Here is a 56858-nt window from a genome sequence, read left to right as displayed (position 1 = left end):
GACGAAATCGGTGAACTGCTCGGCGCAAAAATGACCGTGATCCTCATCGGCGAACGCCCTGGCCTGAGCTCCCCGGACAGCCTGGGTTTATATTTCACCTACAATCCCAAGGTCGGCCTTACCGATGCCTACCGTAATTGCATCTCCAACGTGCGGCTCGAAGGCCTGAGCTACGGCATGGCGGCACACCGTTTGCTGTATTTGATGCGCGAAGCCTGCCGGCGGCAGCTGTCAGGGGTCAATCTGAAGGACGAAGCACAGGTTCAGACACTGGAGTCGGATGCGGGCGCCGACATGAAAGGTAATTTCCTGCTCGGCCCGCCGAATGCCTGAACCGCATCTGCATTGCACATTCGTACCAGTTTCAGGCAGGATCGTGGCGCGGCCGCCAAGGGTTTCCCATCGCCGTCAGAGACGCAAGACAGCCACTTGAAGATGAGACCTACCATGCGGATTATTCAAGCGACCCTCGAACACCTGGACCTGCTGACCCCGTTGTTCGTCAAATATCGTGAGTTTTATGGCTCCCTGCCGTATCCGGACTCGTCCCGGTCGTTCCTCGAAAAACGCCTGCGTCGCAAGGAGTCGGTGATCTACCTGGCGCTGTCCGATGACGACAGCAGCAAACTGATGGGTTTCTGTCAGCTGTATCCGAGCTTTTCATCGCTTTCGCTCAAACGTGTGTGGATCCTCAATGATATTTATGTCGCCGAGGATGCCCGCCGCCAGTTGGTGGCCGACCACCTGATCCGCACCGCAAAAAAAATGGCCAAGGAAACCAATGCCGTGCGCATGCGTGTTTCCACCAGCAGCAACAACGAAGTCGCGCGCAAAACCTACGAATCCATCGGATTCAAGGAAGACACCGAATTCAAGAACTATGTGCTGCCGATCAGCGACGAACTCTGAATCACCTGCACCTGTGGGAGCGAGCCTGCTCGCGATGGCAACGACTGGATGACGCGGTCCTGCGCGGTGACGGTATCGCGAGCAGGATCGCTCCCACCTGCTCGTTATCAAACATCAGCTCTGTCATGACATTCCCCGCTACAATCTCGACGCGATTTTCACCTCTCGCTTCGTATAATCCTGATCTTCCCGGCTTGTAAGAAAAACTACCCCTATTAGTAGTCTTACGCGAAGTCATCCGCACAGGCCTGCTGAGTTAGGCCGTTACCACAGGTGCTTTCCATGGATTTCAACCCGATCGACATTGTCCTGCATCTCGACGTCTACCTCGACATGCTCGTAACCAACTACGGGGCATGGATCTACGCCATCCTGTTCATGGTGATCTTCTGTGAAACGGGCCTTGTGGTCATGCCCTTCCTGCCGGGCGACTCCCTGCTGTTCATCGCCGGTGCCGTGGCGGCCGGTGGCGGCATGGACCCGGTACTGCTCGGCGGCCTGCTGATGCTGGCGGCGATTCTGGGTGACAGCACCAACTACATCATCGGACGAACGGCGGGTGAAAAACTGTTCAGCAATCCGAATTCGAAGATCTTCCGCCGCGACTACCTGCAACAAACCCACGATTTCTATGACAAGCATGGCGGCAAGACCGTGACCCTGGCGCGCTTCCTGCCAATCATCCGCACCTTTGCACCGTTCGTCGCCGGCGTTGGGAAAATGCCTTATCCGCGCTTCTTCGCCTTCAGCGTCTTCGGTACCGTCCTGTGGGTCGGCGGCCTGGTGACGCTCGGCTACTTCTTCGGCAATGTGCCGTTCATCAAGAAGAACCTGTCGCTGCTGGTAGTCGGCATCATCCTGCTTTCGCTGGTGCCGATGATCATTGGCGTGGTGCGTAACCGCCTTGCGGGCTCGAGTTCCAAAGCCGAATCGCGCTGACACCATGTGGTCCTTGAGCGCCTGGCGTCGCCGGCGCACCCTGGCAAAGCACCCGATTGCCGATGACATGTGGCAACGGGTGCGCCATCACCTGAGCTTTCTCGATGGCATCAGCGTCGCCGAAGACCAATGGCTGCGTGAAGCCTGCGTGCTGTTCCTCGAAGACAAGCACCTGACTGCCCTGCCCGGCGTCGAATTGCATCAGGAACAACGCTTGCTGCTCGCTGCCCAGGCGCAACTGCCGCTGCTGAACCTCGGCGACCTGAACTGGTATCAGGGCTTCCACGAAATCATTCTCTACCCCGACGACTTCCTCAGCCCGCAGCGCCATCGCGATGCCAGCGGCGTCGAGCACGAACGGGACGCCGAGCACAGCGGTGAAGCCTGGCAGCAAGGCCCGATCATCCTCGCCTGGCCGGGCGTGATGGCCAGTGGTGGCTGGGAAGGCTACAACCTGGTGATCCACGAACTGGCGCACAAACTCGATATGCTCAACGGCGTCGCCAACGGCCTGCCGCCGTTGCATCCCGACATGCGGGTCAGCGACTGGGCCAATGTCATGCAAGAGGCCTACGACGACCTCGACCGGCAACTGGAACGCAATCCCGATGCCGAAACGGCCATCGACCCGTATGCCGCCGAAAACCCTGCCGAGTTCTTTGCCGTCACCAGCGAATACTTCTTCAGCGCCCCGGACTTGCTGCACGAGGCTTATCCACAGGTGTACCAGCAGTTGAAGCTGTTCTATCGCCAGGACCCGCTGGCGAGGCTGGAGCAACTAAAGGCGCATGACCCTGTCTATCAGGCACACCAGTAAGCGCCATACGACTTCTGGTACGTGGCGTCGACCCAGGAATATGCCTATAATCGCCGCCACTTTTTGGTCAATCCGGCCAAGTATTTCTGGTCAACTAACGGGGGCAACGCCCAATGAGCTACAGCAAGATTCCGGCTGGCAAAGACCTGCCGAACGACATCTACGTCGCGATCGAGATTCCGGCCAACCACGCGCCGATCAAATACGAAATCGACAAAGACAGCGATTGCCTGTTCGTTGACCGTTTCATGGCCACCCCAATGTTCTACCCGGCCAACTACGGTTACATCCCGAACACCCTGGCTGACGACGGTGATCCCCTCGACGTGCTGGTTGTGACCCCTTACCCGGTTGCTCCAGGTTCGGTGATCCGCGCTCGTCCGGTCGGCATCCTGAACATGACCGACGACGGCGGCGGCGATGCCAAAGTCATCGCAGTCCCACACGACAAGCTGTCCCAGCTGTACGTCGACGTGAAGGAATACACCGACCTGCCAGCCCTGCTGATCCAGCAGATCGAGCACTTCTTCGCGAACTACAAAGATCTCGAAAAAGGCAAATGGGTGAAAATCGAAGGTTGGGACGGTGCAGACGCCGCCCGCGCCGCGATCACCAAGTCGGTTGCTGCCTATAAAGGCTAAAAAGCAGCCGCGAGCTTCAAGCTCCAGGCTTCAAGAAAAACCCCGGGTGATCCGGGGTTTTTTGTGGGCGCCAGACAAGCACATTAAACACAGCGTTTAATCATGCTCAATCCTGGTTTTTGCGCGTTTAAAATTCCCCAAGAGCGTCTTACATCCGGTCGTAAATTTCCCGCGAAATTTGAACGAGGCGTTTATTCAAACCCTTACCAGCCGCCAGTAGACTCGTGTTCATGAAAAAGAACACTAGCGGCCCACGCTTTAAAGCGCTCCTCGAAGCAGCGAACATCACGACCACCGGATTTGCCGACTTTCTGGATACGGCTCCGCAAAATGTACATAACTGGTACACCCGTGGCGTGCCCGCCCACTGCATGGAAGAAGTCGCCAGAAAGCTCTCCGTCAGCAGCGACTGGCTGAAAACCGGTGAAGGCTCGAAGGACGCCCAACACCTGCGCCTGCTCGACGAATCCGGCGACACCTTCGACGCCCAGACCATCCGCGGCGTCTACACGGTCATCGAGCCTGTCGACGTCGAACTGCCCTTCTATACAGAAGCTTTTACCGCCCCGGGCTCCAACAAAACCCACGTCATAGAAGACCCCAAACAATCGATCCGCCTGCCCCGCAGCCACCTTGATTCCCTGGAAATCAACCACGCAGACGCCATCTGCGCCCTAATGAGCGGTAACAGCATGGGAGAGAAAATTGAAGACGGTTCGACCCTGGCGATCGACCGAGGCCTGACCCAGATCATCGATGGCGAGATCTACGCCATCGAACATGACGGCATGCTACGCATCAAGTACCTGCACCGATTACCGGGCAACTCCCTGCGACTGCGCAGCCACAACCGCGACGAGTACCCGGATGAAATCTTCAGGCCCGCACAAATCGAAGAGCAGAACATCAGGGTGCTTGGCTGGGTGTTCTGGTGGTCGACCCTGAATAAACGACGGCCGACGGTGCCGTTTCTTTAAGCCCCGCAGAACACCCGTTACCGCCCCACCCGATCGGCCGGGCGGCTCTGCCTCGCACTTCCCGCTGGGAATTTCCCTCAAACCTGCGTATGCTGCGCCCCACATTTGCGCATCGACCCGCCTTGCGGCTCAGATGCACTGACCTGGCAGATGACTTTCTCACCAGGTCCCACAGCCGGACGCAAGATCCGGGTGTACGTTTTGAAGGCTGGCGCGGTTTACCAAAAATGATCCAAGCCAGTCCCCGNACCTGGCAGATGACTTTCTCACCAGGTCCCACAGCCGGACGCAAGATCCGGGTGTACGTTTTGAAGGCTGGCGCGGTTTACCAAAAATGATCCAAGCCAGTCCCCGAGAAGCCGGCCACAAGCCGGCTTTTTAATGCCTTTTCGGTCAATAATTTATGGGGTTTCGCTCAGAACCTCCAAAATGACCCACACTTTGACCCCCACCAAAGCGCGTGCCTGGCATTTTTTGTTCCCCACCTGGATCACCCAAGCGCAATTTGACGCTCATGGCCGATGCGACACTGGTGGCGCGGCCTTCTGCTCATCCTAACGATGCTTAGGCGAGGGGTGCCGTTCGCCCATGGCCAGCGGCGCCGAATCAAGCGAGCAAATCGTCATCATCAGCCGCTCTGGCCACCTGATGCGCCTTATCGACCGCCTTGGAGTGTTGCACCTCATCGGCTTGCATCACCCGGCGCATGCCTGCGGTCAGACCCAAGGTGCGGGCATAGCGAATGACTTCCTGTTCACGAGCCAGCTTGAGTTGGGCACGCGGCGAGATGACCGAGTAACCGCCAGCGTTGGTGACAACATCGCCTTCGACCTCGATCATGCGGTCCATTTCCTCAAGCGCTACGACTTTAGCCGCCAGCCGCTTCGCAAGATCGATTTCGAACGGCTGCCAGCTGCTAATTGGTCGCGTGAGAATGATCGACTCCAGCACCTCGCGTTGCCGCGATTTAGCACCATAACCGATCAGCACCGAGGTCAGATCGAACGGCATCTGCATGGCTTCGGCCCGGTTTTCTCTCTTGTCCATGCCGGAACGCTTTTCCGAGGGATGGCGCTTGTTGCTGGGCATTTTCTTGACCTCCACCAGTGTGCATTGGGGCTGATCGGGTAGCTTTAGAGTTGACCGAACGATCAGAAATCAAGGGTCGATTTTCTCCGACCTTAAACAAAAGCGAGTATCCAGCCCGCTGGAAAGGTGTTCGCGATCTTTCGCTGACCGCCCCCCCCCGTCATCGACGGGGCCCACCATCCCTGCTCACTCGCATGCGTTTCTTGACTGACCGATAAGTCAACAATCAAGCATAGCCTCATGATCATGCAGGCCCGGGCTGTGCTTTGCACTCGACCAAGCCCACGACGGTGGCCCACCTAACCGTCACGCTCGCGCAGCATTTCGCTGCTCATCCAGTGATCGCGAACCGGGTAATGAGGCTCAGGGAACAGCGACGTTTCAGCCTGTTTCGCGAGGTGCGCTGAAATGAGTTTCTTCAAAGGCCTAGGGCCAACGCTGGTACATAAATGCCCAAGCATCTTTTGCAGGATCAGCGACATTATCAGCGTCTGCTCTGGGGTGAAGTCATCGCCGAAATGACGCGGGATGGCTTCCTGCGAAACAACGTGATGAACCGTGTCCTGAATCTCGCGCCAGATAAATGATGCCAGCGTTTCCAGCCTATCCGGACTCAAACGGATGTATTCGAGCGGGTCTTTTTTCATGCAACCTCCACGGCTGGCTTGGGCGGGCCAGCCCGCGAGAAAAGCCCCAGGGTCGAGCCGGAGCAAAGGGCAGAAGATGAAGCGGATCAGGCAGCCCGGCGGGCAGGCTCAGCCAGTTCGACGCCGTGGAGCTTCGCCCAGTACCCACACTCGATGTCAACATTGCCGCCATTTAGGTCTGGAGCAGTTCCAGCGCCTTGGCGACCGATACCGGCTCGTCCTTGGAGTGCGGAGCATCGTAAGCGGGCCACACTTGGCCACAGGTGCCACCAGCAGCTGCGCGCACCGCCAGTTCGTGGATTACTTCGGCGGCCACGACACGATGCAGACGAACGTAACCATTGGCATTCAGCAGCGGTTTCAGTTCGGTGAACAGCGCGTTGTAGATGATGCGCGGTTCTGCCGTTACTGGGTCAATGGCGACGATGACGGCGCGGTCGATATGGTGCTGCGTTCTCGGGTTGAACTTCGGCACGTCGCGGTCGAAACCCATCCGGGCAATGGACTTGACGCTAACCCGTTCGCCGTTTTTGGCGATCACGTCGAAGCCAGATTGATGCACGACAGTAGGCAACTGGCCGTTCAGTTCGCCGGCAACATGCAGTTCAGCCATGCGGGCGATCACACCGGACAGTTCGCCGATCTCGACACCGCTTTCCAATTCGGCGCGGATCACGGCTTGATACTGAAGGACACGGGATTGCAGGGTCATGCCGCTTACCTCGATTAGGGAAATCTACCCCCTCAAGTATATTGTCCCAAGGCTGGCGGTATGCGGTATTGATCCAGGGCAGACACGCGGCCTCCGCGTGAACAGACCGTCACGCTGCAGAAGCTGGGCAATTGCGCAGACTTGCCCACCCATTTGTATTCGACCGGACCAGTCATTTGCATAGGATTTGACTAGCAGAGGCGACCCAAAGGGGCCGTTCACGACTGGCAGTTTTAAGCTCAAGGTCGCCTCCTAGAGACGCGGCTACCGCTGGACCTACTTCGCTTTTGACCAGCCCGTATGAGTTGGCTTCGCCCTGGAAAAAAAGACTTTTCTCCCCAGCGGGCATGGGATATATAACCATCCCCCCCCATTCGTGGGCTTACAGTTCCGGCCAGCACCCGACCACTTCTTAGCGGAAGCTGCAATCCCAAGCCATCACCACCCTCAATCGAAAATCGGGCCCAGGCGCTTGCGGTTTAACTCGCTCATGAACAAGCCGTAGATATGGTCGTACTCCTTGGCTTTGGTTTCGATTGCCATGACTTTGTGGAACCGGATGGAATCAGCCACGATGACGAGTTTGGCCGCTGGCCCAAATGGATTGTCGGCTGGCACGGCTTTCGGCACAGGACCGCCTGCCGGGTCAGGGTTGGCAGGAGGGACGTAGGAGAGCCGACTAGCTTCAGGGAAAAGAACCACGTTGGTCCCTACCTCGCCCGTTTGGACGGAGGGGAACACCAGCCCATCCACATACTTACCGAAACGCAGCCGCAGGTACTCGAAGACGACCTGCGTCGACAGGTAGCTCAACTCGTCGTTTCGCGCTTTGGGTCGAGACATCTTCTTGACCAACGATCCCAAGAAAACCTTCCGATGCAGGGAGTCGCGGAACCCCTCATCTAGCAACGTAAGCTCCGGGGGCACCACGCGGTCCAGTGCTGTGAGGTCCAGCAGCTTCAGCTCACTGATAGGTGTCAGGGCAGCACTGACCACGTGATCGCCTGTGATGGAGCGGATTTCACTGAGGCAGGTCTCTCGCTCCAATGCGCAATACAGAGCTGAAATGCCATTCGGGGTCATCCGCTGGCTGCTGGCCAAGTTTCTAGGCGTGGGGCCGAACTGGCCGGCGGGATCGCCGATGATCTCCTCCGCCTGCTTTTGGTTCTGGGCGAGACGGGCCCGGTAGAGCCGCTCGCCCTGGACTATGGTCCGCACCACTTCTGGCTTGAGCTCACTGCCGTCAGTCACCAGCAGTGAAAAGACTGAATCAAGGAACTTGTCGGCTCCGGTATTGAAGTAGCGGTGCTTGTAGTGGACATCGTCCACGAACTTCTTCCAACGTTCCTCGTAGAAGTTTTGCTCCAATGTACCGTCATCCCCGTAGAAATGCGTTTCGTTGGTCTCGTCATCAATACTGAATTCACGCGGAACGCCATCGTACAAATCGTCAAAGTAAGGCTCTTCACCAAGATCGAACCACTCCGACAGGACGATCCCGATATCCGAAACGGCGATGAAGTCCGATCCACACTCATACAAGAGGCCGAGCTCGTAGTGGGACAGGTCGTCCTTTCCTGCGACGTTCTCTGCGACGCGTTCGTAAACGTAGTCGAACAGCCGCTTCGACTCGATGGTTTGCCCGTGACGGCCGCAGTACCTGCAATCGGCCTCTGCCCCGTGCGTGTCAAACAGCTTTTTCAGTGGAGCCGGTGTTACGCAATCAACGCAAATCATAGGTACTTCCCGAATCTCGTTCTTCTTGGCCGTCTGCGGATGCGTCGGCGATTTGTCACGTTCACAGCAGATCGCCAAGTACCCATTCCCACAACAAGTTGTCTAAATCAAGGCTCTTTGATGGTGCCCAGCGCGGTTTCAGGGGAAAAATAGATAGCTTGGGCTCCATGTGGTCCGCGACTCGCGCCGCTATGTCATACAGCCATCTTAAGGCTTGAACCCTGCGGTTCCAATCACTTCGCGTCTCGTTAGAGGCTGGTCGGCGGAGCCTGCGGAGCCAGTCGCCGCTTGCCTTGCAAGGGGGTCATGGTGTCAAATCACCGGCTGCCTTGGGGGCAGGTTTCTGCTTCATTTTTCGAGGACAAGGCTAACACCATGCCGACATTGCACTGGGTGGGGAAGGATCAAGTCCGTAACCATCATCGGGATGTAACCTATCGAGTTCTGCGCGAGCAATTCACTTTTTCAGCTCATGAAAGCCTGCCGAAGAACAGCTTAGATAACAAGATTATCCACGGCGATAATCTGGAAGCTCTCAAAAGCTTGCTGCCTGAATATGAGGGGAAAGTAAAATGCGTTTACATCGATCCGCCCTACAATACAGGCAATGAAAATTGGGTCTACAACGACAACGTTAACGATCCACGAATAAAAAAATGGCTAGGGAAAGTCGTTGGCAAAGAAAACGAGGATATGAGCCGCCAAGATAAATGGCTCTGCATGATGTATCCACGTCTAAAACTTCTTCATCGACTGCTTTCCGAAGACGGATCAATCTGGGTTTCGATTGATGACAACGCGGTAGGTATCCTTCGTCCGGTTTTGGATGAGATATTCGGCGTTGGGAATTTCGTGACCTGTGTGATTTGGGAAAAAGCGGATTCGCCTCGAAATTCCGCGAGCCAATTCTCTACAGACCATGACTACATTCTGGTCTATTCGAAACGTCCCAATTGGGTTCCTGCTCGGCTGGCTCGTACTGCTGAATCTGACTCCATCTACGACAATCACGACAACGACCCCAACGGTCCTTGGATTGCTGGCGATCCCTTTGCGAACAAGCCCTATTCGAAAGGGCTTTTCACAATAACGGGTCCTACTGGACGTGAGTTTTCTCCACCTCCGGGGCGGTTCTGGCGTGTTTCTGAGGAAAGGTTGCGCGCTCTCGATGCTGAGGGTCGAGTCTGGTGGGGGCCAACCGGCGATGCTCGCCCAAGCATCAAGAGGTATCTCAATGAGGTTGGCGACTTGGTTCCCCGTACCTTGTGGAAAAAGGAAGTAGGTAGCAATCGCAGCTCGAAAAATGAAATGCGGGCTATCTTTTCCGGCTCTTCGTCCTTCGACACGCCAAAGCCTAGTAGCTTAATCGGTCGAATTTTGGACATTGCTGCTGATAGCGATTCGATCATTCTCGATTCCTATGCAGGGTCTGGAACGACTGGACATGCCGTTTTGAAGGCGAACGCTCAAGATGAGGGCAATCGACGTTTCATCCTGATTGAGATGATGGATTACGCCGAATCTCTTACCGCTGAACGCATCAAGCGTGTTGCGAATGGCTATGGCGAAGAGAACAAGCCTGTGGCGGGGCTTGGTGGTGGTTTCACCTACTACTCCCTTGGCGAACCGCTGTTCGTGGAATACGGCAACCTGAACCCTGCTGCCGGAATCGACGCGATCCGTAGCTATGTCGCGTGGCAGGAAGGAATCGTTGAGGGGGCTGGTTCGTCGTCCGCTGAAAGCCAGCACCGCTTTTGGCTTGGCGAGGCAAATGGTTTGCGAGTCTTCTTCGCCTATGAAGAACACTCGGTCACAACGCTGGACTTAGAGCTTCTGGCTGAGCTGGTGAAGGTAGCTGGACCTGTACTGGTTTACGCTGACCAGTTGGCTCTTGGCGAGGATTTCATGCGTCGGCACGGCATAGGCTTCAAGAAAATTCCACGCGACATTGCTCGACTCTGAGGATTTAGAAAATGCAATTGAACACTTATCAGAGTCAGGTCATTGAGGATCTTGAGCTGTTCCTTCGTCGCTGGACCGCTTGTGATGACCCTCAGCTAGCTTATCGCGCTCATTGGGATGCGCTGGGCGCGACCAAAATGCCCGGCTATCAGCCAGCTCCGCATGGCGCTCCACAAGTGTGTGCGAAGGTCCCGACTGCAGGTGGTAAAACTTTCATCGGACTCCATGCGGTTTCGAGCATTTTCAATGCGCTCCAAAAGCGTCAAGGTGATGCTCGGTTGTGCCTATGGCTCGTTCCGTCGTTGTCCATTCTTGATCAGGTTCTACGGGCGCTACGTAATCCGACACATCCTTACCGACAGGCGCTGAATCGTCTGTTTGAAGGTCGTGTCAGCATCATGGATAAGCGCGATCTTCTGTCTGGATTCCTTTCAAGGGATGAGGTGGAAGACGGGCTTGTCGTTGCTGTGCTCACCTATGACAGCCTGAAAGCTCGCAACAAGGATGATCGAAAGCTTTACCAAGAGAACAGTGCTCTGGATGACTTGGCGTCCACGGCTGTGGCGGTAGGTGAGGGCGTAGACCCGTACTCACTGGTCGCCTCGATGGCAGGCTTGAAGCCAGTAATCATCGTTGATGAAAGCCACAACGTGACTAGTAGCCTGTCCCAAGACATGCTTCGCAACCTCAATCCAAACTTTGTATTTGAGCTGACGGCTACCCCACGAACCGGCGCGAATATCATCAGCTTCGTTGACGCCTTGGTGATGCGTGACCAACACATGGTCAAGCTCCCGGTCATCGTCAGAAACCTCCCAAGCCGGACCTCTGTCATTGCTCATGCAATTGATTTGAGGGCACGTCTGGAAGCTGAGGCGAAGGCAGAAGAGCAAACTGGTGGTGCGTACATCAGACCAATCGTGTTGCTGCAGGCTGAAAGCAAAACCAAGGCGGATGCCAAAACCTTCGAGCTGGTGAAGGCTGAGCTGCTAGAGCACGGGATTGCCGAAGACTGGATCAAGATCAAGACTGCGGACAAAGATGAGTTGAGCGGTCTTGACCTCATGTCCCCGTCCTGCCCGGTTCGATTCATCATCACCGTGAATGCCTTGAAGGAAGGGTGGGACTGCCCATTTGCCTACATCCTGGCGACTCTGGCTGACAGGTCATCTGCGGTGGACGTGGAACAGATCCTTGGTCGAATTTTGCGACAGCCATACGTTCGCGCTCATGGTCACGAACCGTTGAACATGAGCTACGTGCTGACGGCTTCCAGTGTCTTCAGCCAGACGTTGGAAAGGATTGTTGTCGGTCTGAACAGGGCTGGTTTCAGCCGTGCAGATTTCAGGACTCCTGATCTCATTTCGAACGATTCCAAGCCAGTTTTCCAGACGACAAAAACGGTCACGCCTGAGCCGACAAAGCCTCAACTGGGACTGTTCATTACGAAGACTTCTGAGGGTGGTTCAGAACCCTTCGAGCTGTCATCGAGCGGTGGCAGTGAACAGAGTGGGGAAGACTTCCTTAAATCGACGTTGGAGGCTGCGCGCCAAGCCAATGCAGAGCTGGTAGCTGCTACGGCTACCAACGGTGGCCAGCACATCCCAAATGACGTGAGAGGCGCAATGGAACTGTTCTCGCTCCGACCTGAATTCGTTGCAGAGATCAAGGATCTCAAGCTTCCCCAGTTCTATCGGAAAGCGCCCGCTGGGTTGATTTTCGCTGACGAAGACGGCGGCGTTCTACTCGACAAATCTCAGTTGCTCGACCATGAGTTTCGCCTAGCAGATTGCGACGTGAACGACTTCGCGGTTGCACCTGTGAGCGGCGATTTGGTGAAACTGGATCTGCTTCGCGTGGGTAGCTCGCAAGGTGACTACGAACCTACGAAGATTCAGTTGAAAGACAACGAGATCCGCAAGCTAAAGGACTATCTCTCCAGCTTGGATTCCGAAGGCAAGCGGCGTCAGCTCACTGGTCTGGTGGGTAACTGGCTCGGCAAGATGCCGCCATTGGCTGAGGCTGACCTGCAGGCGTACATCCGCAAGATCCTAGCGAGGCTGAGTGCTGGTCAACTGGATGAAGTGCTTGAACAGCAGCATGCCTACGTTGAAAGTATCAAGCAGCGTGTTCGTAGCGAAATGCTGGGGTTCTCGCGTAGGCGCTTCAAGCAGTGGATCGACCTCAACAAGGTAGATACGCGCCCTTCCTACCAACTGCCATTGGAGATCGCCCCAAGGCAGAAGGCCCCTGTCGCGGCGGACAACTCACTGTACGTCCGTGAAGAGAAGGGCAATGGACTTGAAGAGAGAATGTCGGAATTTCTGTCGGACTGTGAAAACGTCCGGTGGTGGCACAGAAACTCTAGCGGTCGCGGGTTCGTCCTGAATGGACCAATCAACCACTACCCTGATTTCGTCCTGAAATTGCACTCTGGACTGATCATCCTTTTGGAAACCAAAGGCGGTGATCGTGATAATTCTGATTCTTCCGCCAAAATCGAGCTTGGGAAGTATTGGGAAAGATGTGCAGGGCGTGATTACCGTTATCTGATGGTTTTCGAGCACAGCCCTTTGGAAGGTGCGTATTCGTGGGCAGATGCCTGTGAATTGCTGAAAAACCTATAGCTGTAAAAGCTTTTGAAAGTAAAGCCGACTCTGTGTCGGCTTTTCTATTTCTGCAGTATTAACAGTCACAAGGGGAAGGGGACGGCTATGAGGCGTGGCCCGCTGAAGTGGAAGCGTTCCACAATCCGAATACAGCACAGAACTGCTGCCTGAGGTCATTCAATGGAGAGAAACTGACGGTTCCATCGAGTACGCGTCAGATTTCGAGGTAACTGAATCTCCCCTGGTTTCCTAGACAGCTTACGTCGGTGCTGCAGATGCCTTACGACCTCGTCAGCCGTTGAACCGAACATGCATGGCATAGGTGCTCTCAGGATCCTCGGATACCTGCCAGACACTGCTCCCGGCCGCCCTTAATCGCCCGATCAACAGCGGATGGGGATGCTTAGCACGACCGGTAGCCGCGCAGGCAACCATCACGACGTTTCTCAGGCGGTCAATGACCTCATCATGAATGCTATTGTTACTACCGTGATGAGGTAACACGAAAACCTCAACGCGCTGGATCAGCTGTTTATAGCGTCTGAGCCACTGCGTTCGTGTTTCCTTAATGTTTAGGTCGGCATCGCCCGTACACAGCCATGCTCCTCCACGATTCTCTAGGGAACCGCTGCGCGGAACTACTAAATGATGGGGGGATCTCATCAGGGGCCAGAAATAGTTTTCGTCAGTCCTACTAATTATCTTCTCTCTTTTATATGAAGGGTGCGGCCCAGCGTAAAGGCTCAACGAAATCCTATTATGATCGCCCGACAACACGCTATAGCACCGTTTCAGCGCCTTCCGGTCATCCTCATCCGCCAGTATCTTCAGCAGTTTGTTAGTGAACACTTTTGAAGCAATGGTCCTGTCAGAAAAATTGGCAGGCAATAGCTTCCCCGCAAGCGTGCGAAATGCCGCAATATCAGCTTCAGGAAACGGGTGCACATAGGGAACCAGCAACCAGCATGGCGAACCACCCGCCCAGCCTATATCAGCAGTAATCGAAGTTTCCTCGCCAAGCGCTCTTTCCTGTGCGGCTCCTGCCCGTACACTTTTTGACGGCCCCGCCCCCTTCGATCTAATGGAATAGGGCCCGCGCAGCCCGTCAGCCTCGCCGCCTGAAACTATGTCATCGCGACCCGAGTTATCGGGATCGAACGGCTCAGCTTCAGTTGCGGAGTCCCCGCGCGGGATATGCAGTATCTGCTTGACGCCACGATCAGCAAACCAGCCAGCCGGATCTTGCAGAAACGTGCGGACAGATAAGCGAAGCCCCCCAGCACTTATTGCTTCTAATGCAATCAACGTCAGATGCAATGCATCCAGGCAGGGCAAGATCACCGTATCGATCTGAACTTGGGCAGCCAGCGCCTCAATGCCACTGATATGGTCAACATCAAGGTGGGACACGAACAGCACATCGATTTTATCGTACGAACACAACGACAGACCTTGCTCGAAGTGCTCTCGGTTTATCGAACCGCAATCGAAAGCGTAGGTAAAGGCTTCAGTGCGCCCGTCGGTGACCTCGCCTACCAAGAAGCCTCCTTGACCAATGGGAAGCTGACGGATTGACGAGAATACAGGTGGAGTTGGCAAATCGCATTCCTTATGCGGCCGAGGGCTTGAAGTCGACAAAATAAAGCATGATCCAGATGCTGGCAAACTGACACCCTGAATTGCGCGTACTGATCTGACCGAACACGTTGCGGCACGGCCTTTGTGGGCGCTTCCGGTAAGGGCCAATGATGAATACTTGAATGCCTTGCTGGATCGGCTTCGCCCTGTTCTGCAAGACGCTAGAAGCCCGCTTCTGCCCGCTGTCTGCCGGTCGCGAACGGCAGACAGCGGCCAGAAATAGACACTCAAAGCATCTACCAAGCTGGGGTCGATTCAAGGTTTGCTTGGGTTAGGTTTCTTCAGCTTCGATGGTGAAAGAACCACGGTTTTGTTTAGCGTTGGTTTTCGAGGTTTGGATTTAGTGACTGCTGGGGTTGAATTTTTTCCAGCTCTCACAGTAGGTGATTTGGAATTTTTTCTCACAGCTCCCGTAATGGACATTGAGAGTACTGTTCCACTACCGATGCGTTTGAAGTAAGCGACATTATCGTCATGCACTTTCTCCATCGTCTTCCAATCTCCTGAAGCCCCTAATGAATCGGCTCTAAACTCATTGTCTTCGAGGACGCGCAACATCTGGGGGTAGCGCTTTTTATGGAAGTCCCAAGCAGCCAGAAACTTAATTCTCACTTGGGGTGAAGGGTGTGAGCGCATTTGGTCATGGATATGTTGGAGGAATTTTATCTGACCGTAGACGTCAGGAGCTATATCGCCGACTGGGACATCGAACACATTGGGAAATTGGCCGAATGCATGCTTATTTAGCATCTCCAATTGCCGATTGAGGTAAACGAAAGAAAAGTCAGAGTTAAACTGATCAAGACGGAAAAATTGGTTGTACTTAGCGCTCTCCTTGTCCATGAATAGCCCCAGCGACGGGATGTCCTTCTCTGCCAGATAAGCTGTGATCAAAGCACTCCCAAAAAAACATTCGACGTGATTGAGTTCGTAGTGAAAAAAATCTCCGGCAACCAAAGCGGCCCTAAAGTAGATATCTTGACCGATCAGACGATGATGTAGGTCTTCTGCGAATTCCGTTAAATACCAAACTAAGTAACGCCTTTCTTCGTCGTTGGCAGGGGATCTGGCATTGTAAACCAATACTGTATCGGAAAAGACGATTGTCTTGAAGCTGTTATGTCTGTGGACATTCAGCGAATCGAGGATTGAATAGACTCGCGCAACTTTCCTTGGATCTTTATGAACCATTTCGGTAAAGCCCAAAATGTCGATATAGAGGAGGAACCGGTCAGTCATCCATTGCGCCCTTTTTTGAAGTGGAATTGAAAGAGTATTGATCAGACTACAGTGTTTCACGATCTACGGACTGCCGCATGCTGTCGCTAAATTCTGAATCGCACCGGATTCCCTAGACGCATTCGACTGGCTCCTTTTGGCCGTTCTCTGCTGGTCATGGTGATAGAGCATGCTGGTCAAATCCGACGTAATCGTTAGTCAGAGCGAAGCAAATGAGTGGTCAAGTGGAGTGCAATTTCTCAGAAGCAGTAAAGCCGCTGCTGGATGACCTGTCATAGTGGGCGGCCTGCTCGGAATGCATCAACAGCCTTTGACCAGACATCGCCAAGGCCAATTAGCACTAGGCAACGCATGGAAGCCCCGGGAAACACTTTCAGGAATCCATACCGTAGGGCCTCCAAGATCAAAGCCCGTGCCTTACCTTCGCACCCACACTGCACAGACAGCACTACAAAATCATGCGCCAAGTGCTGAATGCACACGCTGTTGTCACGGGGCAGAGAGTTGTGCAAAGCAATCACGGCGTGTCCCCACACTTCACCGGCCGTGCCCTGGATACAATGCGACAAAGCGCAGGTGTAGTGGTTATCGTGGGCATCGAATATCAGCCGCCGCTTGAAATAAGCCGTCTTGGCAGCTTCGTCTGGCTTGGCCTCGACGGATTTCTGCAAGGCATGCAAGTCCGGAAACAGCTTATGGAACAGCGCCACCAAAGCCTCGGCCTGATCGCCTGTGGCAGCAATGCGACCCTCAACCAACATTTTCCCACCACCACCGACCAGCAATCGTTTCAGGGACTCCGCCATCGTGGCCGCGCCGTCGCTGCCATCGATACGGTATACATGGTCGCCCCAGAAGGCATCGGCCATGAATTGGCTTGGCTCATCCCCTCGATCAAGCAGACCAACAAGCGTCGAATCCTGCGCCAATTCTGCAGCCACCCGCAGCGCCAATTCCCTATACCCGCCGACTATCACGCTGCGCCCATCACCTGCCCCCAATGCCGCTGGCACCAACAATGATGGCAATGGCGACTTGAGCAATACGCGATGATTTTTTCCACCGTCAACGTCGTAGATCGGATACAAACGCCCATGCTCAGCCAGCCGGAGTAAAGCCGCCCCCTTCGGCAAATCGGCGTAGGCCGCCATATCAACTACCCATGGGGACGCCGACCGCATGGCTCGCCCGAGCGCCTGGTCATACCTCTCAATAGCTCGGGTATCCGGTTCCAGAGTCAAGCGAGTTTCATATGCCTGACCCAACTGTACGACCGCAACCACTTGACAGGCAGCTACGTGAGCTAGTTCGCCGAACGGACGCCCCATGCACGCCAGCTGCGCACCCAACCGCGTAGCTTGCTGAAGCTCAGCAAGTGCTGCGTTCGATTCGACGAAGGATTCGGAGATGCGCAAGTCGATATGCACCTGCAACTGTGAACCAAACGCGTGACGCCACGCTGGCATCACAGCAGTTGCATCGGCAACGACAAGGTGGAAATCATTCAGGCGAACAATTGTTTCGGCACTCACTTGATGCGCGTCGATCACTAACACCGGCAAACCAACCTGCCACGCCAAGACCCAACACACGCCATGACGTGGAACTTCCACCAGACTCAACCCCACCAACGCGCAATGGTTAGCACTATGCAGCCAGGCTTTTAGAACTTGTGCATTTGTGGCGCACAGCAGATCAGCGGGTAACGGTCTAGCCAGATCCAGTAAATCGCTCATGATGCAGACCCAATGAACTCAACAATGGAATTGTTCTGACTCCACATCTCTTATTTGTTATTAAGAACACCCCTAAGAAGACAAACAAAGAAGAAGACATTTCGATTGGGATTAAAGACTTCTATTCCACCAGATTGCTCGATTTTATGGGTGCCCCAATGGGCAAGTTAAGCTGCCATTTGGGGCACCCAATACCTGCCTTTTTGGGCACCCAATCACTTGCAACGTCTGCACAACCGCTCCCTACCTTGCTCGGTCAATACAATGGTCAGGGCACCCCGCCCCGAGTAGCCGGTAAGGAACCAATCGTCAGCCGCTACCAGATGCCGCTTGAGTGTCCGCAGCCCCTTGGGTGAAATGCCCAAAGCGGCAACCCGAGCCTCTGTCAGTACGTACTGCTCATCACGCCGGGTCATCTCCAGTCGCACTACCTCCAGCGCCACCAGGATTGCCGGACCGTGATAATTGAGAGCGGCTGACAGTGCGATCAACCCTTTCGTCTGCACCATGTAAAAGGGCTCCCGGCACTTCGCTTTGGGTGCGCCCTTCCGTGGACCGACAGACTTACCCAAGGCGATATCTCGTTTGTGCCTCCACTCTTCAACGTCGATAATCTTGCGTCGAATCGGCCCCATATCGGGGAACTCGGGGTCAATGTAGGGCTCGCCATATTCGTCGCTCATGGCTGACTCTCCATGCGACTCAATAGGCACAATATCCGCAGCCGCATTTCCTCGGCCGCCTCGTTATCTGGCTCAATGAAACGATTCGGCCACCGCACAACGTATTGATCTACACCCAGCACACGGCCTTCACCCAACACGACTGCACTAGCAATCCCCATCAGCGCCACTGCCCTGGTCACTTCAGCATCGATTTCGGCTGTTGGTGCCTCAATCACCAAGGCATCATGGACGGGCGCCAGCAACCTGATCCCGCCCTCATCGATGAGACAGCACGCCAGCCGCAGCATCTCTGCGGCGTTACTCTGCATCGGCCAATTCAACAATGCCCGCTCATTCAACTGCAGAGCTTTACCTTTGCCGTCAACCTGCGGCAACCAGGCAGCGCGCCAACTCCAGCCAAATACGGTGCGAATCGAATCGCCCATAAGTCCAGCGTTAACCGTGGCTTTGACCCACCCCCAGAAAACTCTGTATGTCCTCTGGTGAAGTTCTAGCAAGGTCGTGGCCTCAATCTCATGCATACCTGTTTCGAGAGCTATGGCTTTGGCGCCTTTGCCGTAATTGACACCTAACACGATGGCTTTAGCCTTCTGACGAATGGCTTTGTGGGTGCTCTTGTTGGCATTGGGGGGGGCAAGCCCAGCCTTGATCGCAAAATCAAGGTAGGGGTCAGTCGGAGCGTTGTAACTGGCCCACAGCACCTCATCACCCGAAAGGCACGCAGCTACTCCGATCTCTTGAGACTTCCAATCCAGATAAGCGATGGCCATGCCTTCGGCCGGCTTGAGAAGGCTTCGCGCCCATTTGCCCAGGCCAAATACAAACTCGCGGTTGCTCGGTTGATTGCGGCCTGTAACTGAAGCAAACGGGCGAATACTGGTGCGAGCGCGACCGTCAATTCCGACCTGTAAGCCCTTCCCGCGAAGTTGGACAAGCGTTTTACGCAGTTCCCTAAGTGGCGCGACCAAAGCCGGAGCAACGCCCTCCATCGCCTTGAACGTATCGTCTTGTAGATTGAGCCTCCCGCTTGAATCGCGAGGCCACTCCAACCCACTGCGGCATACCCATTCGTCAAAAGCAGCCTCATTGAAGCTCCCTCCAACGTACACACCATATTGGCGATTCAGCTCATCAATGAGCCCTGCAGTGATCGCTTCCCTATGGGTATTCAGACGCCGCAACAAGTCGCAATCGACTGGAAGTCCGCGAATTTCCATGCCCGCTACCGCCGACATATAGCGCCCCCGAAGCAACGCCTGACCATGCGTTTCGAAGTCGCCAATGATCCTTTGCTCCATGGCTGGTAACAGGCGTTCGAGCGCTACGACATCGGTTTCGCAATAGTTGAGGATTGCCAGGCGCTCCACCTCAGTCCAAGGGCCACCACGCATTATTAAGTTACGCATAGCGGTTTTTTCCGCGTGATCGATGCTGGGTAGTCCGAAAAACTCCAGCACACCCAACAGCCCCACACCGTATGGCCGCAATAAGGCGTTCTGCGCGGCTGGTCCGTTGGTCAGCCGCAGAAATTCCACATACAAATCAAGGACGCGGCTCGGAATGGGCCAGCCGAGCTGACGGAAGATCGCCAATTCGGCTGCAGCCATAAACGCAACAACGAGCACGTCACCGGTAGGCCGATAAAATGGCTCGGCCAATTGGTTTTGCCAGAGTCGGGCCGTGCGCCCTGAGATCAATTCCTTAGCAACTACGCAGACCGGGATCGGAGCATTGCCGTCCAGGGCGATATATTCCGTATCAACCGCCCATATTTCCCGATAGCAATCCGAGAGTTTCATAGCCCGCCTCTCAACTTGGCTATCGCCGGGTGGTGATGGTCTTTGACTATGTTGTCCTCCCCAAACGCCAGCCGAAGCACATCCCGAATCTCAATATCTGGCCAGACCGGTTCGGCATCGTATTTTTCGGCGACAAGAACGTCATATTGACCCTCCGACATATTCGCAATCATGCGCACCCATTGCTTTTGAGCCATCGCAGCGATATCGCGAGCCGATATCGCCCAGTCGGACGCCTTATCTTGGGGGGTGGGGACTAACCACAAAAACACGTTCTGCTGTCGATTTATGCAGAGTGTCAACACGCGATTAGTTACTTCCCCAGGCAGGCTGGCAGCGACTGCAGGCAAAACCAGCAGGGTTTTGTCTTCTCCCTTGAGCTCGATCACCGAGGCAGTTAATTGCAAAGTCGGATGGCAGCGAAAAAACTCCTGCTTGCTAGGTTTGCGAATCAATATCCGCCGTAGCTTCTGAACTACCCCAAACTCTGCTTCCGCCGTGTTTGTCAGCCTGAAGCGCTCCGGATCGAACGGGTCAGGTACTGCCGCTGGCGCCTTATCATCCGCCTCAGGATCGAGCAAACCATTTTCCGCTTCGGGAGCTTTGGTTTCGTTGTTGTTAGCCATGAGAACTACCTCTTAGTTTGAGTAGCGGCCGAAATTCGGCGCGAGTTTCCCTACCGAGCCCGGTTAACGGCTCTTGGCATGAAGTCTGGCGGGATGTAGCTGGAGGGATTAACCGGGGTTCAGTGCAGAGGGTTCTTTGTGGCGGGCGTTCAACCTGGCGTCGATCCAATCGTCAATCTCGGCGGAATCCCAGCCGATGGCACGAAGGCCAAGGTGGCAACACTGGGGGAATTCGCCACGTTCCATAAGATCGTAAATGGCCGTGCGTTTGTAGCCTGTCAGATACATGACTTCGGGCAGGCGCAGTATGCGGCGGGATTTGCTCATTACCGTGGCTCCTCGGTGAGTAAACTACAGTAATGAGCCTAAGAAGCATCTGGCGTATCGTCTAGAAACGTACCCCCAATATTACGTTACCAGTAAGTACACCACCTCCATTTCAGCCAGCGCCAACACCCGTTCTTCAGGTGTGCCAGCCCTACCCATTTTTCGCTGAACGGCGGCCCGACTGACGCCGTACTTCTCGGCAATCTTTTGCATTGCGGCCCGCTCGCTCAAACCTTTGTGAATAACCAGGGCGGCGAAAAGAATTCGAGCTTCGTCAGGAATTGAGCTGGGGTGGCCAGCTGATCGACGGCGCTTCGGTTTCATTACCAACGGAACCGCCTCTTTGATGAATCCGCAGATAAATCCACGCTGCAGACGGTCGAGAGGTTCGCCGCGCTCGATCAACTCCACAATCTTGCCGATGAGCCGCTTTTGTTCCTCTACCCGATGCTGATGCTCGGCATCGGCTCGGGCATGATCCTCGGGGGTAATTGGTGCATTCAATTTCATGCTTTCGCCCCTCGCATCAGCGGGACTACGTTAACGGCGGGAGTCCGCGTGCAATAGGCGGCCCATTCCGCCATCAGCGCCCGGCGCTTCTCCAAGAAATCCGAGCGAGAGTAAGCCGCCTCTGTCTGGTCGCGCTCATCGTGCGCCAGCGATAATTCGCACACCTCGCGAGAATAGTTTGTCTGCTCGTTGGCCCAGTCGCGAAAACTCGACCTGAACCCGTGGCGGGTGATGTCGTCATGACCTATGTCATGCAGCAGCTTGCGGACGGCGTTCGCAAACATGACGGGGGCCTGCCGACCTGCACTCAACCGCTGGCCCGGGAACAGGTACGGATTGCCCTCGACACGCTGCAGCGCCTGCAGCATCGCCATCACCTCAGCAGCCAGCGGGATCGCAAACGCCTTGCGCATTTTCATTCGCTCTGCCGGCAGCAGCCAGACGCCCACTTCAAGGTCGAACTCATCCCACGCAGCGAAACGCACCATTTGCGCTCGTGCCCCGGTGAAGATCATCAAGCGGGCGGCAACGGCGACCGGGCTACCATGTTCGGCCAGCTTCTGCATCAGCCCCGGCACCTCACGCCATGGCATGGCGGCAAAGTGCTGGCGCTGGCGGGCCTTGCGCTTCTCGACCTTCGACAACAGGTTGTCAAGGTGGCCACGCCACCGCGCCGGGTTGTCACCTTCACGTAGGCCAAGGGCCTTGGCACCGTCAAGGATGCTTTCAATCTGGCCACGCACTTCGTCGGCGGTGCGGGTCTTGTCGTGCCATATCGGCTGCAGCACCCGCTGCACGTGTTCGGTCCTGATATCGGCGGCAGACATGCTGCCCAGCACCGGGAACGCGTATAGCTCCAGCTTGCGTATCCAACCCTTACGCCACTTGTCCGACCAGCTGGCGCCATGGGCTTTCTGGTAGTCCTCAGCCAACATCTGAAATGTAATGCGCCCTGCCTTCGCCTTGCGTTCTGCTTCGCGCTTTGCATCCTGCCCAGCGTCACGGGCAGCAATAGGATCACCCCCAGCAACCAGCACCTCGCGCTGTTTAGCTGCAGCAGCGCGAGCTTTCGCCAGTGTGATGTCCTTGAGCGGGCCTAGCCCCATTTCACGACTCTTACCGTCGATCTTGTAGCGGAACAGCCAACTAGCCACGCCCCCCTTGCTGATCTGAAGGTAAAGACCGTCGCCGTCATTTTTTTTGCCTGGAACCCCCGCCTTCGCGATGGCGTGAATTTCTACATTCGTCAGCTTTCCCATTCTCCCTCCAAGAAACTGACCCCCACTTTGACCCCCACCTTATAGCGAACTTTAAAGGACATTAGGGGACGTTACAGGATGAATGATAGGCGTCAAACCCAACGGAATACAGGTCATTCGGCATTTACTGGATCTTTACGAATTATCTTAGAAGCCGGCCACAAGCCGGCTTTTTAATGCCTGAAAAAAAGTTAACTGCCCCGAACCTGCGTTTGTCTCAGCAGCGCTGAGACAAATGCAGAACCAATAGTGTCAGCACTGCCATCACTTCCCCCTCACGGATAACTAAATCCCATCACCAACGTCAACTCCCCCACCGCACGCATCGGCACCAGGAACGTCTCCATCTTCTCGCTCGGCGTCCCCTCTTCGGTAATCACCGTCACCTGCGCCGTGGTCAGCGGCTGCACCGCATCTTCCTGCCCCTCCTCATCACTGCTGTACCCGCCACCAAAGTAGTTCACATACACCAGATACTGCCCCTTGATCGGTGCGGGCATGGCGAAGATTTCCGGGCCGTAGCCGGTGGTGACGTCGACGTCGAGCGCGGCGCCATTGGGGGCGATGCGCTCGCCGTACCAGATGTGCGCGCCGTCGGGGGTGATGAGGTGCAGGTCGAGATCGGTGTTGTCGCTGTCCCAGGACAGCAATACGCGCAGCTTGGCCGGGGTCGCGCCACCGCTGCTGTTGAGCAATTGTGTGCGGTGACGTTGTTGGCCATCAGGGCTGCGAACCTCGACGCTGTTGCTGCCGTTGGGGAATGAAAACGGGCGGTCGAAACGGCCGGCCGGGTCGATTTTCAGTGGCATGCTCACCCCGTTGACGATCAGTCGGCCGGGCTCTGTCGATTTGGCTGTGGCCTTGATCTGCCCACTGATGCGAGCGGTATTGGCTTGGCCTGCCGGGGTGTTCACCGACGAGGCCGGGTAGTTGACGGCCTGCCGGAAGCTTTCCCCTTCGCCCTCGGGGGTGCCGGTACGCCAACCGCCGGTGGGGGTGTCGAGTTTGACGCTGTCAGCCGCCATCACCGATGACAATGCCACCAGCGTACAGAGCAACAGCAAGACCTGTGGATAACGGAGTTTCATGGCCTATTCCAGCAAGAGGTGGCGGGCGAGCCCTTCGATGTAGGTTTCATCCTGGCCGTTGGGGTGTGCTTCGAAGGCCAGGTGCAGGTATTCGTGGGTCAGGTCGAGGCGGTCTTGCAGCGTCAGCACGCCACGCACGTAGATACGCTGACGTTCGCGGTCGACATAGGGGCGACCGAAGGCCAGGCGGCAGACTGCGAAGGTGCTGACTTCGTTGTAGCCCGTTTCGCTTTCAAGCGTTGAGCGCCAGCCACGCCGTTGTTTCTGCAGCCATTCCTGTGCGGCGGGCAATTCTTCGCAGGACGCGACCGGGTTGTCCCAGCGGCTGAGACTGGCGCGTGGGTAGGCGTGCATCAGGATGGCGTCGTAGCGCTGACCGGCCTGGGCCTGTGCGACGGCTTGCTGCCAGGACAGTTTGTCCGGGCCGGGTTGATCGGAATGGTAGATGACGGCGCTGCCGGCCAGGACCAGGTCGCTGGTCCACGCGGCGATGTCGCGAGACCCGGACGCCGCCGGACGCGGCGCGACCCGCTGGCGGTTGCTGCTGTCGTCGATGCTCAGGCAGTCACCACGGCGCGTGGCGTTTTGCAGCAGGTAGGTGCGGATGGCCACGGCCAGGGCTTTGGCCGCTTCGACCGGTTCGGCACTGGCTTCGCGCTGGAGAACTCGGGCGACATATTCTTCGCGATCCAGACGAGCCACGAGCTTGTCGTTCAGCAGAAACAGTTCACCGTCGCTGTGGATATCGAGCGCATTGCCGTTGGCGAATTCAACGCGGTAGTCACCCTGCAACGCTCCGGAAATCACCGCGGTACCCTCCGACAGCACGCGCCGAAGCGGGTAGCGGGAGAACAGGTCGACCTCTACGCATTTCCCTGCATCCGCAGGCCATGCAACAGGCATCGCCGTAGACAATGCCTGCGCGTAATCCCGCAGTACCCGCTGACTGGTGCCGCGTCCTCCGGACCAGACCGCTGTGCCATCCACTGTCCAACCGGCAAACCCGCCCTGGCGCGATGTTGCATCCTGATCCGCCAACCAGCTCCAGGTCTTCACTCGCAGGCGGCTGCCGAGTTCGCCGACGACATGGCCATCGGCGGCGTTGAGCACCACATCGAGCAACACACGCCGGGCTTGTTCCTGTGCCGGCAGTACCGAGAGCACCTTCAACAGCTCCGCCACCGAAACCCGGGTAGCCGGTTGCAACGAAGGCAAATCCAGCAACCAAGATGGCGCTTGCCGCGCCTGCCAATAGGTTTGCCAGTCGGCTTCGCTGATGCCCAACCGCGCGGGTTCGAAATACAAGCCGCATGACTTCACCAGCGCCTGATCGCGCTCAATCCTGTTACCAGCCGTGCAGCAATAAACCTCTTCCTTCGACTGACCGCGACATTCATAAGCCGGCTCATGCGCACCGCTATCGACCAGCCAGGCGTAGACGAACAACTTCCACACGCTGCCCAGCGGCGTCTGCAACGTCAGCGGCAGCGGCTCGCGGCTGATCACCTGGGTTCGATTCAACGACAACAAATCACCCTTGAAAGCCAGGCGCAGCGGTTCGTCCTGCGCTGTCGCCAGCGCAGGGAGCAAACACAGCAGACACCCCATCAGCAGCCTGTGCACGTCAGTGAACCGTGACCTGGCCCAGGGCTGGCTTTTGTTCCATCGCCTGATGCTGCGGCGCATACACCTGGGTGTATCGCACCGGCGGCAAGTTGAACTGCCCCTTCTGCGAGAAACGCACCAGATGCCGCAGACGCAATTCGCCACTCAAGGCGTCGACCGGAATGGCATAAGCCATTTGCCCCGGTTCGAATCGCGCCTTCTCCAGCGCTGTCGGCTCGGTGCCGGCCTTGCCCATGAGCTTGATGCCCCAGGTCGTGCGTTCGACATCCGCGCCCGGTGGCAACGGCACTTCCAACAGGCCGTAGCGCAGCGGTCTGGCGGCTTTGCTGGTGATGATCACTTCATCGAGATAGAGGTTGTCGCTGGACAGCGGCGCGTTGCCGACCGCTTCGAGCTTGAAGGTGAAGGCTTCATCCCCCGGCACCAGTCGCGACAGGCGACGGGTGATGGTCACGGCCATCGGGTCGACCGCCGGCTGCTGGGTGCGGTAGCTCAATGCAGCACGCAACGGACGCTCTTGCGCGCCGGTCAGCGCCAACACGTTCGGCAACTGCGCGCCTTGCCACACCCAATAGGCCTCGCCGGTAGTCCCCTGTTCCGGCTTCCAGCCCTCGCCCGGCTTCAAGGCAACGGCCGGTGCGGCCTGCTCGATGCTGTGTTGCAACCAGGTCAACGCCAACGCTCGTTCCAGTGTGGATTGCTGAGGCAGCAATCGCTGCAGCAATGCCTGAACGTGAGCCTGATCGAAGGGTTGCAGCGACAGGTTCAGCGCTTCGGCAAACGGCTGCGAACTGACCGCCAGACGCTGCTGCGCGTCGGCCAGTTGCCGATTGAACACATCCGGCAAAGCGACCTTCGACTGCTTGGCCAGCGAGGCGGTCAAGACGCGTGCTGCGGCCAGGCCCAGCGCCGAATCCGGATCGCTCATGACGAGGCTGTCTTCGCCGTCCTCCATCAGGTTCGCGGCAGTGCCCTCGCCCGCTTTTGCCAGATCGTCCATCAAGCCGCTGAGCAAGGTGTTGACCGGCAACTGCATCTGCCGGGCAAACGACAGGATCAGCGCCCGCTGCAACGGCGGCGTGTTGTTCGCCTGTTTGGCGTAGACCTCCAGCACCCGCTGCCAATGCTCCGGCGGCAGGCTCAGTTCCAGTACCTGGCTGGCGTGCCAGTCGGCGTAATAGGCGTAGGCGGTGAGGAATGCATCCGGCTCGCCGTCCATGCCCCACCAGGTGAAGCATGCCGAAGGGCCGGCCATTTGTACCAGGCGCAGGCGACTGTTTTGCATGATCAGGCGCAAGCGATCGCGGATCTGCGGATTTGTCGCCAGCGTCGGGTAGGCGATGCTCAACGGCAACAGGCGACTGGCCGTCTGCTCGACGCCACCGTAGGGGTAGCTCAACAGGTCGTCGAGGGCAGAACGGAACAACGCTTGCGGGCTGTCATCCAGTCGCAGGCGAAGATCACTGGCGTCTGCTGGCAATGTCAACGGCGTATCTCCGCCGCCCACTTCGAGACTCTGCGATTGCGTCACCTGCCAGCCCTCACCGTTCGCGGTCAGGCGCACCGCCAGGGCATCCGCGGTTTTGCCGTCCTGCACCAGCTCGGCGCGCCACTCGCCATTCGCCAGTTCAAAGGCCGGCAACGGGATGTAGTTGATGCCGCTGTTCAAGGTGACAGGCACGCGCTGCTCGTTGCCGGCGTAATGAGTCACCAGTTCGGCCTTGACCGGTTTCTCGGCCTGGCTGAACGCAAATACGCCGAGGTCCGGTTTGTCGCCGGCGCGGAATCGGCTCGGCCCGCTCCACTTCAGGTACAGCGGTTTTTCCGAACGGACGAATTGCTTCTTCTGCCCGACCTGGCCGTCATCGGCGATGGCCCTGGCAGTGATGCGCCAGCGGGTCAGGGAGTCGGGCATCTTGAAGGTGAAGCGGGTCTTGCCGTTGGCATCGGTCAGCAATTCAGGCTGCCACGCCGCCGTGTCGACGTCTTCGCGACGCGGCCGCTCCAGCACCTTCACGCCGCGTTCACTGCGATTGGCTTTGCCCGGCGCACCGGGGCTGCCCGGCAAGGCGACGTCATAACTGATGAACGACAGGCTGGCGCTGGTGCGCACGTTGTTACGCCGTGGGTGATAGAAGAACTGGTCGATGCTCGGCGCGACTTCAGGTTGCAGGGCGTAGACCATTTCGTCGACCACGCTGACCGTCAGGTGCGCGGGCATCGGCTTGCCGGCGAACCGGGTGGTCAGGTCCACCGAGACGGTTTCACCCGGTTGATAGGTTTCCTTATCCGTGGCGATGGCCACGTCGATCTGTGGCGTGATGACCTTGATGCCGGCGTTCTGGAAACTGTACTGGCCGCCCTTGGTGTACAGCACAGAGAAGGTCAGGTTCGGTGCGAAAGCGTCCTTCACCGGGATGCGCGCGCGGTATTGGGTATCGCTGAGTTTCTCCATCTTCAGCCAGTCGCCGCCTTTGGACAGCAGCGCGGTCGCCTCGACCTTGTCGCGCTCCAGCGACAGCAAGGCATCGCTGACCGGTTCCGGGAAAGTGATCAACGCCAGCGCTTCATCGCCGGCCTGGTACTCGGGTTTGTCGAGGACGATTTCCACCGTGCCGGGTACGGCCTTCACACCTTCGCCGGTGACCGAATGCCCGGTGGCACCGACCACACGACCGTGGTCATCCTTGAGCGTCAGGTTGTAGGTGCCTGGCCGGTCAAAGGCCAGGGTGAAACCTTTGTCGGTTGCTGCAAGCTTGCCTTCGCCGGCGCTCTGGTCCTCCAGGCGTACCCAGCCGTAACTGCCGGGCGCAACGGCGTCGACCTGTTCGCCTTCGCGGGTATAGCTGAAGGCGACCTTGTCACCCACCGCGCTGAAACGCCGGGGCGCACTCAAGCGGAAATTGGCCGCACCACGATCGATGAGGATTTCCTTGGTGGTCTTGACCCGATACGCCGCGCCGTCGCTGGCAAACACCGTGAGCATGTAGCGACTTGGTTTGTCGGCGGCCGGCAAATCGAGGGACGCGTTTCCCTTGGCGTCGGTGGTCAGTTCGGTACTGGTCAGCTCCACAGGAAATTGCCCGAGGTATTGCAGTTCGTTGTCGACCATCGACAGCTGTTGGGCGCGCAGGCTCAGGCTCAGTTTGGCGTTCGCCACCGGTTTGCCGTCCGGATACAGCAGTACCAGATTGCCTGTCACCGGTTCGCCGGTGCGGTAATCCTGCTTGGCCAGGTTGAGCGAAATCTCGAAGTGCGGCTTGATGTATTCAGCGACGCGGAAGGCGCTGCTGTAGGCCTGACCCCTGTAGTTGAAACGGATCTCGTAACCGCCCGCCACCGCGTTGTCCGGCAACTGGAAACGGCCCTGGGTGCCGGCCTTCGAATCGAGTTTCAAATCAAGGGATTGCAGCGCCGTGCCGGTCGCATCGAGCACGGTCACGTTGACGTCGGCAGCGGTTGGCTGCACCGAGTCCCGCGCGTTCTTGAATTCACGTCCGACGATTTTCAGCGATACCCAATCCCCCGGCCGATACAGCGGCCGGTCGGTGAAGGCATAGAGCTTGGTGTCGTAGATTTCGCTGTCGTAGTAAAAGTTCTCGGAGACGAACACCCCGCCCTCTTCGTCTTCGCCGATCACGAACGAACGCTCGGGGCTGACATGTTTCAGGCGCAGCAAGCCATCGCTATCCGTTGCGCCGCTGCTCATTACGCCCAGGCCATCGGTCCACAACACATTGACCTTCGCCGCCGAGCTCCCTTCGTGTTTGCGCGCAGCCCACACCAGCAATTCGTCACCGGCAATCTTGCTCACTGCCACGGTGTTGGAGACGAACACCATGGTCGTCGCGCGGTACTTGCCGATCAGCGCTTCCACCAGGTAAAGACCCGGTTTCAGATTGCCCAGCGGGATGTACACATTGCCCGGCGCGACACTGACGAACTCACTGGAAGAACCGGCCAGGTTCACCCCGGCAGGTGGCTGGATCGGCTTGGCCTGCCACAACGGATAACGGAACTGGCTGACCACCGGCAAACCCGGTATCAGCGCGAATTGCGGTTGTGCATCGTAGGGCGTTGGCGCGGCCATCGCATTGCCCATCTTCAGTTCCGGCACTTGCTCGGTGACTTGTTTACGCGACTCGTAGGAAAACGCCCGCTGCATCACTCGACGGGATTTGCGATACCAGTTGTCCCACAGGTAAGCGAGGGTGTTGGACAGGCCTTCACCCTTGAACTGGCCATCGCTGACCACCCGATGCAGGTTCTTCTGGCGCTTGAGGAAATCCAGCGGTTTGTCGATGCGGTACACGCGAATGTCGGCACCGCCGTAGGGTTCCATGCGAAACCGGCGATAGTCGCGGCCCGGCGCTTCGAGGCGCACCATCGCCTGTTCATCGCTGGCAAAACTGCTGTCGGCCAGCAGGAAAAAACTCTCGCCGGCCACCGGCGCATAGCCGCTGGACGGCACCGAGTCTTCGGCGTTTACCGCCGATAACGGCAGCACCAATACCAACATCAGAGACAGGAAGCGCAGCATGCGGGCACCGGTCATTGGGAGAGAAAATTCAGTCGATAGACGCCGATGAAGTTGGGGTTGGCTGCGTCGGGTATCCATCGGGTGTCCTTCCATGTCATGAGTTGCTGCAGGCTTGCCGAACGCATGCCGTTGTCGGTGGGAGTGGTGGTGCCGGTGTGATAGGCGATGTAGCGGCCCATCCAGATCATCAGGTGCTGGTCATCGCCCTGATCGAAAAACATCAGGTCGCCAGGGCGAGCCTGGGCCACATCGCGGCTGACCAGATGGCTGTTGAACTGGATCAATTTGATCGCATTGACGTACGGCCCGACCTTGCCGCCGCCCTGCTGCCATTGCTGGGCGAGACCGCGCTGGGCATCACTCAACTGCAGCTCCGGCGGCAGGTAACGATTGGACAGGCCATTGCTGCGCAGCCATTTGTCGTCATGGACTTTCAGTGCTTCGTTAGCCGCGAAGCGCACCAGCCCGGCGCAATCCTGCTGATACCAGCGCGGGCTCGGGCCCTGGCTCAGTTGCTCCTGGGCAATGCGCACGAACCAGGCGCGAAATACCTGGGATTGCTGCGGGTCGAGCGCTGGGGTCTCGACGGCTCTGGCGCCCGCGCTCAGCAATAACGCCAGCAGGCCGAGACTGCGGATCAATGCTGTCACAGGGCTTTCCACTCCAGCGGCAGCCACTGCCAGTGGCCGTCGGGCTCGCTGCCTTCGGGCAAGGTCAGGGCGTATTTGCCGTAACCTCCGAGCTTGCGCAGTTTTGGGATCAGGTAAGTTTGCGCGGCGTTGTAGAACACCGGCTCCATGTCCTGGGGCAGGCTGTCGAGGGTTTCCTGTTGCATCAGTTGCGCCATGGAATCCGGGCCGAAATAGACCGGCATCAGCAGGTCTTTGGGCACCACGTCGGCCATCGGCGGGAAGCGTTTGTCGAGGGTGCCGAGGGCCTTGTCTACCAGCTTGTCGTCGAGGGAAAACAGCAACATTGAACCGTGGCGCGCCAGGCTGACTTTCATGAACGCCTTGCCGGTGATGGCGTCGGGGTTTTCGGCCTCTTTGGCCGCATAGGGACCGAAACTGGAGCTGACCTGGCGTTGCCACTGGCGGCTCTGGCCTGCCTGTTTTTCCAGCACCGGGAAGGCACCGCTTTCGACGTTGTTCTCGTAGGCACCGACCATCGAACCGAACAGGTTGCCCAAATCCCCATCGAGTTTGCCACTGTCGTCATCCTTGAGGCTGGCCACCAGCAAAGGCGTGTACAACCGTGAATCGGCATACCAGCACAGGCCCGCCGCGCCGGCCATGTGCTCTGTCAGCGCCTGGGCTACCTTCTCCTCGGCACCGAGTTTTACCAGCAACGGCTTCTGTTGTTCGGCCGCCAGCGGCAACGCCACGCAAGCGCTGGCCCCCATGGGCATGGCTTGCCAGATCGGTTTGAAATCGAAGTCCGGCTGATTCTCCAGTTCATCCATGGCCAGGTAGCTGTGCCAGCCCTTGTCGTCCATGTCGAAGCGCAGGCCGGCGAAGTTCGGGATGAAACGCTGGTAACCCATGGCCAACACGCTGGCATTCACCGACAAGCGCTGTTTCACTTGCGGCTCACGAGGCGGCAGGCCGAAGGCTTCGGGAAACAGTTTTTCGCCATTGAGCAGCGCAGCAATCGCCATGGTCGACACGCTGCCCGGTTCCTCCGTTGCACCGCTTTGCGGATCGTAGAGTTTCACCGGGTTGGACAGCACCACCAGTTTGTCGCCATGGGACGCGAACAGCAGTGCCTTGCTCGCGTTGTAGTTGAGCTGATAGAGCGCCACGTCGTCGGTACCGACTTTCACGTCAGCGACTTTGCTCAGCTGCGAGTCGTCCAGCGCCACTTTGGCCAGCGGCTCCAGGACCTTGGCCAGCCCGCCACGGTCCATCACCAGCAGGAAATCCTTGAGCCGCCCATCCGCCCCGCGCCACAACGCTACGTCGGCAGGCTGATCGAACAGCTGCTCGATCAAGGTGTCCTGCAGTTTCAGGTCGTGTTCGTAGATGATCCGCCGCAGGCTGCCGATCAACCCCAGGCGATCGGCGTGGGTTTCGTAATAGAAGACGAAGTCTTCGGTCAGGGTTTCCTTGAGGAACGGGACTGCCAGCAGGTCCTTGGGCAACTGGCTCAAGGAATGGGTTTCCAGCAGGCCATCGGGGCGGCTCATCCCGAGCTTGTCGCTGGCCAACGCAGGCGCCGGGGCCTTGGGCTTGTGCATGAACCACCCGACCCCACCGGCCACGACAACGACCAGGCATAACCCGATCAGCAGCGTCGGCCAATGCACAGAAGATTTGGCCGCGGGGGCGCCAGCGGCTGGGGTAACAGTGCTATCACTCATGTTCACAAAACCCGATGTTCATCCGTGGAGCGGGGATGCTTAGTAGTTGAAAGTCTTGACCAGCAGCAGGTCGCCGATTGCGCGCAGGGGCACGATGAACGTCTCGCGCTTTTCATCGACGGTGTTTTCGTTGAGCACCAGATTGATCTGCGAGGTGATCACCTCGTTCTGGTTGCTGGTCTCATCGAAGTTATAGCCGCCGCTGCCGAAGTTGCCCCAATAGTTCACGTAAACCAGATAGGTGCCACGCAGCGGTGCGGTCATGGTGAACATTTCCGGACCCGGGCCATCGACGCCGTCAGGGTCGAGGCCACCGCCATTGGTCAAGGCCGGGTGCGCCCAGAAGGCATGCTGGCCATCGGGCGTGACGATGTGCAGGTCGAGTTCGGCCTTCGGATCGTCCCAACCCAGCACCACGCGAATCTTTGCCGGCGTGCGCAGGTTGTTGGCTTCGTAGAACTGGACACGCTTGAGGGACTGGCCTTCGGCGCTGCGCACTTCAACGCTATTGGAACCGGCACCGAACGCATAGGGCCGGGCAAAACGCCCTTGCTCGTCGGTATAGAGATTCAGTGGATTGCCGTTGACCGCCAACGTGTGCGGCCCGCGTTGAGTGCCGATGGCCTTGAGTCGACCTTCGATCATCGTGCGATTGCGCTGCACGCCCCGGTCGATCGGCGGCGTGGGATAGGCGACTTGCGGGCTTTCGCTACGGTCCAGCAGACCGTTGAAACGCCAGCCGCCCACCGGTTCCGATAACTCGGCATCCGGCGCGGCCAGAATCACCGGCGCGACAGCCAGGCCGATCAGCAGCAAAAGAAAAAAACGCATGTGACGCCTCCTGCCATGCATGACGAAACCTTGCGCCTGATCCTGGGCGCATTACAGATGTGGAGACTGCGTTTCGTCTGAAAGACCCGTGATTGCCGGGTCGTATAGGGTTCGAAGCTTAGCCATTCGGGTGTTCTTTAACAATCGGACGTGTCTCGAAGTGCGGATGGATTCACGACACGCGGTGGACGGTGAGCCGAAAAGCATCGTCTACCCTGTAGGAGCGAGCTTGCTCGCGATGAACGCAAGGACACCGCTTCAAATCAGACAGTACGCGTCATTGTTGACGACCATCGCGAGCAAGCTCGCTCCTACAGGAATAGGTAGCACCCAATCCCCTGCTCATTTGCCCATAAACCCCCTATCTGCTAGTGTCGCGCCGGTTTAACGTCAACCGGAAATCGCCGCCATGGCCCGCAAAAAAGCTGCACTGGATTTCGAACAGTCCCTCGCCGACCTGCAAACGCTGGTGGAGCGTCTGGAGAATGGCGAATTGTCGCTGGAGGACTCGCTGGCCGCTTTCGAGCAAGGCATTGGCCTGACCCGCGATTGCCAGGCGGCGCTGGCCCAGGCCGAACAAAAGGTTCAGGTGCTGCTCGAGCGTGATGGCGAGTTGGCCGAGGAACCCTTCGACGCGGACCAGCCAGAATGATTGCAGCCTACTCGGCCACCAGCCAGGCCCGCGTCAATGCAGCGCTGGAAACCCTGTTCACCGCACCCGGCCCCGAGCTGGCGCGGCTGTACGAAGCCATGCGCTACAGCGTGATGAATGGCGGCAAACGCGTGCGCCCACTGCTGGCTTACGCCGCCTGTGAAGCGTTGGGCGGCAAGGCCGAGCAAGCCAACGGTGCGGCCTGTGCAGTGGAATTGATCCACGCTTATTCGCTGGTGCATGACGATTTGCCGGCGATGGACGATGACGATCTGCGCCGCGGCCAGCCAACCACTCACAAGAAATTCGATGAAGCCTGCGCGATCCTCGCCGGCGACGGCTTGCAGAGCCTGGCCTTCAGCGCCCTGCTCGACCCAGGCCTGAGCGCGTCGGATGCCGAAATCCGCCTGCAAATGGTCAGCGCCCTGGCACTGGCGGCAGGCCCGGCGGGCATGGTCGGCGGTCAGGCCATCGACCTCGGCTCGGTCGGTCTGAAGCTTGATCAGAAAGCCCTTGAGTACATGCACCGGCACAAGACCGGCGCCTTGATCGAAGTCAGCGTCAAACTCGGCGCCCTGGCCAGCGGCCGTGCCGAGAAAGACGAACTCAAGTCCCTGCAGGCTTATGCACAGGCTATCGGCCTGGCATTCCAGGTGCAGGACGACATCCTCGACGTCGAAAGCGATACCGAAACCCTCGGCAAACGCCAGGGCGCCGACATTGCCCGGGACAAACCGACCTACCCGGCCCTGCTCGGCCTCGACGCCGCCAAGGCCTATGCCCTGGAGCTGCGCGACCAGGCCTTGCACGCGCTGCGACCGTTTGACGCGGCGGCCGAGCCGTTGCGTGATCTGGCCAGATATATCGTCGATCGCCGCAGTTGACGGCGAATCCGCCAAAAAAAACCAACGCGTGGGCAGGGGACGATGCATCAGGTAAACTGCCGCATCTTTTATACCTATAACGATTCGCCTGATGCCCACGACGTTTCATGAGATTCCCCGCAAGCGCCCGACCACGCCCCTGCTCGACCGCGCGAACACGCCGGACGGCCTGCGCCGGTTAGGCGAAGCCGAGCTGGAAACCCTGGCCGATGAGTTGCGCCTGGAATTGCTCTACACGGTCGGCCAGACCGGCGGGCATTTCGGTGCAGGCCTGGGCGTCATCGAGCTGACCATCGCGTTGCATTACGTCTTCGACACCCCGGACGACCGGCTGGTGTGGGACGTGGGTCACCAGGCTTATCCGCACAAGATCCTCACCGGTCGTCGCCAGCGCATGGGCACCCTGCGCCAGAAGGACGGCGTCGCGGCGTTCCCGCGTCGCTCCGAGAGCGAGTACGACACCTTTGGCGTCGGCCACTCCAGCACCTCGATCAGTGCCGCGCTGGGCATGGCAATTGCCGCCCGCCTGCAAAACAGTGATCGCAAGGCCATCGCGGTGATCGGCGACGGTGCGTTGACCGCGGGCATGGCGTTCGAGGCGCTGAACCATGCGCCGGAAGTGGACGCCAACATGCTGGTGATCCTCAACGACAATGACATGTCGATCTCGCGCAACGTCGGTGGCTTGTCGAACTATCTGGCGAAGATCCTTTCCAGCCGCACCTACGCGAGCATGCGCGAAGGCAGCAAGAAAGTGCTGTCGCGCCTGCCCGGTGCCTGGGAAATCGCTCGCCGCACCGAAGAATATGCCAAGGGCATGCTGGTTCCCGGCACCCTGTTCGAAGAGCTGGGCTGGAACTACATCGGCCCGATCGATGGCCACGACCTGCCGACCCTGATCGCCACCCTGCGCAACATGCGCGATCTGAAAGGCCCGCAGTTCCTGCACATCGTCACCAAGAAAGGCAAGGGTTTCGCCCCGGCGGAAGTCGACCCGATCGGTTACCACGCCATCACCAAACTTGAACCGCTGGACGCCCCGGCCGCCGCGCCGAAAAAGGCCAGCGGGCCGAAATACTCCGGTGTGTTCGGCGAATGGTTGTGCGACATGGCGGCAGCCGATCCGCGTCTGGTCGGGATTACCCCGGCGATGAAGGAAGGCTCGGACCTGGTCGCGTTCAGCGAACGCTTCCCGCTGCGTTACTTCGACGTGGCCATTGCCGAGCAGCACGCCGTCACCCTCGCGGCCGGCATGGCCTGCGAAGGCGCCAAGCCCGTGGTGGCGATTTATTCGACGTTCCTGCAGCGCGGCTACGACCAGCTGGTGCATGACGTCGCCGTGCAGAACCTCGACGTACTGTTCGCCATCGATCGCGCAGGCCTGGTGGGCGAAGACGGTCCGACCCACGCCGGCAGTTTCGATCTTTCGTACCTGCGCTGCATCCCCGGCATGCTGGTGATGACCCCGAGCGATGAAAACGAACTGCGCAAAATGCTCACCACCGGACACCTCTATGAAGGCCCGGCGGCTGTGCGTTATCCACGCGGCAATGGCCCGAACGCGACCATCGAGAAAGACCTCGAGCCGATCGAGATCGGCAAGGGCGTAGTCCGCCGCCAGGGCAGCAAAGTCGCCCTGCTGGTGTTCGGCGTGCAACTGGCCGAAGCCCTGAAAGTCGCCGAGACGCTGGACGCGACCGTGGTCGACATGCGTTTCGTCAAACCGCTGGATGAAGCGCTGGTTCGCGAAATCGCCGGCAGTCATGAGCTACTGGTCACGGTCGAGGAAAACGCGATCATGGGCGGCGCCGGTGGCGCGGTCAGCGAATTCCTCGCCCGTGAAAACATCCTCAAGTCGATGCTGCACCTGGGCTTGCCGGACATTTACGTCGAACACGCCAAGCCTGCGCAAATGCTGGCCGAGTGTGGGCTGGACGAGGCCGGAATCGAGGCTTCGATCCGCGAGCGCCTGCAACTGCTGAACCGCTAAACACACTCTCCCTGTGGGAGCGGGCTTGCCCGCGAAGAGGCCGGTATATCCAACATCAATGTTGGCTGTGCCGATGCCTTCGCGGGCAAGCCCGCTCCCACAGTGTTTTGTGGGCCCCTCAAAATGGCCTTTGCCTCAAAGCACCATCGGACTACCAATGAAGTTTTCCCGCCTCGCCCTGCCCCTGTTCCTGCTGCCCACCGTCGACGCACTCGCCGACACCTTCGAACGCGACCAGGCCCTGAAGCTGCCCGACGTGCTGATCAGCGCCAACCGCCAGGTCGAAGCACGCAATGACAGCAGCGCCGCCAACACCGTATTCACCCGCGAGGACATCGATCGCCTGCAGCCCGATAGCGTCACGGATCTGCTGCGCAGGGTGCCTGGCGTGCAGGTTTCGCAGACCGGCGGGCGCGGCAGTCTGCCTGGGGTCTATATCCGCGGTACCCAATCGGCCCAGAGCCTGGTGTTGGTGGACGGTCAGCGCATCGGCAGTTCGACCTCCGGCGACAGCAACCTGCAACACATCAACATCGAGCAGGTCGAGCGCGTGGAAGTGCTGCGCGGCTCGCGCTCGGTGATTTATGGCAGCGATGCGATTGGCGGGGTAATCCAGATCTTCACCCGCCGTGGTGGCGAACAGGGCCTGCAACCTCGACTGCACATGGGAATTGGCAGCAACCAGACTTGGGAGCGCAGCCTGGGCTTGTCCGGCGGTGATCAGCGAACCCGCTTCAACCTCGGCGCCAGCCTCGACGAAACCGCCGGGATCAATCGCACCCACGAGTCGTTCCCCAGCGATGGCGACCATGACGAATATCGCAACAAGTCGCTGAGCCTGAGCTTGAGCCACGCGCTCAGCGATGACGTCGAGATCGGCGCCAACGTGCTGGATAACCGTGGCAAGAGCGAGTTCGACAACCCGTTCGGGCGCTTCGACATGAATACGTTCGAGTCGGTCCAGCAGCAGCCCTACAGCGAGTTCGATGTGAGCAGCGTCAGCAGCTATGTCGATGCACGAATCAACGACCTCTGGAAAACCCGCGTAGATGTCGGCCACAGTGAAAACCGCGAGAAGACCCTCGACAAGCTCAGCGATGAACGCACAGTGTTCAACACCTATCGCGACTCGGTGACCTGGCAGAACGACCTGGCGCTCAACGAGCGCAACAGCCTGATGCTCGGCGGCGACTGGTATGAAGACCGGATCAACAGCACCACCGCGTACGACGAAGACAGCCGCTGGAACCGCGCCGCATTTATCCAGCATCGTTTTCAGGCGGACAGTTTCTCCACGGAGCTGGGCCTGCGTCACGACGATAACCAGCAGTTCGGCAGCCAGAATACCTGGAGCGGCACCTTCACCCTGCCGCTGAACCCGGACAACGAAATGCTGCTGACCTACAGCGAAGGCTTCCGCGCGCCGACGTTCAACGATCTGTACTACCCCGGTTTCAGCAACCCGGACCTGAAGCCTGAAACCTCGAAAAGCTATGAACTGCAGTGGCGCAGCCAATTGACCGAGAGCAGTCGCCTGGAGACGTCGCTGTATCGCACCGACCTTGAAGACGCGATCATCTTCGACAGCAACTTGCGCCCCAAGAACGTGGCCTCGGCGCGAATCAACGGCTTCGAAGCCGCGCTGAAGCAGGAACTGTTCGACTGGCAGAGCAATCTCGGCGTGGCGATCATCGACCCGCGTGACCGCGACACAGGCCACACCCTGGCCCGTCGCGCGCGGCGCACTTTGAGCTGGGATCTGGACCGGCAGTTCGATCGCCTGGGCCTCGGCGCCAGTTGGCAAGCGGTCAGCAGCAGCTATGACGACCTGAACAATCAACAGCCGCTCGGCGGCTATGCCTTGTTGGGCCTGCGCAGCAGTTGGGAGCTCAATCGGGAAATCAGACTGGAGCTGAAGCTCGACAACCTGCTGGACAAGGGTTACAGCCGGGCGCTGTACAGCTTCCAGGGTAGCCAGTTCGGGTATCGCGAGGAAGGTCGGGCGTGGCTGTTCGGGGTGACGTGGACGCCTGGAATCTGATCCGCAATTTGTACTGTCTGGACCGGCCTCTTCGCGGGCAAGCCCGCTCCCACAGGTTTAGCGCGATCCTGTGGGAGCGGGCTTGCCCGCGATTGCAGACGCAGCTGTCTTAGCGGTCAGGTGCGATCAACTGGCAAAGCCTGGCAGTGGCCTCGATCATCTGCCCGCTCGGCCGCTCCAACCCCTTGTCCGTCACCAGGCGCAATTGCCCTTGTGCCACCGCCGCCACCTGCGGCCACGCTTTCCACGCATCAAGCTGCGCCTGTTCGCTGGCCAGAATCACCTCGGGATTACGCTGCAACACAGCCTCCACGCTGACTTGCGGTGCCGGCAGTTTCAGGTCGGCAAACACGTTCCGGGCACCGCAGACCTCCAGTGCATCGCTGATGATCTGCTCGCCGCCCACCGTATACAGCGGTCGATCCCAAACTTGATAGAACACGCGTAACGGCTTGTCCCGGCGATAGCGCTGGCGCAGCTCGCCCAATCGTCGGCGCAAATCGCTGGCTAATGAAGTTCCGCGTTCAGGCCGGCCGAGCTGAGCGGCAATGACTTCGATCTGCGCGGTGAGCTGGTCCAGGCTGTGGGGTTCGGCGACGTAGGTGGGAATATTCAGGCGCTTGAGCTGGTCGCGCTGGGCCGGACCGACACTGCCGGGCCATAGCAGCAACAGATCGGGGTTCAGGCTGAGCAAACGTTCCACGTCCAGCTGGCCATAGCGGCCAACGGAGGGCAGGTTCTTCAGTTCGGCCGGACGCTCACCGGCGTCCAGCACACCGACCAGGAGGTCGGCAGAACCCAGCTCAGCGACGATTTCAGAGAGCGACGGTGCCAGGCTGACAACCCGCTCGACCGCCATGGCCGAGCGGCTGGCGGCCAGCAGCAAAACCGCCAGCCAGACCGCGCGCATCAACCGAGTTGACGCGGAATACGGTAGAGGTAGAACAGCACCGCGGTCGACAGCGCCAGCAGCATCAGCGGCACCGCCTCAAGACCGACGAACACCGCCAGGGCCCCAATCCAGGCCGGCAGGCCGGCGGCAAGGAATGCCGTGCGCCGCTTGGCCGCCAGGTTGATCCAGGCGTCAGGCTCTTCAGGGGTATCAAGGGCTTTCTGAGTGGCGATCAGTGCGTGTTTGTAGGCGCCGAAGAACTTCAGGCTGACAAACATCGAGGCGACTCCGGCGATGAACAGCGGCATCGCCAGCACCGGCAGGATGGCTTCGCTCTGGCCGAACACCGCATTGATCACAAACAGCGGCAACACGGCCAGTGCCAGGTACTGCCACCAGCTGACGGACAGTCGCCGCCGAACCTGCCCGCGGGTCACGCCCGGTCTGCCTCGCCCTGATGCTCGTTGCCCATCATGTGGTCGAGCTTGCTGGCCTTGGTTGCCAGGTAGAGTCGGTTATGCGGGTTGTGCCCGGTGTGCAGCGGCACGCGCTCGGCGACCACGATACCCATGTCGGTCAAGGCCTTGACCTTGCGCGGGTTGTTGGTCATCAGGCGCAGGGACTTCACGCCCAGGTGCTCCAGCATCGGCAGGCACATGGCGTAGTCACGCTGGTCGGCGGCAAAGCCCAGACGCTCATTGGCTTCGACAGTATCGGCGCCACCGTCCTGCAGCTCATAGGCGCGGATCTTGTTCAGCAGGCCAATGCCACGGCCTTCCTGACGCAAGTACAGCAACACGCCGCGACCTTCACGGGCAATCGCCTGCAAGGCAGCTTCCAGTTGCGAGCCGCAGTCGCAACGCTGGCTGAACAGGGCATCGCCCGTCAGGCATTCGGAGTGCAACCGGCCGAGTACCGGGGCACCGTCGGCGAAATCACCCAGGCTCAGCACAACGTGCTCGCGGCCGGAGGCTTCATCGAGAAAGCCGTGCATGGTGAATTGCGCAAAAGGCGTTGGCAGCTTGGAAGCGGCGACAAAAACGACAGGCACCGGTGTGCTCCTGATCTAAAAGTCTGAAGATTCGCAGAGCCGGCATTGTAACAGCAGGTTCCGAACGACGCTTAGGCTGAATTATCGGCGATAACTATCAAAAAGTTTGATATCAGGGCTGACAATATCCTCTGTGGGAGCGAGCCTGCTCGCGAAAGCGGACTTCCAGTCGAGGAAAATGTTGACTGATATGCCGCCATCGCGAGCAGGCTCGCTCCCACAGAAGGCTATGTCGGCTCTTCAATTGGAATCAAACGGATAAGGCTGTTTCCAGCGCTCGAAGATCGGTTTCAGTTCGCCGCTTTTCACCAGTTGCTCCATGCGCTGGTCGAACAGGGCCATGAACATGCGGGCCTTCGGAGTCTTGGCGAAACACAGGTACAGCGGCAATTCGGCGATATGGGTGCGCCGCAGCAGGGACGGATCCTTGGCGCGGTTGATGACGTAATCGACTTCGGTCAGAGCGTCGATGTAGAAATCAGCGCGGTTGTGGGTCAGCATCGAAACGATGCCGGTACGCCGCAACACTTCGTCGAAGTGGCGCACATTGGGCAAGTAATGCTGGTAATCGTAGCCGCGGACCCAGGCCAGTCGATAATTGCCCAGAGTTTGCGGGGTGGGTACCGGACCGCTGGCCAGGCCCAAGGCGTAGATGTGATCGGTGTCGAAGTTCCAATGGGGATAGTCCACCCCCTCGGACTCGTCACGATAGGAGCCTACGCAGGCATCGACTTCGCCACGTTCGGCCAGGCCCAGCGAACGCAGGTAGGGCTCGGTGCGGATGTCGATCTTGACGCCCGCCGGCTCGAAGACTTGCCGTAGCACGTCCCACCCCAGCCCATGACCGTCAGCAGCGGTGTAGTCTTCCCAGTCTTCGCTGGCCAGGTGAATCACCGACGGCGGCGTAGCCCCCCCTCCTCCCGCCTGGGCAAAAGAGCAAAACATCGCGAACGCCATCAACATCAAGCCGCGTACAGCCATCCCTGCTACTCCCGATTAACCGCTCTCCTGAATAACGCCTGAAAATCCCCGATCAGGCGAAAAACCGCACCAGTCCCTGCATCGCCAACCAGGCGAACACGCCGGCCAGGACATCATCGAGCATGATGCCAACGCCGCCATGGACATGCCGGTCAATCCAGCGAATCGGCCACGGCTTGAGGATATCGAATAAGCGGAACATCAGGAAACCCGCCAGCAACCACTGCCAACCTTCCGGCACCAGCCACAGGGTGATCCACATTCCGACCATTTCGTCCCAGACGATGCCTTCATGATCGTGTACCCGTAAATCGTCGGCCACTTTGCCGCACAGCCAGAAGCCGAACAACATGGTGATGCCCAGCATCAGCCAGTAACCCCAGTCGGGCAGCATCTGCCACAACGGGATAAAGGGTAGCGCAACCAACGACCCCCAAGTGCCCGGTGCCTTTGGCAAGGTGCCCGAGCCGAAGCCGAACGCCAGGAAATGCCACGGATTACGCCAGACCGACGGCGGAACGTGTTCTGCCGGGACCTGTTTGGGGTGATCTGTCACGGTGACTCCCGAAAATGTTGATAACCCCGGGTTTGCGGGGTGATGTCTTTGCCATCGGCGTCCAGCAGCTTCACGCCCTGCCCCGTCACCACCTGCCCGATCACATGTATCGGCCAGCCGTCGGCCAGCAACAGCGGTAACTCGACGGACGGCAAGGTGAAGGCCAGGACGTAATCGTCGCCGCCACTCAGCGCCGCAACCTGAGCGTCCGGTTGACCGAGAAAATCGACCAGGCTCTGCGACAACGGCAAGCGATCCCGTTCGACTTCGATACCGACCTTCGAAGCCAGTGCGATATGCCCGCAATCGGCGAGCAGGCCATCGGAGATGTCCATGGCCGAGGTGGCCTTGCCACGCAATGCCTGACCCAAGCCGAGCTGCGGTTGCGGCGACCAGTAATGCGCCAGCAACGGCTCGGCAATGCTCGCTTCGGCCGTGCGCTGGCCGAGCACTAGTGGCAAGGCACCGGCGGCATTGCCCAGCTCGCCGCCGACACACAGCAGGTCGCCCGGTTGCGCACCGCTGCGGGTCAGCGCCAGACCGGCCGGCACGCGCCCGAACACGGTCATGGTCAGGCTCAGCGGCCCACGGGTCGTGTCGCCCCCCACCAGCGCCACGCCACAGCTTTGCGCCATCCGGTTCAAACCACGGGCATAGGCTTGCAGCCAATCGGCGGTCACCGTCGGCAAGGTCAAGGCAAGGGTAAAGGCAACGGGGGTGGCGCCCATGGCGGCCAAGTCGCTGACGGCTACGGCCAGCGAGCGCTGACCGAGCAGAAACGGATCGCAGGGATCGGCGAAATGCACGCCGGCCACCAACGTATCGGTAGAAATCGCCAACTGCTCCCCGGGAGGAACAGCCAGCAAGGCGCAGTCATCGCCAATCCCGAGGGCAACGCCTTCGCCGCCCTGCGCACAAGGCGCGGCGGCAAAGAAATTGCGGATCAGCTCAAACTCGCCCATGGCTTCGTGCCGACGATACAAGCGCCGATCAGCGCTTGAACGCCTTCACTTCAGCTTCACGCAGGCGCGGGGCCAGCTTGTCGAGCACACCGTTGACGAACTTGTGGCCATCGGTGGAACCGAAGACCTTGGCCAGTTCGATACCTTCGTTGATCACAACGCGGTATGGCACGTCGACGCGCTTGAGCAGTTCCCAGGTGGACAGGCGCAGAACCGCCAGTTCAACCGGGTCGAGCTCTTCGATGGTCAAGTCCAGGCAAGGCTTGAGTGCGGTGTCGATTTCGGTCTTGAACTGCGGAACCCCGTGCAGGATTTCGCGGAAGTACGCGCCGTCGACATCGCTGAAATCGTTATCGACCCGGAACTGCGCTTCGATCTCGTTCAGCGATTGCTTGGCCATGTGCCATTGGTACAGCGCCTGGGTCGCGAGCTGACGGGCTTCGCGGCGCTTGGCGCTTTTCGATGGCTTGCCGGCATCCGCAGGCTTTGGATCGCGCGGGTTGAAACGATCGCTATCGTCGCTAATCACTTGGCCTCCAACTGCGCCAGCAGGCTGACCATTTCCAGAGCGGACAGGGCAGCTTCAGCACCTTTGTTGCCGGCCTTGGTGCCGGAACGCTCGATGGCTTGCTCGATGGAGTCAACGGTCAGCACGCCGAATGCAACCGGTACGCCGAACTCCATGGACACCTGGGCCAGGCCCTTGGTGCATTCGCCAGCCACGTATTCGAAGTGCGGAGTGCCGCCACGAATGACTGCGCCCAGGGCGATGATTGCCGCGAACTCGCCCTTTTGAGCGACTTTCTGCGCAACCAGCGGGATTTCGAAGGCGCCAGGTGCGCGGATGATGGTGATGTCGCTTTCGCTTACGCCGTGGCGAACCAGGGCATCAACTGCACCGCTGACCAGGCTTTCAACGACGAAGCTGTTGAAACGGCCCACTACCAGAGCGTAGCGGCCTTTAGGGGCGATGAAGGTACCTTCGATGGTCTTCAGGGTCATTCGTCAGATCTCTTAAAGAGCCGGGACGCGTCTCGTACGCATCCCTCAGTGATATTTGAACCGCGAATTCAGGGCCGGAAACTGCCGGTCATTATTCGGAGGGCACGTATTCTACAACTTCCAGATCGAAACCGGATATCGCATTAAATTTCATCGGTGCCGACATCAGGCGCATTTTGCGCACGCCAAGGTCGCGCAGGATCTGCGAACCGGCACCCACGGTGCTGTAGGTGGTCGGCTTTTTCACCGCCAGGTGGTCGGCGGTTTCGCGGATGTGCGCCAGCAACACGTCGCCATCGAGCGGGTGACCGAGCAACAGCACCACGCCGCTGCCGGCCTCGGCAACCGTGGCCATGGCGGCGCGCAGGCTCCAGCGGCCCGGTTGCTTGACCATCAGCAGGTCACGCAGCGGGTCCATGTTGTGCACGCGAACCAGGGTCGGCTCTTCGGCACACACGTTGCCCAGGGTCAGCGCCATGTGCACGTCGCCTTCCACGGAATCACGATAGGTCACCAGGTTGAATTGGCCCAGTTCGCTGTCCAGCGGCTGCTCGGCAATCCGCTGAACGGTACGTTCGTGGATCATCCGGTAGTGGATCAGGTCGGCAATGGTGCCGATCTTGATGTCGTGTTCGGCGGCAAAAGCTTCCAGCTCGGCGCGACGGGACATGGTGCCGTCATCGTTCATCACTTCGCAGATCACGCCGCTCGGCTCAAAACCGGCCATGCGCGCCAGGTCGCATGCCGCTTCAGTGTGGCCGGCGCGGGCCAGGGTGCCGCCAGCCTGGGCCATCAGCGGGAAGATGTGACCCGGGCTGACGATGTCTTCAGCCTTGGCATCGCGGGCGGCAGCCGCTTGCACGGTACGTGCGCGGTCAGCGGCGGAGATGCCGGTGGTCACACCGGTGGCCGCTTCGATGGAGACGGTGAACTTGGTACCGAAACCGGAACCGTTGCGCGGTGCCATCAACGGCAGCTTGAGCAGCTCGCAACGCTCACGGCTCATCGGCATGCAGATCAGGCCACGGGCGTGCTTGGCCATGAAGTTGATGTGCTCGGGCTTGCAGCACTCGGCGGCCATGATCAGGTCGCCTTCGTTCTCGCGGTCTTCGTCATCCATGAGGATGACCATCTTGCCTTGGCGGATGTCTTCAACCAGTTCTTCGATGCTATTGAGCGCCACAAGGCACCCCCTTGAGTCAGGATTTGAGGTAGCCGTTGGCGGCCAGAAAGCTTTCGGTGATGGTGCTGCCGGCAGTCGACTCTGCAGCCTTGTCGCCCAGCAACAGGCGCTCCAGGTAACGGGCCAGCAAATCCACTTCCAGGTTCACCCGGCGACCTGGCTGGTACGACGCCATGATGGTTTCGCTCAGGGTATGCGGAATGATGGTCAGCAGGAACTCGGCGCCATCGACCGCATTCACGGTCAGGCTGGTGCCGTCGACGGTGATCGAGCCTTTGTGGGCAATGTACTTGGCCAGGTCCTTCGGCGCGCGAATGCGAAATTCCACGGCGCGCGCGTTTTCGGTACGGGCAACCACTTCGCCCACACCGTCGACGTGACCGCTGACCAGGTGCCCGCCGAGGCGAGTGGTCGGGGTCAGGGCTTTTTCCAGATTGACCAGGCTGCCGCTTTTCAGGTCATTCATGGCAGTGCAGTCGAGGGTTTCGCGGCTGACGTCTGCCGCAAAGCCGTTGCCGGGCAACTCGACAGCGGTCAGGCACACGCCGTTGACCGCGATGCTGTCGCCCAGTTTGACGTCGCTCAGGTCGAGCTTGCCGGTTTCGACGTGTACCCGCACATCACCGCCCTTTGGGGTCAATGCACGAATACTGCCGATGGATTCGATGATGCCGGTAAACATGAGGTTCTCCTCGAGAACAAAGCCAAAGCTTGCGCGATGGCCGGAAATTATACGCTTGCTGCTGGAGAGGGAATGGCAATGACTCGCCAGTCATCGCCAACCGCACGAATTTCGGTGATTTTAAGCTCCGGCGCATCCTTCATTTGCGCGAGCGGCCAGTCCAGCAGCGGTCGCGCCGTAGAGCCCAAAAACTTGCCGGCGATGAAAATCTGGAACTCATCCACCAGCCCGAGCTGGGCAAAGGCACCCGCCAGACGCGGACCGGCCTCGACCAACACCTCGTTGACCCCACGGGCGGCGAGCTCGACCAGCAACTGGCGTAGATCGACCTGGCCGTCATAGCCGGGCACGATCAGGCATTCCGGGCCGTTGGCGTACTGTTCTTCCACGGCGACACAGGTGGCGACCAGCGCCGGACCGGCCTTGAAGAATGGCGCATCCAGCGGCACCCGCAGGCGGCCGTCGACCAGCACCCGCAGCGGCGGGCGGCTCATGGCCAGGGCCGTTTGCCCGGCATCCAGCCCCAGCTCATCGGCGCGCACGGTCAACCGCGCGTTGTCCGCCAGCACCGTGTCGGCGCCGGTCAGCACTACGCTGGCCTGGGCGCGCAGGCGTTGCACCGCCGAACGTGCGGCTGTACCGGTGATCCATTGGCTTTCGCCGCTTTCCATCGCCGTGCGACCGTCCAGGCTCATGGCCAACTTGACCCGCACGAACGGCAAGCCGTGTTCCATGCGCTTGAGGAAACCCTGATTGAGCTGGCGTGCCTCACCTTCCAGCACGCTGCTTTCAGTGGCGATGCCAGCCTGAGCCAGGCGTTGCAGACCGCGACCGGCGACTTCCGGGTTCGGGTCCTGCATCGCCGCGACCACGCGGGCCACGCCGGCATTGACCAGCGCATCGGCACAGGGCGGCGTACGGCCGTGGTGGCTGCACGGTTCGAGCGTCACATAGGCGGTAGCGCCACGAGCTTGCTCACCGGCCGCGCGCAAGGCGTGGACCTCAGCGTGAGGCTCGCCGGCGCGCTCATGCCAGCCTTCGCCGACAATCTGCCCGCCCTGCACGATCACGCAACCCACCCGCGGATTGGGGTGCGTCGTGTAATGCCCCTTGCGCGCCAGTTCCAGGGCGCGGGCCATGAAATGAGCATCGAGGATGGCAAGTTCTGCGGGCGAGGTCATTCTTTCACCGGTTCACGGGCCAGGCGGTCGATCTCTTCGCGGAACTCGTTGAGGTCCTGGAAGCGTCGATACACCGAAGCGAAGCGGATGTAGGCGACTTCGTCGAGCTTCTGCAGCTCGGCCATCACCAGTTCACCGACCACGAGGGATTTGACCTCGCGCTCGCCGGTGGCACGCAGTTTGTGTTTGATGTGCACCAGCGACGATTCGAGGCGCTCGACGCTCACCGGGCGCTTTTCCAGCGCTCGCTGCATGCCGGCGCGGAGCTTTTCTTCGTCGAACGGCTGGCGACTGCCGTCGGTTTTAATCAGGCGCGGCAACACCAGTTCAGCCGTCTCGAACGTCGTGAAACGCTCGCCGCAGGCCAGGCATTCACGCCGGCGGCGCACCTGTTCGCCCTCGGCGACCAGACGCGAGTCGATGACCTTGGTGTCGTTGGCACCGCAGAAGGGACAGTGCATGGTGGCAGGCAACAAAAAAAGGGAGGGCCATGGTAGCGCATCCCGGTGGCAAGACAAGCCATAGGGTTTGCGGTATACAGACGCAATGATCACTTGATCCATGGAATTCAGCTTTATGGAGCCACCGATGTCGTTACGTCCGCTCGTTTTGCTCAGTGTTTTCAGCCTGCTGGTGGCTTGCGGCAGCGATGCGCCCAAGCCCCAGCCGCCAACGCCAGGCCCGGCGCCGCAACAGGCGCAAAAGAAGGCCAGGGAGGCCGCTGAGCTCGGCCCCTTGCCCGCCTATCAGCGTGAACTGAGCGGCACCCTGCAAGGCGTGCCGGCAGGTGCCGAAGTCGAACTGGCATTGCTGGTGATCGACGAAAGAAACCGCCCGCAACAATTGCTCGCCAGCTCCAGCCTGATCGGCAACAACCAGGCCTTGCCGTTTCACCTGCGCTTCAACCCGGATGCCTTTCCGGTCGGCGCACGCGTTGAGCTGCGAGGCCGCGCCAGCCAGTCGGGCCAGTTGATCCTGCACCTGCCGTCGCAGCTGATTACCCAGCCGACCACCCAGTCCCTGGGCCAACTGCAATTCGTCAAAGCCCCATGAATGCACCGTTTGATCTGCAACGGGCCCTGGCTGAACTGCTTGGTGACGCACAACTGGTGGCCTGCCCGTTGCCGGAAACCGACTTGCAACTGTGGCTGATCGACGGCGACAACATGGACCGCGCCTTCAGCCCGGAAGAAACCCGGCGCATCCTGCATGAGCCGCCGTACTGGAGTTTCTGCTGGGCCAGCGGCCTGGCCGTGGCCCGCTATCTGGCCGACAACCCGCATTGGGTCGAAGGCAAGCGGGTGCTGGATTTCGGGGCCGGTTCCGGGGTGGCGGGGATTGCCGCCGCCAAGGCCGGTGCGCTGGAAGTGCTGGCCTGCGACCTCGACCCGTTGGCAATTGCCGCGTGCCGGGCCAATGCCGAACTCAATGACGTACAGCTCAATTACTCGACGGATTTTTTCGCCGAGGCTGATCGCTTCGACCTGATTCTGGTGGCGGACGTGCTGTACGACCGGGCGAACCTGCCGCTGCTCGACCAGTTCCTCAGTCGCGGCCGAGAGGCGCTGGTGGCGGACTCCCGAGTACGGGATTTTCGCCATCCGTTGTACCGGCGCATCGAAATGCTCGAAGCCATGACCCTGCCGGACCTGGCCGAGCCCCACGAGTTTCGGCATGTGAGCCTCTATCACGCCGCCCGCGCCTGACCGTATAGTTGCCCCATTCACGCTTCTACGAGATTGCCCATGAGTCAGGAAACGCCGTACATCTTCGACGCCACGACTGCCGATTTCGACCAGTCGGTGATCGAGAACTCCTTCCACAAGCCGGTGCTGGTGGATTTCTGGGCCGAATGGTGCGCGCCCTGCAAAGTGCTGATGCCGATGTTGCAGAGCATTGCCGAGAGCTATCAGGGTGAGTTGCTGCTGGCCAAGGTCAACTGTGACATCGAGCAGGACATCGTCGCCCGCTTCGGCATCCGCAGCCTGCCGACCGTGGTGCTGTTCAAGGACGGCCAGCCTGTCGACGGTTTTGCCGGCGCCCAGCCGGAATCCGCCGTGCGCGCCCTGCTCGAACCCCATGTGCAGATGCCGCCACCGGCCGCCGCCGATCCGTTCGAACAGGCCCAGGCGCTGTTCGACGACAGCCGCTTTGCCGATGCCGAAGCCCTGCTCAAAGTGCTGCTGGGTGAAGACAACACCAATGCCAAGGCGTTGATCCTGTACGCCCGCTGCCTGACCGAGCGTGGTGAACTGGGCGAAGCGCAAGCCGTGCTGGACGCCGTCAAGAGTGATGAGCACAAGGCTGCACTGGCTGGCGCCAAGGCACAGATCAAGTTTCTCGGCCTGGCCAGGGACTTGCCCGATGCCGCCGACCTGAAGGCCCGGCTGGCGAAAGATCCCCAGGACGATGAGGCGGTCTATCAACTGGCTATCCAGCAACTGGCCCGCCAGCAATACGACGCCGCGCTGGATGCGTTACTCAAGCTGTTCATCCGCAACCGCAGCTACAGCGAAGGCTTGCCGCACAAGACCTTGCTGCAGGTGTTCGAGTTGCTGGGCAATGACCACCCGCTGGTCAGCACGTACCGCCGCAAGTTGTTTGCCGCGCTGTACTGAGCCGCCCCTGTAGGAGCGAGCCTGCTCGCGAAAAACCTGAGAACACCGAGGTGATTCAGGTTTCCCGCGTTATCGTTGACGCCCATCGCGAGCCAGCTCGCTCCTACACCAGCCAGCGATAGATCGGTGTATCGGTGCCGCTTTCCACCTTCACGTCCGGACTGTGGCGCAACCGCACCAACAGGCGCTTGCCCGCCGCCGCGCTGCCGGTCAGGCCTTCGAGCTGATCGAGCAGATCCGGTCCGCTGAGCTGCCCGGCCTGGCGCAACAAATCCCGGGCGATCTGCCACAGCGCATCATCCTGATTCAGCGGTTTCGCCGCTGGCGCGCTGACTGTGGATTTTTCCACCTGCAACTGGGCCCCTAGTCGCGCCCAGTCCGCGTCGTCCATCTCCAGGGTCAAGTCCACCGGCCAGTCGCCGATGCTTCCGCGAATTCGCAACATAGGTCTGCTCCCGCACATTTCTTGCGTGCATGCTCCCATGGGACTTGTGCAACGCCAAGCAGGCAGTCAAACTCTCCGCACAAACGTTATAAGATCACATAACATATTCTTCATTTTACTTTTCGGAGACTCGTCATGCGTCGTCTGCTTCTTGCCCTGCCGTTTGCCATGCTGCCGTTGGTTGTCACCCATGCCGCCGACGAACACGATCATGAGCACGGCAGCCTGGGTGCCCACGAACATGGCGTGGGACGCCTGAACGCGGCGCTGGACGGCCAGACCCTGGAGCTGGAGCTGGATAGCCCGGCCATGAACCTGGTGGGTTTCGAGCACGTCGCCAGCAGCGACGCAGACAAGGCCAAAGTCGCCGCCACCCGCGCCCGACTGGAACAACCGCTGGCCCTGTTCAACTTGCCAAAAGCTGCTGGTTGCGTGGTGGAAAACCAGGAACTGGAAAGCCCATTGTTCGGCGACAAACCCGATGTCGACGATGATCACGATGAAGACGCCAAGGACGAAGACGGCCACGAACATCACCATGATCACAGCGAAATCCACGCTCGCTATCAGTTCACCTGCGCCACACCGGCAGCATTGAAGTCATTGGACCTGGCGAATATTTTCACCAGTTTCCCGGCCACCCGGAAAATTCAGGTACAACTGATCGGCCCGAGCGGGCAGCAAGGCGTTGAAGTGACGGACAAGGCTGCCGCCCTGAAATTCTGACCCACTGAAGATCCCCTTGTGGGAGCGAGCCTGCTCGCGATTGACGTCAACGATAACGCGGGATATCTGATTCACCTTGGTGCTCTCAGGTTTTTCGCGAGCGAGCTCGCTCCTACAAGGGTTCACCACCAACCACACCGGTTTCACATGACCCAAGCACTCATCGAACTGTCCGACCTGGGCTTCAGTTGGCCCGGTCACCCGCCACTGCTGGATATCCCTGCGTTTCGCCTGGAGCGTGGAGAAACCCTGTTTCTCAAGGGCCCCAGCGGCAGCGGCAAGACCACCCTGCTCGGCTTGCTCGGCGGCGTGCAAAAACCCGATCGCGGCAGTATCCGCCTGCTCGGCCAGGAGCTGACGCAGCTCTCGGCCGGTGCCCGCGACCACTTCCGCGTCGATCACACCGGCTACATCTTTCAGCAGTTCAACCTGCTGCCGTTTCTGTCGGTGCGTGAAAACGTCGAACTGCCCTGCCACTTCTCGAAACTGCGTGCCGAACGAGCGAAACAACGCCATGGCAGCGTCGACAAAGCGGCCGCGACGTTGCTCGCCCACTTGGGTTTGAAGGATGAAAACATCCTCGGTCGCCGTGCCGACTCGTTGTCCATCGGCCAGCAGCAACGGGTCGCCGCGGCCCGCGCGCTGATCGGTCAACCGGAACTGGTGATCGCCGACGAGCCGACCTCGGCCCTCGATTACGACGCCCGCGAGAACTTCATTCGCCTGCTGTTCGCCGAATGCCGCGAAGCCGGGGCGAGCCTGTTGTTCGTCAGCCACGACCAGAGCCTTGCGCCGTTGTTCGATCACAACCTGTCGCTGGCCGAACTCAATCGCGCCGCCACCCCGTCCGAGGTCTGAGATGTATTTGTTTCGTCTAGCCATGGCCAGCCTGGCTAACCGCCGCTTCACCGCGATCCTCACGGCGTTCGCCATCGCCCTGTCGGTGTGCCTGCTGCTGGCGGTGGAGCGCGTGCGCACCGAAGCCAAGGCCAGTTTCGCCAGCACCATCAGCGGCACCGACCTGATCGTCGGCGCCCGCTCCGGCTCGGTGAACCTGTTGTTGTATTCGGTGTTCCGCATCGGCAACGCCACCAACAACATCCGCTGGGACAGCTTCGAGCACTTCGCCAACAACCCGAAAGTGAAATGGGCCATCCCGATGTCCCTCGGCGACTCCCATCGCGGCTACCGGGTGATGGGCACCACCGAAGCCTACTTCGAGCATTACCAGTACGGACGCCAGCAACACCTGGAGCTGGCCGATGGCCGGGCCTTCGCCACCGACCCGTTCGAAGTGGTGCTCGGTGCCGAAGTGGCCGAGGCACTGCATTACAAACTCGGCGACAAACTGGTACTGGCCCACGGCGTGGCGGCAATCAGCCTGGTCAAGCACGACGACAAGCCGTTCACCGTGGTCGGCATTCTCAAGCGCACCGGCACCCCGGTGGACCGCACGCTGCACATCAGCCTTGGCGGCATGGAAGCGATTCACATCGACTGGCATAACGGCGTACCGGCCCGGGGCGAGGGTCGCATCACCGCCGATCAGGCGCGCAACATGGACCTCACGCCGCAAGCGATCACCGCGTTCATGCTCGGTCTGAACAACAAGATTTCGACCTTTGCCCTGCAACGGGAAATCAACGAGTTCCGCGGCGAGCCGATGCTGGCGATCCTGCCGGGCGTGGCGTTGCAAGAGCTGTGGAGCCTGATGGGCACGGCAGAAAAAGCCTTGTTCGTGGTCTCGTTGTTTGTGGTGCTGACCGGATTGATCGGCATGCTGACGGCCATTCTCACCAGCCTCAACGAACGCCGCCGGGAAATGGCGATCCTGCGTTCGGTGGGTGCACGACCGTGGCATATCGCGACGCTGTTGGTGCTCGAAGCCTTTGCCCTGGCGCTGTCAGGCGTGATCGCCGGTGTGGCGTTGCTGTATGTGTGCATCGCCGCGGCCCAGGGTTATGTGCAAGCCAACTACGGCCTGTTCCTGCCGCTGTCCTGGCCAAGCGAGTATGAATGGACGCTGCTCGGTGGCATCCTGATCGCCGCGCTGCTGATGGGCAGCGTGCCGGCCTGGCGCGCCTATCGCCAATCCCTGGCCGATGGCCTGTCGATCCGTTTATGAGGACGTTGAAAATGCCCCGCGCTGTACTTGCGCTGTTGATGCTGGTCGCCCTGCCCTTGTGGGCCGCCCAGCCGCGAGACCTGACCTGGTCGGAGATGATCCCGCCGGATGCGCCGAAAGAAGTGCCGAACATGACGCCACTACACGACCTGTCGCAGATGAGCAATGCCCTGTCGGCCGAGTCGGCACCGGCCGCCAAGCAGGACCTGCCCAACGCGCCGGTGGTCAAGACCCTCGATGGCCAGAACATTCGCTTGCCCGGCTACATCGTGCCGCTGGAAGTGAGCGAGGAAGGACGCACCACGGAGTTCCTGCTGGTGCCGTACTTCGGCGCCTGCATCCACGTACCGCCACCACCGTCGAACCAGATCGTGCACGTCAAGAGCGAGGTCGGCGTGAAGCTCGACGAGCTGTATCAGCCGTACTGGATCGAAGGCGCGCTGCAGGTCAAGGCATCCACCAGTGAGCTGGCGGATGCCGGGTATCAGATGGAGGCGGACAAGATTTATCTGTATGAGCTGCCGGAGTGAAGCCGGTGGCTTTGTGTTGTTAGAANGCTTCACGCTGCTGGCGTTTGACATCCCGGCCGGGCAAGCGGCGGCCTACTATCCGGAAGTGAACCCGCTGGTGCCGCTGGAAAGCATCGGCGATGGCAGCCATACGCCAACATCGAAATTCGTGGCGATCCGCCTGGAAGCGGCAAGCGAGACCGGGTTGATCATGGCCAGGTCTGCGTAACACGTCGTTTGATCTGGCCTCTTCGCGAGCAAGCCCGCTCCCACATTGGAATGCGTTCCCCTGTGGGAGCGGGCTTGCTCGCGAAGAGGCCCTCGAAATCGCTACAAAACCCAATCCTTCCCACTTTCCTTGAGCTGCATCAAAAGACCGAATAGTTAGCCGGCTTACCATTGGACATCAAAATTTTTAACGTCCTCTGGAGCCCCCATGAACAAGTCCACGCTCAGCGCTTCGCTGCTTGCCCTCGCGCTCGCGGCCCCGCTCGCCCACGCCCACGAGGCCGGTGACATCATCCTTCGGGCGGGCGCCATCACCGTCAACCCGAAGGCCGACAGCTCCAGCGTGAAGGTCGATCAGGGTCCGCTGGCCGGCACCGACCTGGGCGGCAAGGCGACCATGGACAGCGACACGCAGCTGGGCCTGAACTTCGCTTACATGATCACCAACAACTGGGGGATCGAACTGCTCGCGGCCACCCCGTTCGAGCATGACGTGCAACTCAAAGGCACCGCCCTGCCTGCCGCCAACGGCAAACTCGGCTCCCTCAAACACCTGCCGCCGACCCTGAGCGTGGTCTACTACCCGCTGGATTCGAAGTCGGCCTTCCAGCCGTACGTCGGCGCCGGCATCAATTACACCTGGATCTACGACGAAAGCCTGAGCAGTGAAGCCAAGTCCGCCGGCTTCAGCAACTTCAAGGCTGAGAACACCTGGGGTCTGGCCTGGCAGGTGGGTGCCGACTACATGCTGACCGACCATGTCATGCTCAACGCCCAGGTGCGCTACATCGACATCGATACCCGTGCCACCGTCGAAAACAACTCGATTGCACCGGGCACTCGCGCCAAGGTCAACGTCGACGTCGATCCGTTCGTGTACATGGTTGGCCTGGGCTACAAGTTCTAAAGAACGTTCACGTGGTGGTGAATGAGGCTTGGTGGTGATCAGATTTAAAATTGACGACGACTGCTGCGCAGTCGATCGGGGGCAAGCCCCCTCGCCACAGGTATTGCGTTCGCTTTAACGCAAATTCCGGCCACAAAAAAGGCGCCAGTCAAAGGCGCCTTTTTTGTATCTGCAAGATCCTCAGCGCCCCAGCAACCGCGCCAGCCCCACACGCATCGGTGTCTGCTCCGAGGTCGTGAAGCGTTCCAAAAGACGCCGGTTGTTCGCCCGTGAATGACGAATGTCACCGGAGCGCGCCGGGCCGTAGCTCACCGGTGGCAGCTTGCCGACCACGGCTTCGAGCGCTTCGAGCATTTGCTTGAGGGTCGTCGCCTGGTTCCAGCCAACGTTGACCGCACCGACTTCGACCCGAGGCTGCTCGATGGCCTGCACCAGCAAGTCGACCAGGTCCTCGACGTAGACAAAATCCCGGGTCTGTTCGCCATCGCCGAACACGGTGATCGGCAGGCCCTTTTGCGCTCGCTCGCTGAAAATGCTGATCACCCCGGAATACGGCGATGACGGATCCTGGCGCGGGCCGAAGATGTTGAAGAAGCGGAAAATCACCGGCTCCAGCGCATGTTGGCGGCGGTAGAAATCGAAGTAGTGCTCGCTGGCCAGTTTGTCCGCCGCATAGGGCGTCAGTGGCGCTTTAGGCGTGTCTTCGTCGATCGACTCGCCCTCGCCATTGTTGCCGTACACCGCCGCGCTGGAGGCAAACAGCACGCGCTTGACCCCGGTCTGACGCATGGCTTCGCAGACATTCAGCGTACCGATGAAATTGCTCTGGTGGGTTTTCACCGGATCGTCCACCGAGGCCTGCACCGAGGCCACGGCCGCCAGATGCGCCACGGCGCTGCAGCCGGCCATCGCCTGGGTAACCAACGCCGCATCGGCCACGTCGCCGACGATCAGCTCGACCTTGGGATTGTCCAGCGGCAGATTGCTGCGCTTGCCGGTGGACAGGTCATCGAGAATCCGCACCGAATGGCCCTTGGCAAGCAGGGCGTCAGTCAAGTGCGAACCAATGAAACCGGCACCACCGGTGATCAAAACGGGGCCGTCAGCCATGGCGATAGAACCTGTCCAGTAGCGCGGGAAGCGCCGCACGCCAGGCGCGCGGCTTGATCCCGAAGGTGTGCAGAATTTTCTTGCAGGCCAATACCGCGTGCTGCGGCTCTTCGGCAGCATCCGGGCGTGCGGCGTGGGCCTGGGCGGTCGGGGCTTCGATGGCCAGCGGATGCAGGCTGCGGGCTTCGGTCAGAATCGCCTGCCCCAGCGCCAGCGGCGTGGTCGCCTCATGCCCGGCGTAGTGGTAGGTGCCCCACAGCGGCGCGGCGCAATCGAGTTGCTTGAGCACTGAAATGATCACGCGGGCGGCATCATCGACTGGCGTCGGATTGCCGCGCCGGTCGTCGGCCATCAGCAGTTCTTCGGGTTGTTCGGCACGGGCGAGGAAGCGGCCAAGGGTGCCGTCCGGACTGTCGTCCAGCAGCCAGCCAAAACGCAACAGCACGTGTTGCGGGCAGGTGGCGCGAACGCTTTGTTCGATGCGCCACAGTGCCTGGCCACGCAGGCCCAGTGGCACGGGTTCGTCTTTCTCGCTGTAGGCCGTGGCGCGGGAGCCGTCGAACACGCGATAACTGGAAGGTTGCAGCAGAACGATGTTGTGGTGCTGGCACAGTTCCGCCAGACGCTCGATCGCACGCTCCTGGCCAGCCAGGCGCTGTTCGCTCACCGCCTCCGCCTGAAACCAGTCGAAATAGTAGGCAAGGTTGATCAATGCATCGGGACGGGTGTCGTCGAGCAGTTGTGTCAGGCTCGCGGCATCCCAGCCGTCTTGCGGCGGGCGGGGGGCGAGGAAGCCGATGTCTTCCTCCGCACCGAGGCGAATCAGCGCC

At 59.5% G+C, this 56858-nt stretch carries 54 protein-coding genes and 1 pseudogene (2 of these 55 running past the window's edge); 21 read left to right on the top strand and 34 right to left on the bottom strand.

Annotated features, from left to right (window positions below):
* From eutC to ACLD1X_RS22830, 6 genes are all read left to right on the top strand, one after another.
* A protein-coding gene (gene eutC / locus ACLD1X_RS22855) for an ethanolamine ammonia-lyase subunit EutC (RefSeq protein ID WP_429371512.1) crosses the window boundary here: on the top strand, positions 1 to 333 show its 3' portion. Its footprint begins 504 nt before the window's first position; only the last 333 of its 837 coding nucleotides appear in the window; its start codon lies off the left edge, out of view; it ends in the stop codon at positions 331 to 333.
* A 114-nt stretch (positions 334 to 447) separates the two neighbouring features.
* A complete protein-coding gene (locus ACLD1X_RS22850; protein ID WP_429371510.1) occupies positions 448 to 909 on the top strand; it encodes a GNAT family N-acetyltransferase in 462 nt (153 codons plus the stop codon).
* 282 nt (positions 910 to 1191) lie between these two features.
* A complete protein-coding gene (locus ACLD1X_RS22845; protein WP_429371508.1) occupies positions 1192 to 1848 on the top strand; it encodes a DedA family protein in 657 nt (218 codons plus the stop codon).
* 4 nt (positions 1849 to 1852) lie between these two features.
* Positions 1853 to 2665, top strand: a complete 813-nt coding sequence (locus ACLD1X_RS22840) for a zinc-dependent peptidase (RefSeq protein WP_429371506.1) — start codon at positions 1853 to 1855, stop codon at positions 2663 to 2665.
* Between the two features lie 113 nt (positions 2666 to 2778).
* Positions 2779 to 3306: an inorganic diphosphatase gene (gene ppa / locus ACLD1X_RS22835; protein ID WP_007933577.1), complete on the top strand. Its 528-nt coding sequence runs from the start codon at positions 2779 to 2781 to the stop codon at positions 3304 to 3306.
* A gap of 230 nt (positions 3307 to 3536) precedes the next feature.
* Positions 3537 to 4283, top strand: coding sequence for a LexA family transcriptional regulator (locus ACLD1X_RS22830; RefSeq protein ID WP_429371504.1), 747 nt, complete (start codon positions 3537 to 3539; stop codon positions 4281 to 4283).
* 606 nt (positions 4284 to 4889) lie between these two features.
* Here the strand turns inward: ACLD1X_RS22830 and ACLD1X_RS22825 are convergent.
* The 4 genes from ACLD1X_RS22825 to ACLD1X_RS22810 all read right to left on the bottom strand — a co-directional run bounded on the left by ACLD1X_RS22825 (position 4890) and on the right by ACLD1X_RS22810 (position 8546).
* Entirely contained in the window at positions 4890 to 5372 is a 483-nt protein-coding gene (locus tag ACLD1X_RS22825) for a hypothetical protein (RefSeq protein ID WP_429371502.1), read from the bottom strand.
* 299 nt (positions 5373 to 5671) lie between these two features.
* A complete protein-coding gene (locus ACLD1X_RS22820) occupies positions 5672 to 6019 on the bottom strand; it encodes a hypothetical protein (RefSeq protein ID WP_429371500.1) in 348 nt (115 codons plus the stop codon).
* 172 nt (positions 6020 to 6191) lie between these two features.
* Positions 6192 to 6731, bottom strand: coding sequence for a hypothetical protein (locus tag ACLD1X_RS22815; RefSeq protein ID WP_429371498.1), 540 nt, complete (start codon positions 6729 to 6731; stop codon positions 6192 to 6194).
* A 447-nt stretch (positions 6732 to 7178) separates the two neighbouring features.
* Positions 7179 to 8546, bottom strand: a complete 1368-nt coding sequence (locus tag ACLD1X_RS22810; RefSeq protein ID WP_429371496.1) for an RES family NAD+ phosphorylase — start codon at positions 8544 to 8546, stop codon at positions 7179 to 7181.
* Positions 8547 to 8843: 297 nt separating this feature from the next.
* On the opposite strand from ACLD1X_RS22810, the gene ACLD1X_RS22805 reads away from it, so the two are divergent.
* Positions 8844 to 10430 (top strand): site-specific DNA-methyltransferase, encoded by a 1587-nt coding sequence (locus ACLD1X_RS22805; RefSeq protein ID WP_429371494.1) that lies wholly within the window; start codon positions 8844 to 8846, stop codon positions 10428 to 10430.
* Between the two features lie 11 nt (positions 10431 to 10441).
* A complete protein-coding gene (locus ACLD1X_RS22800) occupies positions 10442 to 13057 on the top strand; it encodes a DEAD/DEAH box helicase (RefSeq protein WP_429371492.1) in 2616 nt (871 codons plus the stop codon).
* A gap of 273 nt (positions 13058 to 13330) precedes the next feature.
* Here the strand turns inward: ACLD1X_RS22800 and ACLD1X_RS22795 are convergent, their stop codons facing one another.
* The 15 genes from ACLD1X_RS22795 to ACLD1X_RS22725 form a co-directional block, all read right to left on the bottom strand.
* On the bottom strand, positions 13331 to 14578 hold the full coding sequence (locus tag ACLD1X_RS22795) for a hypothetical protein (RefSeq protein ID WP_429371490.1): 1248 nt from the start codon (positions 14576 to 14578) through the stop codon (positions 13331 to 13333).
* Between the two features lie 354 nt (positions 14579 to 14932).
* Entirely contained in the window at positions 14933 to 15916 is a 984-nt protein-coding gene (locus ACLD1X_RS22790) for a hypothetical protein (protein ID WP_429371488.1), read from the bottom strand.
* 272 nt (positions 15917 to 16188) lie between these two features.
* A complete protein-coding gene (locus tag ACLD1X_RS22785) occupies positions 16189 to 17652 on the bottom strand; it encodes a hypothetical protein (RefSeq protein ID WP_429371486.1) in 1464 nt (487 codons plus the stop codon).
* A gap of 215 nt (positions 17653 to 17867) precedes the next feature.
* Positions 17868 to 18335, bottom strand: a complete 468-nt coding sequence (locus ACLD1X_RS22780) for a hypothetical protein (protein WP_429371484.1) — start codon at positions 18333 to 18335, stop codon at positions 17868 to 17870.
* Entirely contained in the window at positions 18332 to 20137 is a 1806-nt protein-coding gene (locus tag ACLD1X_RS22775; protein WP_429371482.1) for a DNA polymerase, read from the bottom strand. Before ACLD1X_RS22775 ends, ACLD1X_RS22780 begins: the two co-directional genes overlap by 4 nt.
* A complete protein-coding gene (locus ACLD1X_RS22770) occupies positions 20134 to 20763 on the bottom strand; it encodes a hypothetical protein (RefSeq protein WP_429371480.1) in 630 nt (209 codons plus the stop codon). Before ACLD1X_RS22770 ends, ACLD1X_RS22775 begins: the two co-directional genes overlap by 4 nt.
* A gap of 108 nt (positions 20764 to 20871) precedes the next feature.
* Entirely contained in the window at positions 20872 to 21090 is a 219-nt protein-coding gene (locus ACLD1X_RS22765) for an AlpA family transcriptional regulator (RefSeq protein WP_429371478.1), read from the bottom strand.
* Positions 21091 to 21171: 81 nt separating this feature from the next.
* Positions 21172 to 21600 (bottom strand): hypothetical protein, encoded by a 429-nt coding sequence (locus ACLD1X_RS22760; protein WP_429371476.1) that lies wholly within the window; start codon positions 21598 to 21600, stop codon positions 21172 to 21174.
* Positions 21597 to 22859, bottom strand: coding sequence for a tyrosine-type recombinase/integrase (locus tag ACLD1X_RS22755; RefSeq protein ID WP_429371474.1), 1263 nt, complete (start codon positions 22857 to 22859; stop codon positions 21597 to 21599). Before ACLD1X_RS22755 ends, ACLD1X_RS22760 begins: the two co-directional genes overlap by 4 nt.
* Before the next feature lie 275 nt (positions 22860 to 23134).
* Positions 23135 to 23947 carry a YfaP family protein gene (locus ACLD1X_RS22750; RefSeq protein ID WP_429371472.1) on the bottom strand — a complete coding sequence of 271 codons (813 nt, stop codon included), beginning with the start codon at positions 23945 to 23947 and terminating at the stop codon, positions 23135 to 23137.
* Between the two features lie 3 nt (positions 23948 to 23950).
* Entirely contained in the window at positions 23951 to 25555 is a 1605-nt protein-coding gene (locus ACLD1X_RS22745; protein WP_429371520.1) for a DUF2300 domain-containing protein, read from the bottom strand.
* A gap of 16 nt (positions 25556 to 25571) precedes the next feature.
* Positions 25572 to 30128 carry an alpha-2-macroglobulin family protein gene (locus ACLD1X_RS22740; protein ID WP_429371470.1) on the bottom strand — a complete coding sequence of 1519 codons (4557 nt, stop codon included), beginning with the start codon at positions 30126 to 30128 and terminating at the stop codon, positions 25572 to 25574.
* A complete protein-coding gene (locus tag ACLD1X_RS22735) occupies positions 30125 to 30763 on the bottom strand; it encodes a DUF1175 domain-containing protein (RefSeq protein WP_057400591.1) in 639 nt (212 codons plus the stop codon). The genes ACLD1X_RS22740 and ACLD1X_RS22735 overlap by 4 nt, the downstream gene beginning before the upstream one ends.
* Complete coding sequence (locus tag ACLD1X_RS22730; RefSeq protein ID WP_429371468.1) at positions 30760 to 32472, bottom strand: DUF2138 domain-containing protein; 1713 nt, start codon at positions 32470 to 32472, stop codon at positions 30760 to 30762. The genes ACLD1X_RS22735 and ACLD1X_RS22730 overlap by 4 nt, the downstream gene beginning before the upstream one ends.
* Positions 32473 to 32511: 39 nt before the next feature.
* The gene (locus ACLD1X_RS22725) at positions 32512 to 33303 is read right to left on the bottom strand and encodes a YfaP family protein (RefSeq protein WP_429371466.1); all 792 of its coding nucleotides are present in this window, start codon (positions 33301 to 33303) and stop codon (positions 32512 to 32514) included.
* Positions 33304 to 33712: 409 nt separating this feature from the next.
* Here ACLD1X_RS22725 and ACLD1X_RS22720 point away from each other — a divergent pair, with 409 nt between their 5' ends.
* The 4 genes from ACLD1X_RS22720 (at position 33713) to ACLD1X_RS22705 (ending at position 38870) form a co-directional block, all read left to right on the top strand.
* A complete protein-coding gene (locus tag ACLD1X_RS22720) occupies positions 33713 to 33955 on the top strand; it encodes an exodeoxyribonuclease VII small subunit (protein WP_007970180.1) in 243 nt (80 codons plus the stop codon).
* On the top strand, positions 33952 to 34839 hold the full coding sequence (locus ACLD1X_RS22715) for a polyprenyl synthetase family protein (protein ID WP_429371464.1): 888 nt from the start codon (positions 33952 to 33954) through the stop codon (positions 34837 to 34839). The genes ACLD1X_RS22720 and ACLD1X_RS22715 overlap by 4 nt, the downstream gene beginning before the upstream one ends.
* Before the next feature lie 91 nt (positions 34840 to 34930).
* On the top strand, positions 34931 to 36829 hold the full coding sequence (dxs, locus tag ACLD1X_RS22710) for a 1-deoxy-D-xylulose-5-phosphate synthase (RefSeq protein WP_429371462.1): 1899 nt from the start codon (positions 34931 to 34933) through the stop codon (positions 36827 to 36829).
* A gap of 157 nt (positions 36830 to 36986) precedes the next feature.
* Entirely contained in the window at positions 36987 to 38870 is a 1884-nt protein-coding gene (locus tag ACLD1X_RS22705; RefSeq protein WP_429371460.1) for a TonB-dependent receptor domain-containing protein, read from the top strand.
* A gap of 109 nt (positions 38871 to 38979) precedes the next feature.
* On the opposite strand, the gene ACLD1X_RS22700 is transcribed toward ACLD1X_RS22705, so the two are convergent.
* The 12 genes from ACLD1X_RS22700 to nrdR form a co-directional block, all read right to left on the bottom strand.
* A complete protein-coding gene (locus ACLD1X_RS22700) occupies positions 38980 to 39780 on the bottom strand; it encodes a cobalamin-binding protein (protein ID WP_429371458.1) in 801 nt (266 codons plus the stop codon).
* The gene (locus ACLD1X_RS22695; protein WP_429371456.1) at positions 39780 to 40199 is read right to left on the bottom strand and encodes an MFS transporter; all 420 of its coding nucleotides are present in this window, start codon (positions 40197 to 40199) and stop codon (positions 39780 to 39782) included. The genes ACLD1X_RS22700 and ACLD1X_RS22695 overlap by 1 nt, the downstream gene beginning before the upstream one ends.
* On the bottom strand, positions 40196 to 40813 hold the full coding sequence (gene ribA, locus ACLD1X_RS22690; RefSeq protein ID WP_429371454.1) for a GTP cyclohydrolase II: 618 nt from the start codon (positions 40811 to 40813) through the stop codon (positions 40196 to 40198). Before ribA ends, ACLD1X_RS22695 begins: the two co-directional genes overlap by 4 nt.
* A gap of 240 nt (positions 40814 to 41053) precedes the next feature.
* Positions 41054 to 41794, bottom strand: coding sequence for a substrate-binding periplasmic protein (locus tag ACLD1X_RS22685; RefSeq protein ID WP_429371452.1), 741 nt, complete (start codon positions 41792 to 41794; stop codon positions 41054 to 41056).
* Positions 41795 to 41846: 52 nt separating this feature from the next.
* Positions 41847 to 42350 (bottom strand): phosphatidylglycerophosphatase A family protein, encoded by a 504-nt coding sequence (locus ACLD1X_RS22680; RefSeq protein WP_429371450.1) that lies wholly within the window; start codon positions 42348 to 42350, stop codon positions 41847 to 41849.
* Complete coding sequence (gene thiL / locus ACLD1X_RS22675) at positions 42347 to 43312, bottom strand: thiamine-phosphate kinase (protein WP_429371448.1); 966 nt, start codon at positions 43310 to 43312, stop codon at positions 42347 to 42349. The genes ACLD1X_RS22680 and thiL overlap by 4 nt, the downstream gene beginning before the upstream one ends.
* Before the next feature lie 28 nt (positions 43313 to 43340).
* The gene (nusB, locus tag ACLD1X_RS22670) at positions 43341 to 43841 is read right to left on the bottom strand and encodes a transcription antitermination factor NusB (protein WP_007970164.1); all 501 of its coding nucleotides are present in this window, start codon (positions 43839 to 43841) and stop codon (positions 43341 to 43343) included.
* A complete protein-coding gene (gene ribH / locus ACLD1X_RS22665) occupies positions 43838 to 44314 on the bottom strand; it encodes a 6,7-dimethyl-8-ribityllumazine synthase (RefSeq protein WP_003228649.1) in 477 nt (158 codons plus the stop codon). The genes nusB and ribH overlap by 4 nt, the downstream gene beginning before the upstream one ends.
* A gap of 91 nt (positions 44315 to 44405) precedes the next feature.
* Positions 44406 to 45497 (bottom strand): bifunctional 3,4-dihydroxy-2-butanone-4-phosphate synthase/GTP cyclohydrolase II, encoded by a 1092-nt coding sequence (gene ribBA / locus ACLD1X_RS22660; RefSeq protein ID WP_085718199.1) that lies wholly within the window; start codon positions 45495 to 45497, stop codon positions 44406 to 44408.
* 16 nt (positions 45498 to 45513) lie between these two features.
* Positions 45514 to 46179 (bottom strand): riboflavin synthase, encoded by a 666-nt coding sequence (locus ACLD1X_RS22655; RefSeq protein ID WP_429371445.1) that lies wholly within the window; start codon positions 46177 to 46179, stop codon positions 45514 to 45516.
* Between the two features lie 47 nt (positions 46180 to 46226).
* Positions 46227 to 47360, bottom strand: coding sequence for a bifunctional diaminohydroxyphosphoribosylaminopyrimidine deaminase/5-amino-6-(5-phosphoribosylamino)uracil reductase RibD (gene ribD, locus ACLD1X_RS22650; RefSeq protein ID WP_429371443.1), 1134 nt, complete (start codon positions 47358 to 47360; stop codon positions 46227 to 46229).
* Positions 47357 to 47821: a transcriptional regulator NrdR gene (gene nrdR, locus ACLD1X_RS22645; RefSeq protein ID WP_003228656.1), complete on the bottom strand. Its 465-nt coding sequence runs from the start codon at positions 47819 to 47821 to the stop codon at positions 47357 to 47359. The genes ribD and nrdR overlap by 4 nt, the downstream gene beginning before the upstream one ends.
* Before the next feature lie 127 nt (positions 47822 to 47948).
* Here nrdR and ACLD1X_RS22640 point away from each other — a divergent pair, with 127 nt between their 5' ends.
* Genes ACLD1X_RS22640 through trxA form a run of 3 tightly spaced genes read left to right on the top strand, consistent with a single transcriptional unit; the run spans position 47949 to position 49978 of the window.
* Positions 47949 to 48413 (top strand): YbaY family lipoprotein, encoded by a 465-nt coding sequence (locus tag ACLD1X_RS22640; protein WP_429371441.1) that lies wholly within the window; start codon positions 47949 to 47951, stop codon positions 48411 to 48413.
* A complete protein-coding gene (locus ACLD1X_RS22635; RefSeq protein ID WP_429371439.1) occupies positions 48410 to 49066 on the top strand; it encodes a class I SAM-dependent methyltransferase in 657 nt (218 codons plus the stop codon). The genes ACLD1X_RS22640 and ACLD1X_RS22635 overlap by 4 nt, the downstream gene beginning before the upstream one ends.
* Before the next feature lie 39 nt (positions 49067 to 49105).
* On the top strand, positions 49106 to 49978 hold the full coding sequence (trxA, locus tag ACLD1X_RS22630; RefSeq protein WP_429371437.1) for a thioredoxin: 873 nt from the start codon (positions 49106 to 49108) through the stop codon (positions 49976 to 49978).
* A gap of 103 nt (positions 49979 to 50081) precedes the next feature.
* Here trxA and ACLD1X_RS22625 read toward each other — a convergent pair whose 3' ends face one another.
* Positions 50082 to 50423, bottom strand: a complete 342-nt coding sequence (locus ACLD1X_RS22625) for a hypothetical protein (protein WP_429371435.1) — start codon at positions 50421 to 50423, stop codon at positions 50082 to 50084.
* A 135-nt stretch (positions 50424 to 50558) separates the two neighbouring features.
* Between ACLD1X_RS22625 and ACLD1X_RS22620 the strand changes: the two genes are divergently transcribed.
* The 6 genes and pseudogenes from ACLD1X_RS22620 to ACLD1X_RS22595 all read left to right on the top strand — a co-directional run bounded on the left by ACLD1X_RS22620 (position 50559) and on the right by ACLD1X_RS22595 (position 54918).
* On the top strand, positions 50559 to 51149 hold the full coding sequence (locus tag ACLD1X_RS22620; protein ID WP_429371433.1) for a DUF2796 domain-containing protein: 591 nt from the start codon (positions 50559 to 50561) through the stop codon (positions 51147 to 51149).
* A gap of 147 nt (positions 51150 to 51296) precedes the next feature.
* On the top strand, positions 51297 to 52007 hold the full coding sequence (locus ACLD1X_RS22615; RefSeq protein ID WP_008018167.1) for an ABC transporter ATP-binding protein: 711 nt from the start codon (positions 51297 to 51299) through the stop codon (positions 52005 to 52007).
* A 1-nt stretch (position 52008) separates the two neighbouring features.
* Positions 52009 to 53274, top strand: coding sequence for an ABC transporter permease (locus ACLD1X_RS22610; protein ID WP_429371431.1), 1266 nt, complete (start codon positions 52009 to 52011; stop codon positions 53272 to 53274).
* Between the two features lie 11 nt (positions 53275 to 53285).
* Positions 53286 to 53804: a DUF3299 domain-containing protein gene (locus tag ACLD1X_RS22605; protein ID WP_007970150.1), complete on the top strand. Its 519-nt coding sequence runs from the start codon at positions 53286 to 53288 to the stop codon at positions 53802 to 53804.
* A 28-nt stretch (positions 53805 to 53832) separates the two neighbouring features.
* A pseudogene (locus ACLD1X_RS22600) lies at positions 53833 to 54012 on the top strand (hypothetical protein); the annotation flags it as partial.
* A gap of 207 nt (positions 54013 to 54219) precedes the next feature.
* A complete protein-coding gene (locus ACLD1X_RS22595) occupies positions 54220 to 54918 on the top strand; it encodes an OmpW/AlkL family protein (protein WP_429371428.1) in 699 nt (232 codons plus the stop codon).
* Positions 54919 to 55098: 180 nt separating this feature from the next.
* On the opposite strand, the gene ACLD1X_RS22590 is transcribed toward ACLD1X_RS22595, so the two are convergent.
* Both ACLD1X_RS22590 and ACLD1X_RS22585 read right to left on the bottom strand, forming a co-directional pair.
* Positions 55099 to 56028, bottom strand: a complete 930-nt coding sequence (locus tag ACLD1X_RS22590; RefSeq protein WP_429371426.1) for an NAD-dependent epimerase/dehydratase family protein — start codon at positions 56026 to 56028, stop codon at positions 55099 to 55101.
* Positions 56021 to 56858, bottom strand: partial view of a sugar nucleotide-binding protein gene (locus ACLD1X_RS22585; RefSeq protein WP_008018175.1) — the 3' portion only. 47 nt of this gene lie beyond the right edge of the window; only the last 838 of its 885 coding nucleotides appear in the window; its start codon lies off the right edge, out of view; its stop codon occupies positions 56021 to 56023. Before ACLD1X_RS22585 ends, ACLD1X_RS22590 begins: the two co-directional genes overlap by 8 nt.

This window comes from Pseudomonas sp. 18173 (assembly GCF_050432945.1).
GTDB lineage: Bacteria > Pseudomonadota > Gammaproteobacteria > Pseudomonadales > Pseudomonadaceae > Aquipseudomonas.
Note: the sequence above shows the minus strand (reverse complement) of the source record. Positions and strands in the feature narration are given on the sequence as shown.

Excerpts from the sequence above, each read along its gene's own strand:
- ACLD1X_RS22605 (WP_007970150.1), top strand. The coding sequence starts at position 53,286 with ATGCCCCGCGCTGTACTTGCGCTGTTGATGCTGGTCGCCCTGCCCTTG.
- ACLD1X_RS22725 (WP_429371466.1), bottom strand. The coding sequence starts at position 33,303 with ATGCGTTTTTTTCTTTTGCTGCTGATCGGCCTGGCTGTCGCGCCGGTG.
- ACLD1X_RS22705 (WP_429371460.1), top strand. The coding sequence starts at position 36,987 with ATGAAGTTTTCCCGCCTCGCCCTGCCCCTGTTCCTGCTGCCCACCGTC.
- ACLD1X_RS22625 (WP_429371435.1), bottom strand. The coding sequence starts at position 50,423 with ATGTTGCGAATTCGCGGAAGCATCGGCGACTGGCCGGTGGACTTGACC.
- ACLD1X_RS22685 (WP_429371452.1), bottom strand. The coding sequence starts at position 41,794 with ATGGCTGTACGCGGCTTGATGTTGATGGCGTTCGCGATGTTTTGCTCT.
- ACLD1X_RS22765 (WP_429371478.1), bottom strand. The coding sequence starts at position 21,090 with ATGAGCAAATCCCGCCGCATACTGCGCCTGCCCGAAGTCATGTATCTG.
- ACLD1X_RS22815 (WP_429371498.1), bottom strand. The coding sequence starts at position 6,731 with ATGACCCTGCAATCCCGTGTCCTTCAGTATCAAGCCGTGATCCGCGCC.
- ACLD1X_RS22825 (WP_429371502.1), bottom strand. The coding sequence starts at position 5,372 with ATGCCCAGCAACAAGCGCCATCCCTCGGAAAAGCGTTCCGGCATGGAC.
- ACLD1X_RS22770 (WP_429371480.1), bottom strand. The coding sequence starts at position 20,763 with ATGGCTAACAACAACGAAACCAAAGCTCCCGAAGCGGAAAATGGTTTG.
- ACLD1X_RS22740 (WP_429371470.1), bottom strand. The coding sequence starts at position 30,128 with ATGACCGGTGCCCGCATGCTGCGCTTCCTGTCTCTGATGTTGGTATTG.
- ACLD1X_RS22615 (WP_008018167.1), top strand. The coding sequence starts at position 51,297 with ATGACCCAAGCACTCATCGAACTGTCCGACCTGGGCTTCAGTTGGCCC.
- ACLD1X_RS22850 (WP_429371510.1), top strand. The coding sequence starts at position 448 with ATGCGGATTATTCAAGCGACCCTCGAACACCTGGACCTGCTGACCCCG.
- dxs (WP_429371462.1), top strand. The coding sequence starts at position 34,931 with ATGCCCACGACGTTTCATGAGATTCCCCGCAAGCGCCCGACCACGCCC.
- ACLD1X_RS22620 (WP_429371433.1), top strand. The coding sequence starts at position 50,559 with ATGCGTCGTCTGCTTCTTGCCCTGCCGTTTGCCATGCTGCCGTTGGTT.
- ACLD1X_RS22775 (WP_429371482.1), bottom strand. The coding sequence starts at position 20,137 with ATGAAACTCTCGGATTGCTATCGGGAAATATGGGCGGTTGATACGGAA.
- ribD (WP_429371443.1), bottom strand. The coding sequence starts at position 47,360 with ATGACCTCGCCCGCAGAACTTGCCATCCTCGATGCTCATTTCATGGCC.
- ACLD1X_RS22805 (WP_429371494.1), top strand. The coding sequence starts at position 8,844 with ATGCCGACATTGCACTGGGTGGGGAAGGATCAAGTCCGTAACCATCAT.
- ACLD1X_RS22610 (WP_429371431.1), top strand. The coding sequence starts at position 52,009 with ATGTATTTGTTTCGTCTAGCCATGGCCAGCCTGGCTAACCGCCGCTTC.
- ACLD1X_RS22785 (WP_429371486.1), bottom strand. The coding sequence starts at position 17,652 with ATGAGCGATTTACTGGATCTGGCTAGACCGTTACCCGCTGATCTGCTG.
- ACLD1X_RS22780 (WP_429371484.1), bottom strand. The coding sequence starts at position 18,335 with ATGAGCGACGAATATGGCGAGCCCTACATTGACCCCGAGTTCCCCGAT.
- ACLD1X_RS22840 (WP_429371506.1), top strand. The coding sequence starts at position 1,853 with ATGTGGTCCTTGAGCGCCTGGCGTCGCCGGCGCACCCTGGCAAAGCAC.
- thiL (WP_429371448.1), bottom strand. The coding sequence starts at position 43,312 with ATGGGCGAGTTTGAGCTGATCCGCAATTTCTTTGCCGCCGCGCCTTGT.
- ACLD1X_RS22715 (WP_429371464.1), top strand. The coding sequence starts at position 33,952 with ATGATTGCAGCCTACTCGGCCACCAGCCAGGCCCGCGTCAATGCAGCG.
- ACLD1X_RS22750 (WP_429371472.1), bottom strand. The coding sequence starts at position 23,947 with ATGAAACTCCGTTATCCACAGGTCTTGCTGTTGCTCTGTACGCTGGTG.
- ACLD1X_RS22640 (WP_429371441.1), top strand. The coding sequence starts at position 47,949 with ATGTCGTTACGTCCGCTCGTTTTGCTCAGTGTTTTCAGCCTGCTGGTG.
- ACLD1X_RS22755 (WP_429371474.1), bottom strand. The coding sequence starts at position 22,859 with ATGGGAAAGCTGACGAATGTAGAAATTCACGCCATCGCGAAGGCGGGG.
- ppa (WP_007933577.1), top strand. The coding sequence starts at position 2,779 with ATGAGCTACAGCAAGATTCCGGCTGGCAAAGACCTGCCGAACGACATC.
- ACLD1X_RS22635 (WP_429371439.1), top strand. The coding sequence starts at position 48,410 with ATGAATGCACCGTTTGATCTGCAACGGGCCCTGGCTGAACTGCTTGGT.
- ACLD1X_RS22730 (WP_429371468.1), bottom strand. The coding sequence starts at position 32,472 with ATGAGTGATAGCACTGTTACCCCAGCCGCTGGCGCCCCCGCGGCCAAA.
- ACLD1X_RS22595 (WP_429371428.1), top strand. The coding sequence starts at position 54,220 with ATGAACAAGTCCACGCTCAGCGCTTCGCTGCTTGCCCTCGCGCTCGCG.
- ACLD1X_RS22760 (WP_429371476.1), bottom strand. The coding sequence starts at position 21,600 with ATGAAATTGAATGCACCAATTACCCCCGAGGATCATGCCCGAGCCGAT.
- ACLD1X_RS22790 (WP_429371488.1), bottom strand. The coding sequence starts at position 15,916 with ATGACTGACCGGTTCCTCCTCTATATCGACATTTTGGGCTTTACCGAA.
- ribH (WP_003228649.1), bottom strand. The coding sequence starts at position 44,314 with ATGACCCTGAAGACCATCGAAGGTACCTTCATCGCCCCTAAAGGCCGC.
- nrdR (WP_003228656.1), bottom strand. The coding sequence starts at position 47,821 with ATGCACTGTCCCTTCTGCGGTGCCAACGACACCAAGGTCATCGACTCG.
- ACLD1X_RS22720 (WP_007970180.1), top strand. The coding sequence starts at position 33,713 with ATGGCCCGCAAAAAAGCTGCACTGGATTTCGAACAGTCCCTCGCCGAC.
- ACLD1X_RS22700 (WP_429371458.1), bottom strand. The coding sequence starts at position 39,780 with ATGCGCGCGGTCTGGCTGGCGGTTTTGCTGCTGGCCGCCAGCCGCTCG.
- ACLD1X_RS22830 (WP_429371504.1), top strand. The coding sequence starts at position 3,537 with ATGAAAAAGAACACTAGCGGCCCACGCTTTAAAGCGCTCCTCGAAGCA.
- ACLD1X_RS22655 (WP_429371445.1), bottom strand. The coding sequence starts at position 46,179 with ATGTTTACCGGCATCATCGAATCCATCGGCAGTATTCGTGCATTGACC.
- ACLD1X_RS22845 (WP_429371508.1), top strand. The coding sequence starts at position 1,192 with ATGGATTTCAACCCGATCGACATTGTCCTGCATCTCGACGTCTACCTC.
- ACLD1X_RS22745 (WP_429371520.1), bottom strand. The coding sequence starts at position 25,555 with ATGGGGTGTCTGCTGTGTTTGCTCCCTGCGCTGGCGACAGCGCAGGAC.
- ACLD1X_RS22820 (WP_429371500.1), bottom strand. The coding sequence starts at position 6,019 with ATGAAAAAAGACCCGCTCGAATACATCCGTTTGAGTCCGGATAGGCTG.
- ACLD1X_RS22800 (WP_429371492.1), top strand. The coding sequence starts at position 10,442 with ATGCAATTGAACACTTATCAGAGTCAGGTCATTGAGGATCTTGAGCTG.
- ACLD1X_RS22590 (WP_429371426.1), bottom strand. The coding sequence starts at position 56,028 with ATGGCTGACGGCCCCGTTTTGATCACCGGTGGTGCCGGTTTCATTGGT.
- trxA (WP_429371437.1), top strand. The coding sequence starts at position 49,106 with ATGAGTCAGGAAACGCCGTACATCTTCGACGCCACGACTGCCGATTTC.